This window comes from Micromonospora sp. RTBAU3-60, from assembly GCF_054963695.1.
The window spans coordinates 172,057-219,374 of sequence record NZ_JBUEGB010000008.1 but is presented as its reverse complement, the minus strand read 5'-3'; the positions used below and the strand labels follow the sequence as shown (position 1 = coordinate 219,374).

Below are 47,318 nucleotides of genomic sequence, written 5' to 3'. Positions count from 1 at the left end.
CATCCCGGTGCACATGGTCGAGCAGGTCAACCGGATGGTCCGGGTCCGCCGCGAGCTGTCCGTCACGCTGGGCCGGGAACCCACCGTCGCCGAGGTGGCGAAGGCGCTGGAGATCCCCGAGTTCCAGGTGATCGAGCTGATCTCGTACGACCGGGAGCCGGTGAGCCTGGACCAGGCGGTCGGCGACGACGGCGAGAGCGCGCTCGGTGACTTCGTCGCCGCGGTGGACCCACGCGAGGAGCCGGGCGACGCGGCCGCCAACGGCGAGCTGCGCAACGAGGTACGGATCGTGCTGGCCACCCTCTCCCAGCGGGAGCAGGCGGTGATCCGGCTCCGGTTCGGCCTGGACGACGGCCGGCAGCGCACCCTCGACGAGGTGGGCCGCGAGTTCGGTCTGTCCCGGGAGCGGATCCGGCAGATCGAGAAGGTCACCCTGCTGAAGCTGCGCGCCCCGGAGCGGGCCAACCGCCTGGAGGCGTACGCCTGCTGAGCAGGCCCGCCCCACTGGAGGCCCCGGCGGTTCGCCGGGGCCTCCAGTGCTTGAACCTGAGGCCCTTCCTCACAGCCGGCGGGGGCCGGTGTCCGGGCGCGGCGCCTCGAGGCCGGTACGGACGGTGGCGTGCAGCACGGAGATGCCGCCCGGCCGGGCCAGCACCGGGTTGAGGGTCAGCGAGCGCACCCGGGGCTGCTCGTCGGCGAGCCGCCCGACCCGCAGCAGCAGGTCGACCAGGGCCGCCCGGTCCACCGGCACGCCGCCCCGGTGTCCGCGCAGCAGCGGCGCCGCCCGGGGCTCGTCGACCAGCTCGGCGGCGTCCCGGTCGGTCAGCGGCACCGCGCGCCAGGCCCGGTCGCCGAGCAGCTCGGTCGCCACCCCACCCAGCCCGAAGCCGACCACCGGACCGAACGCCGGATCCTCCACCAGCTCCACCACACACGCCACCCCGGGCGGGACCATCGGCTGGACCAGGACGTCCGCGCCGAAGGCCGGGGCCATCTCGGCGTACGCGCGGCGCAGCGCGGCCGGGTCGGCCAGGTCGAGGCGGACCGCGCCGAGGTCCAGGCGGTGCCGCAGCCCCGGGGCGGCGGCCTTGAGCGCGACCGGGTAGCCGAGGCGCTCGGCCGCCGCCAGGGCCTCGTCGGCCGAGCGCGCCGGCACCGACCCCACCACGTCGATCCCGTACGCCCCGAGCAGCGCAGCCGCATCCGCGCCGTCGACCCGCAGCGCGGCCTGCCCGGCGGCCCGGTCGACGCGGTCCAGCTCGGGCAGCACCCCGGGCGGGCGGCGCAGCCAGTCGGCGTACGTGCTGACCCGGGCGAGCGCCCGGACCGCCTCCTCCACGCTCGGGTACGCCGGCACCCCGGCCGGCACCCGGCCGGCGAGGAAGGTCGCCACCACCGGCTTGCCGACGGTCGCCGCGTCGGGCAGCGCCGCGGTGAAGTCGGCCTCCGGGTCGGTGAGCTGGCCGGGCAGCGGCGGCGCGAAGACGGCCACCACGGCGTCCACCCGCTCGTCGGCGGCGGAGGCGGCGAGCGCGGCCGCGTACTCGGCGGCGCCGGCCCGGGGGCCGACGTCGTACGGGTAGCCGTCGGCCACGGTGAGGCCCTGGGCGGCGCACGCGGTGGCGGCCAGCCCGGTCAGCGCCGAGGAGTTGCCGACCACGGCGACCCGCCGGCCGGCCGGCAGCGGCTGGTGGGCCAGGAGCACGCCGACGTCGAGCAGCTCGGCGACGGTGTCCACGCGGATCACCCCGGACTGGGCGAAGAGCGCGCTGACGGCGGCGGCGTCCAGCGCCGGCCCGTCGCCGAGCCCGGGCGGGCGGGCCAGCGAGGCGAGCGCCACGATCGGCTTGCTCCGGCCGATCCGCCGGGCCAGCCGGGCAAACTTGCGCGGGTTGCCGAAGGTCTCCAGGTAGAGCGCGATGACGTCGGTGCCGGGGTCGTCCTGCCAGTACTGGAGCAGGTCGTTGCCGGAGACGTCGGCCCGGTTGCCGGCGGAGACGAAGCTGGACAGGCCCAGCCCGCGCCGGGACGCCTCGGCCAGCAGGGCCACCCCGAACGCGCCGGACTGGCTGAAGACGCCCACCCGTCCGGGGGCCGGCAGCACCGGGGCGAGCGTGGCGTTGAGGCGTACCGCCGGGTCGGTGCTGGCGACGCCGAGACAGTTCGGGCCGACCACCCGCATGCCGGCCAGGTGGGCGGCGCGGACCAGGGCACGCTGGGCGGCCGCGCCCGCCGGGCCGGACTCGGCGAAGCCGGCCGAGATCACCACGAGGCCGTGCGCGCCGGCCTTCGCGGCATCCGCGACCACCTCGGTCACCGCCTCCGGGGCCACCGCCACCACCGCCAGGTCCACGTCGAGCCCGGCGTCGGCCGCCGACGGATACGCGGGCAGCCCCGCCACGGTCGCCGCCGTCGGGTGCACCGGGACGATCGCGCCGGTGAAGCCGCCGTCGCGCAGGTGCCCGAGCAGGGCCGCGCCGACGCCCTGCCCGGTGGTGCTGGCGCCGTAGACGGCGATGCCGCGCGGGGCGAGCAGCCGAGCGATCGAGCGGGCCTCGGTGCGGTGCTCCCGGCCGCGCTGCACCTCCAGGGTCGCCTCGGTGGGGGCGATCGGGAAGCTCAGGTGCACCACGCCGTCGGCGTACTGGCGCTGGACCTGGTAGCCGAAGTCGGAGAAGACCCGCAGCATCGCCCCGTTGGCCGGGAGCACCTCGGCGACGAAGTGCACGATGCCGAACCGGCGGCCCGCGTCGGCCAGGTGCTCCAGCAGCACCGAGCCGATCCCCCGGCCCTGGTACGCGTCCTCCACCACGAAGGCCACCTCGGCCTCCGGCGACCCCGGGCCGAGCCGCTCGTACCGGCCGACGGCGACGATACGGCCGCCGGCCAGCACCACGAACGCCTCCCGGTCGCGGTGGTCGACGTTGACGAAGCGTTGCAGGTCCCGCTCGGGGATACGCGGATACGGCGAGAAGTAGCGCAGATAGCGGGTGCGCTCGGAGAAGCGCGAGTGCATCCCCACGATCCCCGGGCCGTCGTCCGGACGGATCTGTCGCAGCTGGACGGTCGTGCCGTCGCTGAGCAGCACGTCCGCCGGTTGCTCGACTGTGGTCACCGCTCGGTCCTCCCCCAACCGCCGGTCAGTCGCGTGGATCGTGCGGATCGAGCCCGAACAGCGGGAAGACCGCCCGGCGACTGGCTGCGATCGCCCGGTCCACCGCGTTCGGCTCGCCGTTCGGCTGCCACGGCTCGTACGCCGGGTCGGCGTCGTCGGTCATCCGCAGCGGCACCTCGCGGCCGGGCCGCCGCTTCGCCGCCAACTCCCGCCACGCCGGCGGGGTGAGCGTGGCCGGGTCGAGGGGCTCCCCGGTGGCCACGGCCAGCAGGTGCGTCCACGCCCGGGGCACCACCTCGACCAGCGCGTACCCGCCGCCGCCGAAGGCCACCCAGCGGCCGTCGCACAGCTCGTCGGCGAGCGCCCGCAACGCCAGGTAGGTGGCCCGCTGCCCGTCGACCGAGAGCCGCAGGTCGGCCAGCGGGTCGAGCCGGTGACCGTCGGCCCCGCACTGGGCGACCAGGAGCTGGGGCCGGAACGCCCGCAGCACCGACGGCACGATGGCGTGGAAGGCGCGCTGCCAGGCCGCGTCCCCGACGCCCGGCGGCAGCGGCACGTTGACCGCGGTGCCCTCCGCACCCGGCCCGCCGGTCTCGTCGGGGAAGCCCGTGCCCGGGAAGAGCGCGAGCGGCGTCTCGTGCAGGCTGACCGTGAGCACCCGCGGGTCGCGGTAGAAGATCTCCTGCACCCCGTCGCCGTGGTGCACGTCCACGTCCACGTACGCGATCCGCTCCGCGCCCAGGTCGAGCAGGCGGGCGATGGCCACCGCCGGGTCGTTGTAGACGCAGAACCCGGCGGCCCGGTCCGGCATGGCGTGGTGCAGTCCGCCGGCCACGTTGACCGCCCGGCGGGCCTCCCCGCGCCACACCGCCTCGGCGGCGGCCACGCTCGCCCCGGCGACCAGCGCGCTCGACTCGTGCATGCCGTCGAAGACGGGATTGTCCGAGGTGCCGAGCCCGAAGCCGGCGAAGAGCGGGTCGCGCGGGGCGGCCCGCACGGCGTCGAGGTAGCGGGGGTCGTGCACCCGGCTCAGCAGCTCGTCGTCGGCCGGCTCCGGCTTGACCAACCGGACCCCGGGCCGGTCCAGCACCCCGAGCTCACGGGCGAGCGCGATGGTCAACTCCACCCGGACCGGGTCGAGCGGATGATCACCCATGTCGTAGGCGAGCAGGGCCTCGTCCCACACCACCACCGTGTCGTCGGCCATGGGCTCATCGTCGCACGGGCGCCCGACCCCGCCCACCGCACGCACAGTCAGCGGCCGGACGGCCCGCCGGTGGCCACCGGACGGTCCGGGTCGGCCACCCAGTTGCTCCACGAGCCCACGTACAGGGCGGCGTCCGGTCGGCCGGCGAGGTGCAGCGCCAGCACCGCCTGCGCGGCGGTCACCCCCGAGCCGCAGTACGCCCCGACCGGCGCGCCCTCGGCGACCCCGGCGGCCGCGAACCGCTCACGCAGCGCCTCGGCGGCGGGGAAACGGCCGTCGGTGACGTACTCCGGGGCGGGCAGGTTCGCCGCGCCGGGCACATGCCCGGCGACCGGGTCGATCGGCTCGGTCTCGCCCCGGTAGCGCGGGGCGGCCCGCACGTCCAGCAGCACCCCGGTGTCCGCGGCGGCCAGCCGGGCCGCCTCCCCGGCGTCGAGCACGGGCAGCGCCCCCGGCACCACGGTGACGTCGCCCGGAGCCGGCTTCGGCGCCTCGGTGGAGACGGGCAGCCCGGCCGCGGCCCAGGCGGGGAAGCCCCCGTGCAGCACCCGCACCGCCCGGTGGCCCGCCCAGCGCAGCGTCCACCAGGCCCGGGCGGCGGACATGCCGTCGCCGCCGTCGTACACGACGACCGGGTGACCGGCGCGGACTCCGGCGGCCCGCAGCGCGGCCTGGAGCGCGGCGGGGTCGGGCAGCGGGTGCCGACCGGCCGCGCCCGGCCGGCCGCACAGCTCGGTGTCCAGGTCGATGAAGACCGCGCCCGGCAGGTGGCCGGCGGCGTAGTCGTCCCGGCCGGGCGGCCCGACGAGCCGCCACCGGACGTCGAGCAGGGTGGGCGGGTCGGCGCGGTCGAGCTCGGCGGCGAGCCGGTCGGGCTCGATCAGCAGGTCATCGGTTCCGGACATGCGGTCCAGTCAACACCATCCGGGCAGCGACCTCGCGGTTCGGCGTCGGCCGATCGTCGGTGGGTCCGGGTAACATCGATCACCGGGAGGCCGCTGACGTGAAGCATGACCTGGTCGACACGACCGAGATGTACCTGCGCACCATCCTCGAGCTCGAGGAGGAGGGGGTGCCGCCGCTGCGCGCCCGGATCGCGGAGCGGTTGAAGCAGAGCGGTCCCACCGTCAGCCAGACCGTCGCCCGGATGGAGCGGGATGGCCTGCTCACGGTCGAGGGCGACCGGCACCTGTCGCTCACGCCGCTGGGCCGCGGCACCGCGGTTTCGGTCATGCGCAAGCACCGGCTGGCCGAGCTGCTGCTGGTGAACGTGATCGGGATGCCCTACGAGGAGGCCCACGACGAGGCCTGCCGGTGGGAGCACGTGATGAGCGACGCGGTGGAGAAGCGGGTCTACGACCTGCTCAACCGCCCCACCCGCTCGCCGTACGGCAACCCGATCCCGGGCCTGGAGGAGCTGGGCGAGCCCGGCGAGCCGGAGACCGAGTCCGCGGAGACCGAGCGCAACCTCGCCTTCCCCGGCCTCGCCGGCCCTGTGGTGGTGCGGCGGATCTGCGAGAGCGTGCAGACCGACGCGGACGTGCTCCGGCAACTGCACGCGGCGGGCGTCGACCCGGGCGCCACGGTGACCGTGGCGCAGGAGCGCGACGGCGTCTCGATCGACCGCTCCGGCGACCGGGTCCGGCTGCCCCGCGAGGTGGCCTCCCGGGTGTTCGTCGCGGCCCGCTGACCCGCCGGTCAGGATCTTCGCCGACCCCGCCGGTCAGAGCCGGCGGGTGTCCACCGCCTTGGCCAGGTTGACCAGCTTGCCGGCCATCTTCTCCGCCTCCGCCGGATCCGTCCCCGGCGGGCTGGTCCAGCGGAGGGTGGCCAGCCGCCCCTCGGTGGCGAGCCAGCCCACCTCGGCCCCCGGCCCGGCCTTGCCCTTCTTCGGCAGCTTCTGCCGGTAGGCGATCTTCCCCAGCTTGCTGACCTTCGTGGCGCCCCGAGGCAGCACGTCCTGGGTGAAGCCTGACGTGTCGATCGACGTGTCGGTCACGCTGAGGGTCAACTCCGGCAGGAGGCTGCGCTCGGTGCGTACCACGCAGGTGTGGGTGTCGCCCTGCTCCACGGCGGCGGCCACGTCGAAGTGCGCCCCGGTGTGCTTGGCGATCACCTCGAAGTCGAGCAACCGGCACGCGCCACCCGAGGACGCCGCCGCCACCTCCACCGGCGCTTGCGCCGCCGGCGGCAGCGCCACCGGAGTGGCCTCCGCGGCACAGCCAGCGGTCAGCAGTACGGCCGAAGCGGCCAGCCAGGTCCGGGCGTGCACGCTCATCCCTTCACCCTCGCGGCGGGCTGCCCGCCGGATGTCCGTCGGACACCGTACGGGGTGCTCGCGTGAGAGGGAAGTCCTCAATCGACCACGTACGGGCAGTGCCGGCAGCCGCGCCCGCAGCAGGTGCCGCGCCGGGCGAGGAACCCGGCGGTGAGCACGAAGAGCCCGGTCTCCGGGTCCAGGTAGCCAGCCTCCCCGGCGGCCAGCGCGGCCGCGTGGGCGGCCAGGATCCGCTCCCGGTCGGGGTGATCGGGCGACAGCCGGGACGGGTGCGGCTCGGCCAACGGCCGGTTCGCCAGGGGTCGTCGCTCTCCGGTCACCGGGCGAGTCTACGGAGCCCGGCCCGGCCGCCTGCCCGGTCACCACCAGGCGCGCAACATCCGGGGAGTTGCTGTCTCCTCGTGCCGCGATCCAGCAACTTCCCTGATCGTGTGCGGATCTGGGAGCGCACCGGGTCACCCGTACCGGTGGAAGGCGTCCGCGACCTGGGCGCGGTCGGCGCCGGCGGCCAGCAGGAGCCGGAGCAGCACCTTCGCCTTGTACGGGTCGAGCAGCCCACCGCAGACCAGCCCCCGCCGGAGCAGGTCGGTCTCCGAGCCCACCGCCCCGTACGTGTGCCGCAGCACCGACCCGGCCCCGGTCCGGGAGGTGAGCACCACCGGCATCCGTTCCGCCAGCGCGCCGAGCGCCGGGGCGAAGTCCGGGGGCACGTGCCCCACCCCGAAACCGGCCACCACCAGCCCGTCGAGGTCGCGGGCGAGCGCGTCGAGCAGGGCCACGTCGTCGTCGAGGGTGACGGTGTGCAGCGCCACCCGGGTGGCGGCCAGCCGGTCGGCGTCCACCGGCGGCAGCGGGGCGCGCCGGGGCGGCCGGGTGAGCACGCGTACCTTGCCCTCGATGACGTGGCCGAGCGGGCCGGCGTTGGGCGAGGCGAAGGTGGCCGTACTGGTGCTGTGGGTCTTGCGGACGTGCCGCGCGGCGTGGATCTCGTCGTTGAACGCGACCAGCACGCCGAGGTCGCGCGCGGCCGGCGCGGCGGCGACCCGGGCGGCGGCGAGCAGGTTCGCCGGGCCGTCCGGGCCGGCGAGCGTGGGGTTGCGCATCGCGCCGGTGAGCACCAGCGGTGCCTCGTGCGGCCAGACCAGGTCGGCCAGGAAGGCGCTCTCCTCCAGGCTGTCGGTGCCCTGGGTGACCACCGCACCGGTCGCCCCGGCCACCACCGCCGCCCCGGCCGCCGCCACCAGGTCCAGGACCTGCCGGTACGTCAGCGCGGCGCTCGGCACCGCCTGCACGTCGTGCACGTCGAGCGGGATGTCGGCGAGCCCCGGTACGGCGGCGGTGAGCTCGGCCCCGGTGAGTCGGCTCACCACGCCCTGCCCCTTGGCCCCGGCCATGGCGATCGTGCCGCCGAGCGTGAACAGCGCCACCGTCATCAGGCCATCCTCCCGCCATCGACCGGGCCGGATGCGACGCGCGGCGCCGGCCGGGTGGCCAGGAGGAAGGCCTGCGGTCCCCGCTCGCGGAGGTGCTCCTCCGCCTTCCGGACCAGCGTGGCCTGCACAGTGAACCCGGCCTCGGCGAGCCGGTCCGGGGGCAGCCAGTGCACGTCGTACGAGACGGTGTGGCCCAGCATGCCCCGGTCGAGCGGGCCCTCCACCACCTCGGGGATCAGCCGGGCGTAGTCCACGGCGACGGTGTCGTACGCGGCTCGGGTCTCGGTCAGCCAGGTCGGTTCGGTCACGATCGGCAACCCTAGTCGCCGGCCGGATCCGTCCCCGTCCCGAACCGGGTCAGGTACGCGACGAACGGCTCCGGCCGCTCGACCACGCAGGCTCACCGCCTCGTCCGATGCGTCGGAAATAGCCGTGCCCGGCGGCCGGGCCGCGGGTTACCGTGCCCGGGCTGCGGCGACCGGCCGTGGCGGCACCGACGAACAGGCCGGACCGTGACCCAGCAACTCGCCCCAGCGGAGACCACCGCCACCCACACCTCGCTCTGGCGGAGCCGCAACTTCCTGCTGCTGTGGAGCGGCCAGACGGTCAGCGAGGTAGGCACCCGCGTCTCCGGGGTGGCCGTGCCGCTGCTGGCGACGGCCGTCCTCGACGCGAGCATCTTCCAGATCTCGCTGCTGACCGTCCTGGCCTGGCTGCCGTACCTGATCTTCTCGCTGCCCGCCGGGGTGCTGGCCGACCGGGTCGACCAGCGGCGGCTGATGATCGCCTGCGACCTGGGCCGGGCGGCGCTGCTGCTCTCGGTGCCGGTGGTCGCCCTGGTCGGCCAACTCACCCTGGCCTTCCTGTACGTCGTGGTCGGGCTCTCCGGCGTGCTGACCGTGGCCTTCACCGTGGCGTACCGGAGCCTGCTGCCTGCCCTGGTGTCGACCCACGATCTGACCTCGGCGAATGCGCGGCTGGAGGTGAGCGAGAACGTCGCCCAGTTGGCGGGGCCGAGCATCGGCGGTGCGCTCGTCGGGCTGCTCGGCGCGACCCGGACCTTCCTCGCCGACGGGCTGAGCTTCCTGGCCAGCGCCGTGACCCTGGTCCTGATCCGGCACCGGCCCGTTGCGACGGCGGCCGGGCGGGTCCCGCTCCGGGCGGCGCTGACCGAGGGCCTGGGCTTCATCCGCCGGCAGCGGATCCTCGCCCTGGTGCTCGCCTGCACGACGACCTCGAACTTCTTCGTCATGGCGTCCCACGCCATCGAGGTGCCGTTCCTGCTGCGTACCCTGCACGCCTCCCCCGCCACGATCGGGGTGCTCCTCGCCGTGGGCTCGGTGGGCGGGCTGCTCACCGGTGTGCTGGCCGGCCGGCTGACCGCGCTGATCGGCAGCGCCCGGACCATCTGGGTGTCGATGGCCGCGCCCGGCCCCTTCTACCTGCTGATGCCGCTGGCCCGGCCCGGCTGGGGCGCGCTGCTCTACGGGGGCGGCATGGCGGCGTTCTCGGCCAACGCGGTGCTGTTCAATGTGGCGGCCATGTCGTACCGGCAGCGGGTCACCCCAGCGCGGCTGCTGGGTCGGGTCAACGCGGCGTTCCTGTGGGTCTGCTACGGCGCGATCCCACTGGGCGCCCTGTTCGGCGGTGCGCTCGGCACCCGGCTCGGGCTGCGGCCGGCGCTGCTGGTCTGCGTGCTCGGCATGTGGAGCGCCGCGCTGTTCGTGGTCTGCTCGCCGCTGCGCCGGATGCGCGACTTCGCGCCGGCCTGAGGGCCCTGCCCATCCCCTGCCGCGCTAGCGCCACCTCAGTCTGGCGAGCTCCTGTTTGAACTGGGTCAGCGTGAACCTGCCGCCCTCTGTCGGCGTCAATCGCAGTGAATAGGTCGCGGCCCCGGCCTCCCACCAAACCGTCCAGGACCTCTTTGCGTCACCGGTGACGGTGCCTCGGCGCGAGCCGATCGCGACGGTCGTGATCGGGTCGGAGAGGCTCACGTCAGCGGTGGGTTGCGCGCTCAGGAGCAGCCCGGACCCCCGGGGGCCGTTGTAGCCCTGATGCCAGCCCGGGTCCGTCGACATCCAGTGTGAGGGATGCGGGCTCCACCGCTTGTCCGAGGACAGGTCCGGCAGATCACGCTCAAAGTAGGTCGGCGGCGGCTGCACGGTGGCGGGGTCGCGCAGCACCCGCTGGCCCAACGGCTTCCGCAGCGACACGACGAGGGGACGGGCGGAACCGGTGGCGCCGCAGTCGGCGGCGTCCACGACGCGAGCCGTCACCGTGACGACCACCTGAGTCTCGTCCTGCTCGCTGGCCGTCGCCTGCGGTTGCCAGGGCTCCTTGCACGGGGCGTCGCCGGGGCCGGCGTACACGGTGATGTCGGTGCCGTTGCGGGCGACCATCGCTGATGCCCAGGGCAGCACGGCAGTCGCGTCCGGCACTGCGGTGACGGCCGGGGATTGGGGCAGGGCCCGGTCGGTCGTCCGTTCGCTGAGCGAGCATCCGCTGGTCAGCGCCAGGGCAATGGTGACGGTCAGAGCGACAACGACGGCCGGCCGCCGAGTTGGTGGGGCGGAGGCCGTGCGCTCGCGGAACCGTTCGTTGCTCGTCATCGCCGCCTTCACCCGTCGTCGGAACGCGCGAAACCGGATCGTACGTAATCATCGGTCGCCGCTGTGGCCCTCGCCACGGCGCGCGGCTTCAGGGCAGAGGGCGGGAACGCGGCGCGGTAGGCGCGGGGCGGGACGCCGACGATCTGCCGGAAGGATTCGCGAAAGGCCGTCGGGGAGGTGAAGCCGACGAGCGAGCCGACCCGTTCCACCGGCTGGTCAGTGCGTTCCAGCAGCTGCTGGGCGCGGCGGATCCGCTGCCGGTTGAGCCACTGCACCGGTGTGGTGCCGGTCTGATCCCGGAAGTGCCGGCTGAGCGAGCGGGTGCTCATCGCGGCCCGCCCGGCGATGTCGGCCAGGGTGAGCGGGCGGTGCAGGTTGTCGGCCAGCCACCCGAGCAGCGGTTGCAGGCTGTGCCCGGCCGGCGCGGGCGGCTCGTACGCGATGAACTGTGCCTGGCCACCGGCACGCTCCAGGGGCATGACGCAGCTGCGCGCGGTGTCCGCGGCGACCGCGGCCCCGTGGTCGCCGCGCACGACGTGCAGGCACAGATCGAATCCGGCCGCCGCGCCGGCCGAGGTGAGCACCGGTCCGTCCGCGACGAACAGCACGTCGGGGTCGACGGTGACCGTGGGATGGCGGCGCGCCAGCTCGGCTGCGGCTGCCCAGTGGGTGGTGGCCCGCCGGCCGTCGAGCCGACCCGCGGCGGCCAACACGAAGGCGCCCGTGCAGATCGACACCAGCCGGGCCGGGGTGGCGGCGAGGGCGTCGAGGACCGCCGCGGGCAGCGCCGCGTCGAGGTCGGCCACCCCCGGCACGACGATGGTGTCGGCCTCGGCCAGCACCGACAGGTCGTACGGCGCCCTGATGCTGATCGCGCCGGCCCGCACCTCCGCCGTGCCGGCGCAGACGCGCACCTGGTAGGCCGGGCTGCCGTCGGCCCGGTGCGCCCGGCCGAACACCTCGACCGGCACGGACAGGTCGAACGGGACGACCCCGTCGTAGGCGAGGACCACCACCTGATGCATGCGTCCATCCTGGCGGGAATCCGTCGACGGTTGGCACGCCGGCCCCTGCCCGGCGCCTGGGCCGAGCCGCAGAATCGGGCACCATGACCATCCTCGTGCCAGTGCTCATCGGCCTTCTGTACGTGTGCCTCAACGCGTTCATCCGCGAGCCGCACCGCCGCACCGTCAACGCGATCATGGTGGGCGGGGCCGGTGCGGCGTACCTCAGCGGCGGCGGTCTCGGGTTCGGGGAGTTCCCCTTCGTCGTGCTGTTGACGTACGTGGCCTGGCGGGGCCTGACGTCGTGGACGTGGATCGGGATAGGCTGGCTGCTGCACACCGCCTGGGACGTGGTGCACCACCTGAAGGGGGCACCGATCATCCCGTTCCTGCCCGGCTCCTCGCACGGCTGCGCCATCTGCGACCCGGTCATCGCGCTCTGGGCCTTCACCGGCGGCCGGTCGGTGGCGGACCTGGTGCGACGGGTGCTGCCGTCTGCTTCGTCGGGTGACGCGACGGTCGGCAGCGCGGGCGTAGGTGGCGCTACCCGAACCAGGTGATCGCCTGGCCATGCCCGCGGGTCCAGGCGAGCGGCCGGCCGTCGAGCGCGAGGACGTTGTGATGTGCCTCGCTCGGCGGCTCCGGCAGCGCGGCGTAGCGCAGCACCTCCGGTGCCTCGTTCGCGATCCAGTGCCCGGGCAGCTCGCGTACCACCTCGGCGAACGCGTCGCGGCGGGGCTCCGGCACCAGGTACAGCACCGAGGTGTGGAACACCACCAGGGTCGCGTCGGGCGGCGCCTGCGCGGCCAGCGCCGGCAGGTCGTCCACCAGGTCGCCCCGGACCAGCAGCGGCGGGTCGGCCGCGGCGAGCCCCGCTGCGGCCCGCAACCGGGTACGGCGGTGGGTGTGCTCGGGCCAGATGAGCGCGTCCAGCCACGCCACGTCCGCCGGGTCGGTCACGTCAAGCGGGCGCAGGTCCAGGCCGGCCCGCCACACCACCTCGGGCCGGCGGGTCGGCGGCGCCATCCCGGTGGCCGCACAGTCGAGGACCGGCTCGCCCGCGCCGAGCAGGTGGTCGCCGTAGCGGTAGGCGTACCGGTCCGGGTAGAGACACAGGCCCGCGGACGCGCCGACCTCCAGCAACGCGAGCGGCTGCGGCAACGCGGCGAGCACCGGCAGCAGTACGGCGCACCGGCCGGCCTCGTTCGTCTGCGTCGACCGGATACGCATCTCCGCCGCGATCGCCGGCCAGTTCACCAGCGTGTGGGCGCGGAAGGCGGCCGGATCCTCGACCGGGCCGCCGAGGAGGCGGACCACGGCGAACAGCAGGTTCGGCTGCCGCTTGGCGGCGGGGAGGGTCTCCAGCAGGGCGAGCAGTTCGTCGTCGCGGGACACCGACCGGGCCAGCCGCTCGTACGCGGGTGACACGCCGTGTGCCTCGCGGGCGCCGAACCTCTCGTAGGTGGCGGCGGTGCTCATCGCCTCTCCCTTCGTGCCCCGGCGACGGTCCGCCGGGCGTCCCGCCATGCGATCAGGGCGGTGCGGAGCCGGGGCGAGGAGACGCGCTCACCCCGGCGCCGCGCGGCCAACTGGTCGATCAGCCAGGCCGGGGCGTCGGCCTGCTGGACGGCTGCGGTCTTGGTGAGCAGTTCGCCGGCGCCGAGGGCGTGGCGTCCGCGGGCCATCGAGGTGAGACCGAGGTCGGCGATGAGGGGATCCCACCACAGCCACGGACGCCGGGCGGCCCAGGCCCAGTAGCCGGTGAGTTCGGCCCGGGCGGCGGCGCGTACGTCGTCGGCGGTCATCGGTGGGAAGACGTCGCGGGGCGCGGGGCCGAAGATCGCGTACCCGTGCCGCACCAGCTCCGCTCTGGTGATCCCGGAGAGGATGCGCTGGACGAGCTGGCCGTGGGTCCAGGTCGGGTGCCGCACCGGGACGGCGGCGATCGCCGCGGCGTCGACGTAGACGCAGCCCAGGTTGAGGCCCTCGCCGGCGCCGGCGTCGAGGCGGCGGTGCAGCTCGACGAGCGCGGCCTGCCGGGCTTCGTCGACCGGGCCGTCGACCAGCGCGACCAGGTCGAGGTCGCTGACGCCGGGGAGGTAGTCGCCGGTCGCCAGCGATCCGGCGACCAGCAGCCCGCTGACCCAGCCGAGCGCCGCGAGTTCCCTGCCGAACTCCTGGACGACCGGAGGTGAGGTCACCATGGCGGCAGTCTATGAAGCTTGCCCGTCGCAAGCCTGATCGGGATGACGGTCTGGGACGCCGACGAGGTGGACGAGTGGGCCCGGCACAACCGCCCACCCCGCCCGACGGATGGTGACGAGGAGCGCTGACGATTCAGCGGACGACCAGGCGTAGCGGCAACGACTCAAGGTCGGCTACAGCTCGACCGGCGCCTGGCAGAACGAGGGTGTGGGGACCTTCTCCCCCAGGCACTACAAGCTTGATTGCGTAGACGATTCATCGACGTGGACGGCAGCAACGGGTCCCAGCTGAATCGTTTACGACATCAAGTTCGTAGCGTGCGTACCACCATCGGTCAGGCCGCCGGGCTGAGCAGGGCAAGGAGACCCGACACTGACCGTAGAAACGCCGCGAGCGCGGCAGGAAGCCCCTGCCGCGCTCGCGAAACGGTGAACGTCAGCTGCAGCCGCTGGTGGAGCCGCAGCCCTCGCAGACGTAGCAGCTACCGGCCGGCCGCATCTTCGTACCGCAGGTGAAGCAGAGCGGCGCGTCGGCGGCCTTGCCGATCACGGCCTCCAGCAGCTCGGTGCTGGAGCCCACCGACGGCGCCGGCTTGACGGCGGCGACGTCCGCGACCTCCTGCTTCGGCTGGACGACCGCCTTCGGCTCGGGCGCCGCGACCGGGGCGGAGGCGGCCATCGCGGTGAGGTCCGCACCGTTCGCCTCCGCCTCCGCCTCGGCCTGGAGCTGGGCGGCCCGCTCCTTGGCGGTGAAGATGCCCAGCTCCGCGCGGCGCTCGTACGGCAGGAAGTCCAGGGCCAGGCGACGGAAGATGTAGTCCATCACCGAGGCCGCCATCCGCACGTCCGGGTCGTCGGTCATGCCGGCCGGCTCGAAGCGCATGTTGGTGAACTTGCTGACGTACGTCTCCAGCGGGACGCCGTACTGGAGACCGATGGAGATGGCCACCGAGAAGGCGTCCATCACGCCGGCCAGGGTCGAGCCCTGCTTCGACATCTTGAGGAAGACCTCACCGAGGCCGTCGTCCGGGTACGACGAGGCGGTGAGGTAGCCCTCGGCGCCGCCGACCGAGAAGGAGATCGTCTCCGACGGGCGCTTCTTCGGCAGCCGCTTGCGCACCGGCCGGTACTCGACGACCTTCTCCACTACCTTCTCGACCTCGGCGGCCGGGGTCTCGGCGGCGGCCTTGTTCGACTTGGCCACCGAGAGGGGCTGGCCCACCTTGCAGTTGTCCCGGTAGATCGCCAGCGCCTTGAGGCCGAGCTTCCAGCCCTCGAAGTAGATCTTCTCGACGTCCTCGACGGTCGCCTGCTCGGGCATGTTGACCGTCTTGGAGATGGCGCCGGAGACGAACGGCTGGATCGCCGCCATCATCCGCACGTGGCCCATCGGGGCGATGGACCGCTCACCCATCGCGCAGTCGAAGACCGGGTAGTGCTCCGGCTTGAGGCCCGGGGCGTCCACCACGTGGCCGTGGTCGGCGATGTGCTCGACGATCGCCTCGACCTGCTCCTCGGGGTAGCCGAGGCTGCGCAGGGCACGCGGCACGGTCTGGTTGACGATCTGCATCGAGCCGCCGCCGACCAGCTTCTTGAACTTGACCAGCGCCAGGTCCGGCTCCACGCCGGTCGTGTCGCAGTCCATCATGAAGCCGATGGTGCCGGTCGGCGCGAGGACGCTGGCCTGCGAGTTGCGCCAGCCGTTCTTGTCGCCGACCTTGTTGCCGAGCGTCCACTGCTTGGTGGCCTCGCGCTGGATGGCGGTGGCCACGGTGCCGGTCGGCTTGATGGCGTCGTTCGCGGCGGCGTGCTTGCGCATGACCCGCTTGTGCGGCTCCGCGTTGCGGGCGTAGCCGTCGTACGGGCCGACGACGCCGGCCAGCTCGGCGGAGCGGCGGTAGGCGGTGCCCGTCATCAGCGAGGTGATCGCCGCGGCGACCTCCCGGCCCTGCTCCGAGTCGTACGGCAGGCCGGAGGCCATCAGCAGTGCGCCGAGGTTGGCGTAGCCGATGCCGAGCTGCCGGTAGGCGCGGCTGGTCTCGCCGATCTTCTCGGTCGGGAAGTCGGCGAAGCAGATCGAGATGTCCATCGCGGTGATGACGAACTCGACCGACTTGACGAACTTCTCCACCTCGAAGCTGCCGTCGGCGCGCATGAACTTCATCAGGTTCAGCGACGCCAGGTTGCACGAGGAGTTGTCCAGGTGCAGATACTCCGAGCACGGGTTCGACGCGGTGATCCGCCCGGTCTCCGGGCAGGTGTGCCAGTCGTTGATGGTGTCGTCGTACTGCAGGCCGGGGTCGGCGCACTCCCAGGCCGCCTGGGAGATGCTGCGGAACAGCTTCTTGGCGTCGATCGTCTCGATGGTCTGCCCGTCGAGCCGGCCGCGCAGGTCGAAGCCGCCGCCGTTCTCCACCGCAGTCATGAACTCGTCGGAGACCCGGACCGAGTTGTTGGCGTTCTGGTACTGCACGCTGACGATGTCGGCGCCGCCCAGGTCCATGTCGAAGCCGGCGTCCCGCAGCGCGCGGATCTTGTCCTCCTCGCGCGCCTTGGTGACCACGAACTCCTGGATGTCCGGGTGGTCGACGTCGAGGATCACCATCTTGGCCGCGCGCCGGGTGGCTCCGCCGGACTTGATGGTGCCGGCGGAGGCGTCCGCGCCGCGCATGAAGCTGACCGGGCCGGAGGCGTTGCCGCCGGAGGAGAGCAGCTCCCGGGAGGAGCGGATCCGGGACAGGTTGACGCCGGAGCCGGAGCCGCCCTTGAAGATCAGCCCCTCCTCCTTGTACCAGTCGAGGATCGAGTCCATCGAGTCGTCGACGGCCAGGATGAAGCACGCGCTGACCTGCTGCGGCGACGGCGTGCCCACGTTGAACCAGACCGGCGAGTTGAAGCTGAACACCTGGTGCAGCAGCATCCAGGTCAGCTCGTGCGCGAACACCTCCGCGTCAGCCGGGGTGGCGAAGTAGCCGTACTCCTCACCGGCGGTCCGGTAGGTGCCGACCACCCGGTCGATCAGCTGCTTGAGCGACCACTCCCGCTCCGGGGTCCCCACCGCGCCCCGGAAGTATTTGGTGGTCACGATGTTGGCCGCGTTGACGGACCAGGACTCGGGGAACTCCACCCCGCGCTGCTCGAAGTTGATCGAGCCGTCCCGCCAGTTCGTCATCACGACGTCGCGGCGCTCCCAGGTGACCTCGTCGTAGGGATGCACCCCCTCGGTCGTCCAGACGCGCTCGATCTTCAGCCCTGTCCCGGCCTTGTTCCGTGACTTGCTGGTCGTCACGTCGCCCCCCTCGTCTGCGCGCGGTCACCCACCGCGCGTCCCCAAATCTGTCTGAAATCCGAAAAGAATCAGCTGGTCCGGCCGGCGGCCTCGACCGGCTCGTCGCCGGCCCGGGCCCGCGCGGCGGCGCGCAGCGTCTCGATCTCGCGCTCGAAGTCGGCGAGCGAGTCGAACGACCGGTAGACGCTGGCGAACCGCAGGTAGGCCACCTCGTCCAGGTCGCGCAGCGGGCCCAGGATGGCCAGCCCGACCTCGTGGCTGGGGATCTCAGCGGCCCCCTTGGCCCGCACGGTCTCCTCGACCTTCTGCGCCAGCAGCGCGATGGAGTCGTCGTCGACCGGCCGGCCCTGGCACGCCTTGCGCACCCCGCCGATGATCTTGATGCGGCTGAACGGCTCGGTCACCCCACTGCGCTTGACCACCGCGAGCACCGCCTCCTCGACGGTGGTGAACCGCTTGCCGCACTCCGGGCAGGCCCGCCGCCGCCGGATGAGCTGGCCGTCGTCGGCCTCCCGCGAGTCGACCACTCGAGAGTCGGCGTGCCGGCAGTACGGACACCGCATCGCCTGACCTCCTTCATCGACCGTGGGCGCACCGACCGGCTCCCGGGCACGCGCCACCGCGGCGAGGCCATCGTCGGATGGCTGACGCCGGGTTGACGGTACGGGAGTGCGTTCGGTAGTGGAACCCAACCTGTAGGCGACTTACGCCCGTGTGACTACTACATCTAGGGGTCGACCGTATGCCGTCGCCCTAGCGAGGTCAAGTTGGCACGCGTGTCGCGCGCGTCATCAGAATCACTCACCCGTCCCGCCCTTCCCAGGTCGCTGAAAACCCAACGGCCGACACCTCGGAGGGTTACCGCCAGCCCCCGATTGGTCGCGTTCCGTTGGAACACGCGTTCGAGAGCGACGTACCATTTACCAGAACAGGCGTTCGGAAATCCAGGATTTCACCGCGACACGCCGATAACAGGTCGTACAGATGTTTGAAAATGGCTGATCTCACCTATACGGTCAACAACGACCGGACACGGCGTGTCGCGTCGATCCGGTCGGCAGCACCACCCGAGCACGCACCACGAGCCGCCAAGGCACCCAGCGCCGACCAGGGAGGACGGACGTGACCGAGGACCGGGCCAGCCGGCAGAAGAACCCGCAGCCGATCGACGGGGCGGGTCCGCCGGCGACCCGTCGACCCCGCGCCGCGCGCAGTCGGGCCGCGCAGCCCGCCGTGCGCCCGGTCACGCCGGTGGTCAGCAGCTTCCCCGACCCGACGACGGTCGACCTGACCGCCCGGCAGCGCCGGATCCTGGAGTTCATCCGCACCTGGGTGGAGCGCCACGGCTACCCGCCGAGCGTGCGCGAGATCGGCGAGGCGGTCGGCCTGGTCTCCCCGTCCAGCGTCGCCTACCAGCTCAAGGAGCTGGAGAAGAAGGGGTTCCTGCGCCGCGACCCCAACCGGCCGCGCGCGGTGGACGTCCGCGCTCCCGGCGACGTGCTCGACGACGAGGCGGCCCGCGCGCAGCGGCCCGCCCCGGCGTACGTGCCGATGCTGGGCCGGATCGCCGCCGGTGGCCCGATCCTCGCCGAGCAGGCGGTGGAGGACATCTTCCCCCTACCCCGCGAGCTGGTCGGCGAGGGCGAGGTCTTCATGCTTCAGGTCAAGGGCGACTCGATGCTCGACGCCGCGATCTGCGACGGCGACTGGGTGGTGGTGCGGCAGCAGCCCACCGCCGAGGCCGGCGACATCGTGGCGGCCATGCTCGACGGCGAGGCGACCGTGAAGACCTACCGGCGCCGCGACGGGCACGTCTGGCTGATGCCGCAGAATCCGGCCTTCGACCCGATCCCCGGTGACGACGCCACCATCATGGGTCGCGTGGTCGCGGTGCTGCGCCGGATCTGACCACGGAGCGGGTGACCGCCGACTGCGGCGGTCACCCGTGCCAGGTCAGTAGCGGTCGCCCCCGTATTCCCGGCCACCGCCGGAGACCGGCCCGTACTGGCCCCGCTCGTCGTAGCCCCCGTGGCCCCGACCGTTGCGCGGGTCCCGGTAGTCGGGCTCGCCTCGGGGCGGCTCGGCACGCCCGCCGCCGTACCCGCGCCCGCCCTGGGGGCCGCCGCCGTAGCCGCCGCCACCCTGCGGCGGGCGGCCGTACACGCCGCCGCCCTGCTGCGGACCACCACCGTAAACGCCACCGCCCTGCGGGCGGCCACCGCCCCGCTGGCCGCCGCCATAGACGCCGCCACCACGACCACCGCCGCCCTCCGAGGGACGGCCACCGCCGTACACGCCGCCGCCCGCCGGTCGGCCCGGAGCACCGTTCGCCGGGCCGCCCTCGTAGCCGCCGCCCTGGGCGCCGCCGCCGTAGCCGCCGCCGTTGTTGGCGCCCCCGCCGTAGACCCCGCCGCGCGCGGTGTCGGGTCGGTTGCCGTTCGCCGGGAACTCGTCGCCGAGTTCGTCGGAAGGCTCCTCGGCCGGCGCGGGCTTGCGGCGCGCGCGCAGGATGCCGAAGATCCCGGCGCCGACCAGCAACGCGCCGATCACGCCGACCGCCGCGATCAGGTAGGTGATCTGGTCCAGGGTCAGCCCGTCGATCCAGGACTTCTCGGCGGCCGGCTTGGTCACCTCCTTGCCGGCGTTCGGCAGCGCCTCCACACCGGTGGTCGACGGGGTGTAGCTGAGGATGTCGACCGGATCCGAGGCCTCGAGGTTGCCGGCGTCGGAGACGGTGACGAAGAGCTTGCCGTCCGGGGTGTAGGAGATGGCCTCGCCGAACGGGTCGGCGAGCGGGGTGACCCTCGGCTTGCCGGTGGTCAGCGCCGCGACGATGTTGCCACCGGTCACGTCGAACTCGAAGGCGTCCGCATAGGTACGCAGGACAACCTTGGTGCCGTCGGGCGAGCGGGCGGCGCCGGTGACGAGCAACCGGCCCGGCGAGCCCAACTTGTTGTCCGTGTTGGTCTTGGGAAGGCTGACCTCGCCGACCTTCTTCATCGGCACCGGGGGGGTGTCGCCGTTCTTGAGCTTCGCCGTCGGGGTGAAGATCTCCGACTTGCCGGAGGTCTCCTTGGTGATGATCAACGGCAGATTGTCATCCCCGATCAGCAGCGCCTCGGCGTCGTGCGGCTCGTTGCCCGGGTACGACAGGCGGTGCAGGACCGGCTTCTTGGACCCGTTGAGCGGCATGCTCCAGACGGCGACCCGCTCCCGGCGGGTCTTGCTGGTGATGTTGTCGCCGGTGTCGGCGATCCACAGCGTGTCCCCGTCCGGGCTGAGGGCCAGGTCCTCGGTGTCGGCCGGCCCGTCGCCCGAGTAGCGGACCGGGTCCTTTGAGATCTTGCACTTCGCGTCGAGGTAGAAGACCCGCTTGAGGCTCTCCTGGTCGCTGCCGTCGTTGATCACCACGTAGCCGGTGCTGGTGGCGACGAGGCCGGACAGCTCCCGCAGTCGCTTGTCCTCGATCGTGCACTTCTTCTTCGGAGCCGCGGCCAGCGCGGGGGCCGCGGCGGGAGCCGCCAGGGCCAGCCCGGCCGGCGCCACGACCGCGCCGACGAGGCTCAGCGCGATCGTGACCGAGGAGACAGCATGCCGCATGGCGCCAAGTGTCGCACGGCCCGGGTTACGGGCGGGTGACGCCGGACGGCTCACCCGGCGACCGCGACCCGCTCCCCGCTGGCGAGCCGGTCCCCCGCCCGGTACGGCACCAGCTCGGCGGCGAGCGCCTCGCTGACCCGTACGTGCAGCAGCGTGCCCTCGGGCAGGTGGGAGGTGCTCAACACCTCGCCGTGCCGGTGCAGCCGGGCCACCAGGTCACCCCGGTCGTACGGGAGCACCGCGCGGACCTCGACCGCCGGACGCGGCAGCCGCTGCTCAATCGCCTCGCGCAGCCCGTCGATCCCGCCCCCGGTGTGGGCGGAGACCAGGACCGCGTCCGGCCAGATCCGCTTGAGCCGCAGCAGGGTCTCCTCGTCGGCGGCGTCGGTCTTGTTGACCACCAGCAGCTCGGGCAGCCGGTCGGCGCCCACCTCGGCGAGCACCTCGCGGACCGCCCGCACCTGCTCCTCCGGGTCCGGGTGGGTGCCGTCGACCACGTGCACCACCAGGTCGGCGTCGGCGACCTCCTCCAGGGTCGAGCGGAACGCCTCGACGATCTGGTGCGGCAGGTGCCGGACGAACCCGACCGTGTCGGAGAGGGTGTAGAGCCGGCCGTCGGCGGTCTCGGCCCGGCGGGTGGTCGGGTCCAGGGTGGCGAACAGCGCGTTCTCCACCAGCACGCCCGCGCCGGTGAGCCGGTTGAGCAGGCTGGACTTGCCGGCGTTGGTGTAGCCGGCGATGGCCACCGCGGGCACCGCGTTGCGCGCGCGCCGGGCCCGCTTGGTCTGGCGTACCGTCGTCATGCTCTTGATCTCCCGGCGCAGCCGGGCGATCCGGTGCCGGATCCGGCGCCGGTCGGTCTCGAGCTTGGTCTCACCGGGGCCGCGCAGGCCCACGCCGCCGCCGGCGCCGCCGCCGCGACCGCTACCACCGGTCTGGCGGGACAGCGTCTCACCCCAACCGCGCAGTCGCGGCAGCAGGTATTCCAGCTGGGCCAGCTCGACCTGGGCCTTACCCTCGCGGCTCTTGGCGTGCTGGGCGAAGATGTCGAGGATCAGCGCCGTCCGGTCCACGACCTTGACCTTGGTGCGCTGCTCCAGGTTGCGCAGCTGCGACGGGGACAGTTCACCGTCGCAGATCACCGTGTCGGCGCCGGTGGAGAGCACCACCGCGCCCAGGTCGTCGACCTTGCCCCGACCGATGTAGGTGGCCGGGTCGGGCCGGTTGCGGCGCTGGATCAGCCCCTCGAGCACCTGCGAGCCGGCCGTCTCGGCCAGCGCCGCCAGCTCGGTGAGGCTGTTCTCCGCGTCCTCCTGGGTCCCCTCGGTCCAGACGCCCACCAGGACGACCCGCTCCAGCCGCAGCTGGCGGTATTCGACCTCGGTGATGTCGGTGAGCTCGGTGGAGAGGCCGGGGACCCGCCGCAGCGCCTGCCGCTCCGACAGCTCGAACTCGCCGGTGGTGGCGTCGAGCTCGTCGTCCTCGAAGGGTACGTAGGTCTCCTGCTCTCGCAAACTGCGTCTCCTGTCCGTTCTGTCCATTGCCGGGGGATTTCCGGCGCGTACGAGCAATCCTGACATGTGGCAACGCCCGATGCACCTGCTATATGCCCGTGGTCGTACCCACTAGTAGCGGGGCCGGCTGCCGGCCGACCTCGGCGAGCGAGTAGAAATGCCTGGCGAACCGCAGTAATGACGGAGGAGTTTTCGTGGCCATCAGCCGACTGCCGAGTGCCGGATTCTCGATCACGATCCGGATCGCGGTACCCGCCGACGCCTCCTCCATCGGCCGACTGACCACCGCGGCGGGCGAGGCCGGTGCCATCGTCACCGCACTCGACGTGGTCGACTCCGACCCGGCGCACGTGATCGTCGACCTCACCTGCGACACCGCCGACGCCAGCCACGCCGACCAGGTGGTCAAGACGCTGACCGCGCTGGAGGGGGTGGACGTCCGCAAGGTCTCCGACCGGACGTTCCTGCTGCACCTCGGCGGCAAGATCGAGGTCAGCTCGAAGGTGGCGCTGCGCACCCGCGACGAGCTGTCCCGCGCGTACACCCCGGGGGTGGCCCGGGTCTGCCAGGCGATCGCCGAGAACCCGGCCGACGCCCGCCGGCTCACCATCAAGCGCAACACGGTCGCCGTGGTCAGCGACGGCTCGGCCGTGCTCGGCCTGGGCAACCTCGGGCCGGCCGCCTCGCTGCCGGTAATGGAGGGCAAGGCGGCACTGTTCAAGCGCTTCGGCGGGGTGGACGCCTGGCCGGTGGTGCTGGACACCCAGGACACCGACGAGATCGTGTCGATCGTCAAGGCGATCGCGCCCGCGTACGGCGGGATCAACCTGGAGGACATCGCCGCGCCGCGCTGCTTCGAGATCGAGGCCCGGCTGCGCGAGGCGCTGGACATCCCAGTCTTCCACGACGACCAGCACGGCACCGCGATCTGCGTGCTGGCCGCGCTGACCAACGCGCTGCGCGTCGTGGGCAAGCAGCTCGCGGACGTGCGGGTGGTCGTCTCCGGCGCCGGCGCGGCCGGCACCGCGATCATGAAGCTGCTGCTGCGGCAGGGCGTGGGCGACATCATCGCGTACGACCGGCAGGGCGCCCTGCACCGCGGACAGACCGGTCTCAACCCGGCCTGGCAGTGGCTGGCCGACCACACCAACAAGGACAACTACGCGGGCGACCTGCGCGGGGCGGTCCGGGGTGCCGACGTGTTCATCGGGGTCAGCGCGCCGAACCTGCTCACCGGCGACGACATCGCCACCATGGCCAAGGACGCGATCGTGTTCGCGCTGGCCAACCCGGACCCGGAGGTGGACCCGCGGGAGGCGCGCAAGCACGCCGCGGTGGTGGCGACCGGCCGCTCCGACCAGCCGAACCAGATCAACAACGTGCTCGCCTTCCCGGGCGTCTTCCGGGGCATGCTGGACGCCCACGCGGAGGAGTTCACCGAGGAGATGGCGATCGCGGCGGCCCGGGCCATCGCGGACGTGGTCGGCGAGGACAAGATCAATCCGACGGTGATCGTGCCCAGCGTCTTCGACGCCCGGGTCGCCCCGGCCGTGGCGGCCGCGGTCCGCGCCGCCGCGCAGAACCCCGGCGCCACGCCGCCCCCGGCCGCCGACCCGGGTCCCGCCGACCTCCCCGAGATCGCCGCCGAGGCCAGCGCCACCCCCTAACCCCCGCCGGCACCCCCGGCCAGCCCGGTGATCATGAAGTTAGCCGCGCCGAAAGCGACAAATCATGCGGCTAACTTCATGATCAACACGGCAAGGGCGCGGGTCAGGGGCGCAGGGTGGGGAGGGTGACCTCGCCGGTGGCGATCAGGACGGCGGGGCCGGAGAGCCAGCAGGAGTCGTCGGTCACCGTCACGGTGAGGCGGCCGCCCGGGACGTCCACCGTCATGGTGCCGGTGTCCCGGCCGGCGTCCCGCAGGGCCACCGCGGCCACCGCGCACGCCCCGGTGCCGCAGGAGAGCGTCTCGGCGGAGCCGCGCTCGTAGACCCGCATCCGCACGTGCCCGTCGGTGCCGTCCACCGGCTCACCCGGGGCGGTGAACTCGACGTTCACCCCGGCGGGGAAGACCGCCGGATCCACGTCGGGCGCCCGGGTGAGGTCAAGGCCCGCCAACTCCAGCCCGGCGGGCAGGGCGCAGACCAGGTGCGGGTTGCCCACGTCCACCGCCGCGCCGGTGAGGGTCAGCCCGCCCAGGGTGGCGGTGGCCGTGTCGTACACCCGGGGCCGGCGCATCTCGACGGCGATGGCCTCCCCCTCGATTCGGGCGTGCACGACGCCGGCCCGGGTGGCCACCGGCAGCGCCGCACCCGACGGGGTGGCCAGCCCGGTCTCCAGCAGGTAGCGCACGAAGACCCGGGCGCCGTTGCCACACATCTCGGCGAACGAGCCGTCGGAGTTCCAGTAGTCCATGAACCACTCGGCCTCGCCGGCCAGGGCGGCACCCTCCGGGTGCTTGGCGGCCCGCACCACGCGCAGCACGCCGTCCCCGCCGATCCCGCGCCGCCGGTCGCACAGCGCGGCGACCAGACCCGGCGTCAGGTCGAGCGCCCCGTCCGGGTCGGGCAGGATGACGAAGTCGTTGCCGGTGCCGTGGCCCTTGGTGAACTGCACGCCCCCATCATTCCCGATGCTCGGCGACCACCCGCAGCGCAGTGTCGAGAAACGAAGGCGAGGCCGAGTCCAGCCAGTGGATCCGCGGGTCGCGCCGGAACCAGGAGCGCTGCCGCCGCACGAACCGGCGGGTGGCCCGGATGGTCTCGGCGTGCGCCTCGGCCTCGGTCAGCTCCCCGGCCAGGAACCGCAGCACCTGCTGGTAGCCGAGCGCCCGGCTGGCCGTACGCCCCTCGGGCAGGCCACGGCCGACCAGCGTCCGCGTCTCGGCGACCAGGCCGTCGGCCCACATCCGGTCCACCCGCAGCGCGATCCGCTCGTCCAGCAGCGCGGTGTCCAGGTCCACGCCGAGCTGCACCGACGGGTAGAACGGCGTGGGCTCGGGCAGCGAAGCGGTGAACGGCGCCCCGGTCAGCTCGATCACCTCGAGCGCCCGGACGATCCGCCGCCCGTTGGTCGGCAGGATGCCGGCCGCCGCCCCCGGGTCGGCCGCCTGCAGCCGCGCGTACAGCGGGGCCTGGCCGGACGCGGCCAGCTCCGCCTCCAGTCGCTCCCGCACCGCCGGGTCGGTGCCGGGGAACTCGAACTGCTCCAGCACCGCCCGCACATAGAGGCCGGAGCCGCCGACCAGCAGCGGCACCCTCCCCCGGGCCAGGATGTCGTCGACCGCCGCGCGGGCCAGCCGCTGGTACTCGGCGACGCTGGCCGGCTCGGTCACCTCCCAGATGTCGAGCAGGTGGTGCGGCACGCCGTCCCGCTCGGCCGGGGTCAGCTTGGCGGTGCCGATGTCCATGCCCCGATAGAGCTGCATCGAGTCGGCGTTGACCACCTCGCCGCCGAGGGCGTGGGCGAGGGCGATGCTCAGCGCCGACTTCCCGGCCGCGGTCGGACCGACCACGGCCACCACCGTCGCACTCACCGGGCCTGCCTTCCGTTCGCGACTGCGGGGCTCGCCAGCTCACTCCTCGCGCTCACCCGGTCTGCCTTCCGTTCGCGACTGCGGGGCTCGCAAGCTCACTCCTCGCGCTCACGCCAGGTCCCAGTTCGCCACGAAGTAGGAGACGCCGTAGGGCGCCTGGTGGTAGCCCAGGTCACCGCGCCAGTCGCCGCCCGCCGCGCGGACCGCGCCGGCCAGCACCTGCCAGGGTGCCCGCCCGGCGACCTTCAGCTCCGCCGACAGCACCGGGTCCAGGCCGAGCAGGGCCTCGGCGTCCGCGTCGGCCAGGGCCCGGGCCACCCCCTCGTCGTACGCCTCGGCGCGCGGGTCGTCGTAGCCGGGCGCATTCGTGCCCCGGCACGCCGATCCGTCCCCCAGCACCAGCACCGCGGTACGCCGCTCGGAATCGTCGGCGAGGGCGGCCCCGAGCTCGGCGCACTCCGCCGGCGTCGCGCCCTCGGCGACGGAGCGGGCCAGCCGGGGCAGCTCGGTGCCGGTCCGGCCGACCAGCCAGGCACCGATGGTCAGGCTGAGCGGCAGCAGTTCGACGCCCGAGCAGTTGGTCTGCCACAGCCGGACGTACTGCTTCAGCCCGTAGCCGCGCAGCGAGCCGTAGTCCGCCGCGCCGAAACGGGTGGTCTCCGGCCCGCCGCCGACCAGCAGGATCTGCTCCGGCTCGGCCGCGAGCAGCCGGGCGAGAGCGGCGTCACAGGCGGCACGGAGATCGTCCAGCTCACCGGCGGCGGCGCCGGCCAGTTCAGGCACGATCAGAGGCGGGTGGGGGCAGACGGCGGCGGCGACCAGAGGCACGCGTCCAACCTATCCGTACGCCCCGGTGCGTCCCCGCGCCGATCCGGTCATCCGGGCGCTACGACACCGTATGGTCACGGTCGACGACAGGCGCTCGACACGGACCGGGTCGGACCTGTGACAATGCCGGAAGTAACTTTGCTGCGCCGTGGCGGCGATCGCCGGGGACCTCCCGTCGACGCCGGGAGAACGAGGATGGGCACATGAGCGACTGGACTGCCTTCGGACGGGTGGACGAGGACGGCACCGTCTACGTCAAGACCGCCGAGGGCGAGCGGGTGGTCGGATCCTGGCAGGCGGGGGCCCCGGAGGAAGGGCTGGCCCACTTCGCCCGGCGTTTCGCCGACCTGGTGACGGAGGTGGACCTGACCGAGGCCCGGCTCAACTCGGGCGCGGCGGACGCCGGCCACTCGCTGGCCACGATCAAACGGATCCGGGCCTCGCTGGCCGAGGCGCACGTGGTCGGCGACATCGACGCGCTGGCCGCACGCCTGGACAAGCTGGCCGCGACGGCCGAGGAGAAGGCCGGCGAGGCCAGGGCGGCGCGGGACGCCGCCCGGAGCGAGGCGCTGGCCCGCAAGACCGCCCTGGTGGACGAGGCGGAGAAGCTGGCCGCCGAGTCGACCGGCTGGAAGACCGCCGGGGACCGGCTCAAGGAGATTCTCGACGAGTGGAAGACCATCCGCGGGGTCGACAAGAAGACCGACGGCGAGCTGTGGAAGCGGTTCGCCGCCGCCCGGGACGGCTTCACCCGTCGCCGCGGCGCCCACTTCGCCTCCCTCGACCAGCAGCGCAAGCAGGCGCAGTCGGTCAAGGAGGAGCTGGTCACCGAGGCCGAGAAGCTCAAGGACTCCACCGACTGGGGCGTCACCGCGGGCCAGCTCAAGGACCTGATGGCCCAGTGGAAGGCCGCGCCGCGGGCGTCCAAGGAGGCCGAGCAGAAGCTCTGGGAACGGTTCCGGGCCGCGCAGGACGAGTTCTTCACCCGGCGCAGCGAGGTCTTCTCCGCCCGGGACAACGAGCAGCGCGCCAACCTGGAGCGCAAGCAGGCCCTGCTCGCCGAGGCTGAGGGGCTGGACGTCGAGGGCGACCCGAAGGGCGCCCAGGCGAAGCTGCGGGAGATCCAGGCGCAGTGGCACGAGGCGGGCCGGGTGCCCCGGGAGGCCGCCGCCGGGCTGGAGCGCCGGCTGCGCGTCGTGGACGAGAAGGTCCGCGAGGTGATGGACTCGGCGTGGCGACGTACCACCAAGGAGGACAGCCCGCTGCTGGCCCAGATGCGGGCGCAGGTCGCCGAGGCCGAGGACCGGCTGGCCCGGGCGCAGGCCGCCGGCGACGCCCGGCGGATCAAGGAGGCCGAGCAGGCGCTCGCCTCGAAGCGGCAGTTCCTCCAGCTGGCCGAGCAGACCAGCTGACCTGAGCACACCCGGGAGCCCCCGGTCCCAGCCCGGGACCGGGGGCTTCCGCATGTATGCCCCGCGCGCCTCGCACCCCGGGCCCCGCCATGATCGCGCTCGAACCAGGAAGTAGTGGCCTGGCAGCGCGTCGGAGACCACTCGATACAGGATCGAGCGCGACCTTGCGGCCGCGGGCGGTTTGTCAGTGCGCGGCGCACCCGGTCGCGGGCGCGGGCGCCGCGGCCGGCGCACCGACCGTGGGCAGCCCCAGCAACACCCCGGGGGTACGCGGGGCCCGCCCCGCCTCGGCGGCGTCGCCGGCCCGGGTACGCCGGTGCGACAGCGGCTCGCCGTCGGCGTTGAGGTGGTGCGGCGCGGCGTAGGTGACGGTGGTGTGCACGATGTCGCCGGGGCGGATCTGCCCGGCCAGGCTGCCCGCGTCGCCGTGCTGGCCGTTCGCTCCGGCTGCGCTCGTCGCGAAGTGCACGAGGCGGCCGTCCCGGGCCCGGCCGGACATCCGGCCGGTGCGCTCGTCCTTGCGTCCCTCGCCGACGGCGACCAGCACCTCGACGGTCTCCCCGACCAGCTTCTTGTTCTCCGCCCAGGTGATCTCCTCCACCGTGGCGATCAGCCGCTCGTACCGCTCCTGCACGACCTGCTTGGGGAGCTGGCCGTCCATGGTCGCGGCCGGGGTGCCGGGGCGCTTGGAGTATTGGAAGGTGAACGCCGAGGCGAACCGGGCCTCGCGGACCACGTCGAGGGTCCGCTCGAAGTCGGCTTCGGTCTCGCCGGGGAAGCCGACGATGATGTCGGTGGTGATCGCCGCGTCGGGCATCGCCGCCCGGACCTTCTCGATGATTCCCAGGTATTTCTCGGACCGGTACGAGCGGCGCATGGCGCGCAGCACGTCGTCGGAGCCGGACTGCAACGGCATGTGCAGCGAGTGGCAGACGTTCGGCGTCTCGGCCATCGCGGCGATCACGTCGTCGGTGAAGTCCTTCGGGTGCGGGCTGGTGAACCGGACCCGCTCCAGGCCCTCGATGTCGCCGCAGGCGCGCAGCAGCTTGCCGAACGCGTACCGGTCACCGAACTCCACGCCGTAGGAGTTGACGTTCTGCCCGAGCAGGGTCACCTCCAGCACGCCCTCGTCGACCAGGGCGCGCACCTCGGAGAGAATGTCGCCGGGGCGGCGGTCCTTCTCCTTGCCCCGCAGCGAGGGCACGATGCAGAACGTGCAGGTGTTGTTGCAGCCCACCGAGATCGACACCCAGCCGGCGTAGGTGGACTCGCGCCGGGTGGGCAGCGTGGAGGGGAAGACCTCGAGGGACTCGAGGATCTCCACCTCGGCGGTGGCGTTGTGCCGGGCCCGCTCCAGCAGCACCGGCAGCGAGCCGATGTTGTGCGTGCCGAAGACCACGTCCACCCAGGGGGCCTTGCGGACGATCTCGCCCTGGTCCTTCTGGGCCAGGCAGCCGCCGACGGCGATCTGCATCCCGGGGTGCTTGTCCTTCACCGGGCGCAGATGACCCAGGTTGCCGTAGAGCCGGTTGTCCGCGTTCTCCCGGACGGCGCAGGTGTTGAACACCACCACGTCGGGCTGTTCGTCGGCCTCGGCGGCGCGCACGTACCCGGCCTGTTCGAGCAGGCCGGAGATGCGCTCGGAGTCGTGCACGTTCATCTGGCAGCCGTACGTGCGCACCTGGTAGGTACGCGGGCTGCCCGCGGCTGCGGTAGTCATGACCCGGACAGCGTATCCGGGCCGAGCCGGCCGGACCGAACTGCGCCCGGCCACGACTCCGGCCGGACGCGGCCGTGCCCGGGTCAGGCGGCGGCGAGCGCCGGGGCGACCGAGTCGGGGGCCCAGCGCGAGCGGTGGCACTGCGACCAGCCCCGGCAGCCGGGGTGGGCGACGGTGCAGAGCCGCTGGTCGCTGAGCACCTCGCCGTCGTCGGTCTCGGCCACGTCGAAGTGCACTGGGCGGATCGTGCCGTCCGGGGCGACCAGCAGGTGCCGTCCAGCGTCGAGGGTGTCGTCGCGCATCAGGCAGTTGCGGTCCAGCAGCCGGGCCAGCGCCGCGATGCTGGGCAGTTCGGGCAGGCGCTCGGGCACCCCGTAGCAGTCGACCATGGTGCCGTACGCCCCCGGCGCCTCCCAGACGTCGCAGACCACCGCGTACGCGGGCAGTCGGGCCGGGTCGGCGACGGCGAGGGGCATCACCACCCGGCCGAGCGCCTCGGCCAGCGCCGGGTAGACCTCCACGGGCGCTGCGCCGTCGATTCTCCAGTTCCACAGCTCGGTCATGCCGCCTCCTCGCTGTGCTCGTCCCACCGGCCTCCGGATCGGGCCTTACTGACGATGGTGGGGTGCATATGACCTCAGCCGGGGGCAAGTTACCGGTCTGTGACCATTCCGGGCAAAATTTCCTCGGGCGTCATTGCTCCGAGTAGCGGAAAGATGACAGTTTATCGGGTATCGTGCCCGATCCGGGAGAGTGACATGGCGCTCAGCGGACCCGGACGAGGTGCTCGCTCGGGGGCAGCAGCTCGCCGATCACCGTGCCGCCGGGGACCTCGCCCGCGACCAGCAGCCCGCCGGAGGTCTGCGCGTCGGCCAGCAGCAGGCGCTCCCCCTCGGCGACGCCGCCGAAGTCGGTCCACGGGGTCACCCAGTCCAGGTTGCGGCGGGTGCCGCCGCTGACGTATCCGTCCCGCAACGCCTCCCGGGCGCCCGGCAGGTAGGGCACGGCCGCCGCGTCGACGGCGACGGTGAGCCGGCTGGCCCGGGCCAGCTTCGAGGCGTGCCCGAGCAGCCCGAACCCGGTGACGTCGGTGCCGCAGCGGACGCCGGCGGCGACCGCCGCCCGGGCCGCGTCCCGGTTGAGCCGGGTCATCGAGGCGACCGCCTCCGGGAACCGCTCCCCGGTCCGCTTGTGCCGGCTGTTCAGCACCCCGACGCCGAGCGGTTTGGTCAGTGACAGCGGCAGGCCGGCCCGGCCGGCGTCCAGGGTGATCAGCTCCTCCGGGCGGACCACGCCGGTGACCGCCAGGCCGTACTTCGGGCCGTCGTCGTCCACGCTGTGCCCGCCGGCCAGGTGACAGCCGGCTTCCCGGGCCACGTCCTGGCCCCCGCGCAGCACCTCCCGGGCCAGTTCCACCGGCAGCACGTCCCGCGGCCAGCAGAGCAGGTTGACCGCGAGCAGCGGCGTGCCGCCCATCGCGTACACGTCGGAGAGCGCGTTGGCCGCGGCGATCCGGCCCCAGTCGTACGCGTCGTCGACCACCGGGGTGAAGAAATCCGCAGTGCTCACCAGGCCGGTCCGCTCGTCCAGCCGGACCACCGCGGCGTCGTCGCCGTGGTCCAGGCCGACCAGCAGGTCGGCCGTGCCACCGGCCGGGGCGAGCCCGGCGACCATGGCCTCCAGTTCGCCCGGGGGAATCTTGCACGCACAGCCGCCGCCGCGGGCGTAATCGGTCAACCGGAGCGGATGGGTCATCCCCTCATGATCTCGGTGCAGTGCCGGGTCCGCCACTCGGACGGACCGGTTCGTGACGAAATTCGGACTGCCGGGCACGCCGGGGACCGGTGTTACCTCACTGTGACCGTTCGAGTTGCGTTCGGCCACATCACGCCGCCTAAAGTTGCCGCACCGGGGGTCGACCGACCCCGCTTTCTCCACGGACAGGGACGGTGGACGACGTGACGACGGGCGAACCGCTCATCGTGCTGGACGGGGTCAACAAGTGGTTCGGCCCCCTGCACGTGCTCGACGACGTCTCGCTCTCCGTCGGCAGGGGTGAGGTGGTCGTGGTGATCGGCCCCTCCGGCTCCGGCAAGTCGACCCTCTGCCGGACGATCAACCGGCTGGAGCCGATCGACTCGGGCACCATCACCTTCGACGGGCGGCCGCTGCCGGCCGAGGGCAAGGGGCTGGCGAAGCTGCGCAGCGAGGTCGGCATGGTCTTCCAGTCGTTCAACCTCTTCGCGCACAAGACCATCCTGGAGAACGTCACGCTCGGCCCGGTCAAGGTGCGCAAGGAGAAGCCGGCCGCCGTTCGTGAGCGCGGCCTGGCCCTGCTCGACCGGGTCGGCATCGCCAACCAGGCCGACAAGTACCCCGCCCAGCTCTCCGGCGGCCAGCAGCAGCGGGCGGCGATCGCCCGCGCGCTGGCCATGCAGCCCAAGGCGATGCTGTTCGACGAACCGACCAGCGCGCTCGACCCGGAGATGGTCGGCGAGGTGCTGGACGTGATGACCTCGCTGGCCCGCGAGGGCATGACCATGGTGGTGGTCACCCACGAGATGGGCTTCGCCCGGCACGCGGCCAACCGGGTGGTCTTCATGGCCGACGGCCGGATCGTCGAGGACGCCGCGCCGACGGAGTTCTTCGCGAACCCGCGCAGCGAGCGGGCCAAGGACTTCCTCTCCAAGATCCTCACCCACTGAGCGCCCGTAGTGGAGCACGCCGTCCCCCGGCGGCTCTGTCTAAGAAGGAGATGAGTATGCGTTACCAGCGCGTGGCGGCGGTCGCCATGATGGCCTCGCTCGCCCTCTCGGCCGCCGCGTGCGGCAAGGAGGGGAACCCGACCCCCAGCGGCGGCGGCAACGCCAGCGGCGGCGCGGCGCAGTCGGACAACTGCACCAGCTCGGGCGTGACCTTCACCCCCAAGACGGACGCCGCCGTCGCGGGCAGCCCGACCTTCGAGAAGATCAAGACCGCCGGCAAGGTCACCATTGGCGTCAAGTTCGACCAGCCGAACCTGGGCTACAAGGACGCCCAGGGCAAGCGCTGCGGCTTCGACGTCGAGATCGCCCAGTACGTCGCCAGCACGCTCGGCGTCGACCCGGCGAAGATCGAGTACAAGGAGATCGCGTCGGCCAACCGCGAGACCGCGATCAAGGGCGGCGAGATCGACTACTACGTCGGCACCTACTCGATCACCGACAAGCGCAAGAACGACGTCTCCTTCGCCGGGCCGTACTTCGTGGCCGGCCAGGACCTGCTGGTCCGCAAGGACGAGTCGTCGATCACCGGCAAGGACAGCCTCAAGGGCAAGAAGGTCTGCTCGGCCACCGGCTCCACCCCGATCCAGCGGGTGCGGGACGAGGGCCTGACCGAGGCGAGCAACATCGTCGAGTTCAAGACCTACTCCGAGTGCGTCTCGCAGCTGCTCGACAAGAAGGTCGACGCGGTGACCACCGACGACGCCATCCTCAAGGGCTACGCGGCGCAGAACCCGGATGAGCTGAAGGTCGTCGGCCAGCCGTTCAGCACCGAGAAGTACGGCATCGGCCTGCCCAAGGACGACAAGGCGTTCCGCGACTACGTCAACGACCAGATCGAGGCCGCCTTCACCGACGGCACCTGGCAGAAGATCTACGACGGCACGCTCGGCAAGTCCGGCTCCTCGGCGACCCCGCCGCAGCTCGAGCGGTACTGACGGTCCGACGCCAGACCGGGCGGGGAGCTTGCTCCCCGCCCGGTCCCCGTCCCGAGAGTGAGAGCGAGGCATGGGCGAGTTCTTCCGCGTCCTGACGGACAACCAGCAGGTGTTCCTCGACGGGTTCGTGAACACCATCCAGCTCTTCCTGATCGCAGCGGTCGGCAGCCTCGTCCTCGGTACGCTGCTCGGCGCGATGCGGGTCTCGCCGGTGCCCGCCCTGCGGGCGTTCGGCGCCACCTACGTGAACCTGATCCGCAACACCCCGCTGACCCTGGTCTTCGCGTTCCTCGTCTTCGCGGTGCCGAAGCTGGACGTGAACATCGACTACTTCCCCAGCGCCTGCATCGCGCTGACCGTCTACACCTCCGCGTTCGTCTGCGAGGTGGTCCGCTCCGGCGTGAACACCGTGGCGACCGGTCAGGCCGAGGCGGCCCGGGCGCTGGGCATGACCTTCGGCCAGGTGCTGACGCTGATCGTGCTGCCGCAGGCGCTGCGGGCGATGGTGCCGCCGATGATGAGCGTCTTCATCGCCATGCTCAAAAACACCACGATCGCGGCCGGTTTCTCGGTGCTCGAGGCCGGCGCCATCCCGGCGTACATGGCCGAACGGGGTGAACCCCAGATGGTCGTGCTCAGCTGGATCGTGATCGGCTTCCTGATCCTGATCATCCCGCTGGTGCTGCTCCAGCGGTTCCTCGAGCGCAAGTGGGCGGTGGCACGGTGAGTTCGGTCCTCTACGACCTGCCCGGGCCGCGGGCCCGGCTGCGCAACCGGATCCTCGGCGTCGTCTCGATCGCGGCGATCGTCGCGCTGGTCGCGTTCATCATCTACAAGTTCAACCAGACCGGTCAGTTCGAGGCCCGCAAGTGGGAGCAGTTCCAGTACACCTCGGTGCAGCGTGAGCTGCTCACCGGCCTGTGGGCGACGCTCAAGGCGGCCGGCCTGGCCACCGTGCTGGCGCTGCTGTTCGGCGCGGTCTTCGCCAGCGCCCGGCTCAGCGACCGGTGGATCCTGCGCACCCCGGGCACCTTCGTGGTGGAGCTGTTCCGGGCCATCCCGCTGCTGATCCTGATCTTCTTCGGCTACTACGTGCCGCTGCAGTACGGCTGGTCGATCGACAAGCTGTGGGCGCTGGTCATCGGCCTCACCCTGTACAACGGCTCGGTGCTGGCGGAGATCTTCCGCGCCGGCATCAACGCGGTGCCGTACGGGCAGACCGAGGGCGCGTACGCCATCGGCCTGCGCAAGAACCAGGTGCTGCGGCTGATCCTGCTGCCGCAGGCGTTCCGGTCGATGCTGCCGGCGATCGTCAGCCAGCTCGTGGTGCTGCTCAAGGACACCGCCCTGGGCTTCATCATCACGTACCCGGAGCTGCTCTTCGTCGGCAAGCAGATCGGCGGCCGGTTGCCGTTCGGGCTGCCGTACGTGCCGACGTACCTGATCGTCGCGGCGATCTACATCAGCATCTGCGGCCTGCTGTCGATCCTGGCCTGGTGGCTGCAGAAGCGGATGGGCCGGATGCCGAAGACGGCCGGCCGGGTCGTCCCGATCCAGGACGTCGACGCCGGGCGCACGGCGGTCTGACGAAACGCGCGCGAACCGGCGACACGGGCGGGTGACCACGAAGGTCACCCGCCCGTCCCATGTCCGCAGCGTGAGCTTCTCAGGGTGCCGTCAGCGGGCGATCTCGGTGACCCGGGACTCGCGGACCACGGTCACCCGGATCTGCCCCGGGTAGGTCAGCTCCTCCTCGATCTGCTTGGCCACGTCCCGGGCCAGCACCGCCGCGCCGATGTCGTCGACGTCCTCCGGCTTGACCATCACCCGGATCTCCCGGCCAGCCTGCATGGCGAAGACCTTCTCCACGCCGAGCTTGCCGGCCGCGATCTCCTCGATCCGCTCCAGCCGCTTGACGTACGCCTCCAGGCTCTCCCGCCGCGCCCCCGGACGGCCACCGGAGCAGGCGTCGGAGGCCTGGGTGAGGACCGCCTCGATGGTCTGCGGCGGCACCTCGTTGTGGTGCGCCTCGATGGCGTGCACCACGTCCTCGCTCTCGCCGTACTTGCGGGCCAGGTCCGCGCCGATGATGGCGTGGCTCCCCTCCACCTCGTGGGTGAGCGCCTTTCCGATGTCGTGCAGGAACGCGCTGCGCTTGATCGTCGGCACGTCCAGCCGCAGCTCGGCGGCCATGATTCCGGCGATGTGCGCGGTCTCCACCAGGTGCTTGAGCACGTTCTGCCCGTACGACGTCCGGTAGCGCAGCCGGCCCAGCAGGGTGACCAGCTCCGGGTGGATCTCGGTGATGCCGACCTCGACCAGGGCGTCCTCGGCGGCCCGGTGGCAGAGCTCCTCCACCTCGTGCCGGGCCTGGTCGTAGACCTCCTCGATCCGGTGCGGGTGGATCCGGCCGTCCAGGACCAGCTTCTCGAGGGTGAGCCGGCCGACCTCCCGGCGTACCGGGTCGAAGCAGGAGAGCAGCACCGCCTCGGGGGTGTCGTCGATGATCAGGTTGACCCCGGTGACCGACTCGAAGGCGCGGATGTTGCGCCCCTCCCGGCCGATGATCCGCCCCTTCATCTCGTCGCCCGGCAGGTGCAGGACGCTCACCACGCTCTCCGCGGTCTGCTCGCTGGCGACCCGCTGGATGGCGTCCACGACGATGTGCCGGGCCCGCTGCTCGGCGGTGTTGCGGGCGTCCGACTCGATGTCCCGGACCAGCAGGACGGCCTCCCGCTTGGCCTGGCTCTCGATCGACTCGACCAGCTCGGCCCGGGCCGCGTCGGCGGTCAGCCCGGCCACCCGCTCCAGCTCGCGGCGGCGCTGCTGCTCCGCTTCGGCGAGGGCCTGCTCCCGCTCGCCCACGGCGGCCTCCCGCGCGGCCAGCGCGGCGCTGGCGGCGGTGAGCTGCCGTTCCCGCTCGGCGAGCCGCTCCACCTCCTCGGTGTGCAGCCGCTCCCGCTCGTCCATCCGGGCGGCCCGGCGATCGACCTCGGCGGCCTGTTCGCGGGTGGTCGCGGCGAGCACCGCGACCTCCCGCTCGCCGCTGCGCCGGGCGGCGGCGCGAAGCTGCTCGGCGTCCGCCTCGGCCTGCTTGTGCGCCCGTTCCAGCACGGTGTCGGCCTCGGCGCGGGCGTCGTCCAGGACGCGCCGGGCCTCCGCGCGGGCCGCCTTCGCCTCGGCCTTCGCCGCAGCTGCCTCGGCCCGAGCCGCGGCGGCGGCCGACCGCGCCACGTCGATGGTGCTGTTCGCCTCGTCGGCGGCGCTGCGCAGGGCCGCCAGGGACTGCTCCTGACGATCCTTCTCGGCGACAAAGGCCGGGTCCTCGGGGGTGGGCGCGAGGCTGAGCCGGCGCAGCGTACGCACGCCGACCAGGACGGCACCGATCACCACGGCGGCGAGGAGCAGCACCAGCACGAGGATGAGGACTTCGAACCCGCTCATGCCGCCGCCCCACCGCGTCCGGCGAGGTCGCCCCCGGTTCCGCCGGCGGTCAGGGGACGGCGACCGGCGCGGGCGCCGGTGACCCCGGGTGGGGTCGCGATCGGCGCGCGGCGGTCACCATTGCCGACGACGCCAGTTGGCGGACCGCCGGTGAACCTGTGCCGCCCCGTCATGGCCGCCTCCCCTGAACGTCGGCGCCGCAGCCCGCGTGCCGACGGGCACACGCCTGCGGCTCTGGACGCCCGACCGGAGCGGCTGGCCGTGGGTAGCTTTCCGTCGGCGGTGCCCCTGTAGGGGCATCGCCGGCGGCCGGTTGCAGTTGTCGGCGGCACCGGACCGGCTGTCCGGAGCTGTCGTCAAAAGGCCGGTGAAGCTGGCCCAAAGTGATGCAGTTCTGTTACGCGATCTATGTTGTGCGCTTAGCCTGCGCTGGTCGGGCAATGTGAGCCTGTATGGCGAGGCTAGGTCGCCAGGGGCCGTTCGGTCAAGAACTCATGATCAAACCACCCGGACGGAGAGAAGTTACGGCGTCACCCAGCGCCGATCAGATGCCGGACACGGCTGGACAAACCCCGCACCGGACGGCCTCCCCGATCACCTTTCCGACCTGCTCAGGGCCCCCCGCAACCCACGTCACCCGCTCCTCACCGCAGGCTGCTCGGCGTCGTCACGACGGCAGGCCACAACTTCTCCAAAAGTGTGACCTTTCGCTGAACTTGTGCGACCTGGCGACCCGCGGCCCGGTCCCGAGGGCCAGCGGGCGCGAGCGGGCAGCCACCCGGGATGCGGCAACTCGGCCCGACCGGCTGCCCGGAAAGCACAGGATGCCGCAACACGCGCAACGCCGACCTCCGATGGTCGGTCAGTCGAGGGTGCGGGCGTCCCGATCGAGGTCGTGCTCGGCGTCGGCCAGCGCGTCGGCGTCGATGTGCTCGGCGAACTCGGCCGCCTCGGCGCTCTGCGCGGCCAGGGCGTCCTTCACCGCCCGGATCGCCACGCCCGGCGGATATCCCTTGCGCGCCAGCATCCCGACGAGGCGGCGGAACACCGCGTCCGGCTCGCCCCGGGCGGTCCGCAGCTTGCGCTCGACCAGGGCCCGGGCCGTCTCCGCCTCGGTCTCCTCGTCCAACTCGCCGAGGGCCTCGCTGGCCACCTCACCATCGACGCCGCGCTGGCGCAGCTCGTTGGCGAGCGCCCGGCGAGCCAGCCCACGGCCGGCGTGCCGGCTGGTGACCCAGGCCCGGGCGAAGGCGGCGTCGTCGATGATGCCGACCTCGTCGTACCGGTCGAGGACCTGGGCGGCGACCTCCTCGGAGATGCCCCGCTTGGTGAGGGCGCCGGCCAGCTCGGCCCGGGTACGCGGCCGGACCGCGAGCTGCCGCAGGCAGATCTCCCGAGCCACCTCGGCCTCGTCGCGGGGCGGGGCCGGCGTGGCCTCCGGATCGGTCTCCTCGGCGCGGCCCCGGCGGCTCCGGCGGGGGCGGGGTGTGGTGGCGTCACCCGTGCGGGGCGGGCTGGCGTCCCAGCCCCGCCCCGTACGAGCGCGTCGTCCTGCCACGGGTCAGGTCAGAAGTCGACCGGCGGCAGCTCCGGGCCACCGGCGGCGTCGCCCACGCCGACTCCGACGCCGAGCTTCTCCAGGATCTTCTTCTCGATCTCGGCGGCCACGTCCGGGTTCTCCCGGAGGAACTCGCGGGCCTTCTCCTTGCCCTGGCCGAGCTGGTCGCCGTCGTAGGTGTACCAGGCGCCGGACTTGCGGATGATCGCCTGCTCCACGCCGACGTCGATCAGCGACCCCTCGCGGGAAATGCCCTTGCCGTACATGATGTCGAACTCGGCCTGCTTGAACGGCGCGGCGACCTTGTTCTTCACCACCTTGACCCGGGTGCGGTTGCCGACCACGTCGGTGCCGTCCTTGAGGCTCTCGATGCGGCGCACGTCGAGCCGGACCGAGGCGTAGAACTTCAGCGCCCGGCCACCGGTGGTGGTCTCCGGGCTGCCGAACATGACGCCGATCTTCTCGCGGAGCTGGTTGATGAAGATCGCCGTGGTGCCGGTGTTGTTGAGCACACCGGTGATCTTGCGGAGCGCCTGGCTCATCAGCCGGGCCTGGAGACCCACGTGGCTGTCGCCCATCTCGCCCTCGATCTCGGCGCGCGGCACCAGGGCGGCGACCGAGTCGATCACGATGATGTCGAGCGCGCCGGAGCGGACCAGCATGTCCGCGATCTCCAGCGCCTGCTCGCCGGTGTCGGGCTGGGAGACCAGCAGGGCGTCGGTGTCGACGCCGAGGGCCTTCGCGTATTCCGGGTCGAGCGCGTGCTCGGCGTCGATGAAGGCGGCGATGCCGCCCGCCCGCTGGGCGTTGGCCACCGCGTGCAGGGCCACCGTGGTCTTACCGCTGGACTCCGGGCCGTAGATCTCGATGACGCGGCCGCGGGGCAGGCCGCCCACGCCGAGCGCGACGTCGAGCGCGATGGAGCTGGTCGGGATCACAGCGGTCTGCACGACCGGCCGCTCCCCCAGCCGCATCACCGAACCCTTGCCGAACTGCTTGTCGATCTGAGCGAGAGCAAGGTCGAGTGCCTTCTCCCGGTCCGGCCCTGCCGCCATCGTTGCCACCCCTGCCTTCGCCGGCGTCTTACCTGAGCTTCGCGTCACGCGGGACACGCTAGGCGCTGGGTCCGACAGAAAACCAGCCGACGGGCCGCGAGCTGTGGACGAGCACCCCGCTGTGGACAATAGCCGAACAGGTGTACGACTGGGCAAGCGACACGCCAACCCGGGAAAAAGGCTGCTCAGCGTAGCCGCGCGGGCACCCGGTCGGGATAGGCGGCGACCACCGCCCGCCACACCACGTGCGTCTCCTCACCCGCGGCCAGGGCCTGGTCGATGGTCCGCCCGCCAAGCTGGGGCAGCACCTGGTCGCTGGCGATGCTGGCCGCGTAGCCCGGCCCGAACGCCTCCTCCAGCCGCGCCCAGAAGTCGGTCAGCCGCACGTGTCACTCCTCCTTGTCGGGCGCCGCAACGGGCACCGGACGCAACGCTAGCGCCACCAGGGGCACCGTCGCGATCGCCGCGAGCAGGGTGAGGGCCGGATAACCGGCCACCCGCACGACAAACCCGCTCAGCGCCGCGGCGCCGGCCCCGGCCAGCCCCATGGTCAGGTCGGACAGGCCCTGGACGCTCGGCCGCACGTCGGCGGGCACCGACTCGGACAGCAGCGTGGAGCCGGCGACCATGGTGCCCGACCAGCCCAGTCCGAGCAGCGCCAGACCGAGCGAGAGTTCCGGCGTGTGGTGCCCGGCCGTGCCGGCGACCGCGCAGGCGGCGAGCAGCACCCCGATGCCGCCGAGGATCACCGCGCGCCGGCCGAGCCGGTCGGTGAGCCAGCCGACCACCGGGGAGAACGCGTACATGCCGGCGATGTGCAGGCTCAGCACGATGCCGACCACCCGCAGCACGTCGGCGTCGTCGTGGAACTCGCCGAGGCGTACCGGGGTCATCGACATCACGGCGACCATCACCAGGTGGCCCATCGCCACGGCCGCGATGCCCAGGCGGGCGGCGGGTCGCTCGCGTACCACCCGCCAGGCGGCGCGCATGCCCGCGGCGCGCCGGGCCGGCGACAACTCCGGCTCGGCGCGTCTGACGCCGCGCGGCGACCCGGAGCCGTCGGGGGCCGGCGCCGCGACCACCTCGGCCACCGGGTCGTCGGCGGCCGCCAGCCGGCGGGCGGTGAGCAGCGGGTCGGGCCGCAGCAGAGCCGCCAGTACGCCGGCGGTGAGCACGAACGCCGCGGCGCTGAACGCGAACGGGCCGGCCAGCGGCGGCAGTCCCCACCCGCCGGTGGTCCGGTCGGCGAGCGCGGCGAAGTTGGGCGCCGCCACCGCGCCGATGGTGGTGGCCCAGACGATCAACGAGAGCTGCCGCCCCCGGCGGGCCGGCTCGGCGAGATCCACCGCCGTGTAGCGCGCCTGAAGGTTGGCCGCGGTGCCGCCGCCGAAGAGCAGCATGCCGAGGAAGAGCAGCGGCACCCAGCGGGTGACCGCGGCGAGCACCACCAGCACACCTCCGGCCGCCCCGGCCAGGTACGCCAGCACCAGGCCCGGCCGCCGGCCGTGCCCGGTCATGATCCGGGTCACCGGGACGGCGAGCAGGGCCCCACCGACCACGGCCGCGCTCTGCGCCAGGCCCGCCACGGCGGTGCCGGCGATCCGGGCGGCGAGCAGCGCCCCGACCGCGACCCCGATGGTGACGCCGATCCCGCCGATGATCTGGGTGACGAAGAGCAGCCGCAGCGTGCGCCGCTGGATCGGCGCGACATCGGGCCGCGCCAGCGCCGGCGCGGTCAGGTCACTGGCCATCTCGGGTGCTCCTCGGTAAGGGGTGACCCATCCTCCCGCACCCGACCGGACCGCCGGCACCGGGTTTCGCTACAAGCCGAGACTACGGCCGATGATCTCCTTCATGATCTCGGTGGTGCCGCCGTAGATGGTCTGCACCCGGCCGTCCAGCCAGGCCTTCGCCACCGGATACTCCAGCATGAACCCGTAGCCGCCGTGCAGCTGCAGGCAGCGGTCGGCCACCCGATTCTGCAGCTCGGTGGTCCACCACTTGGCCTTCGCCGCGTCGGTCACCGACAGCCGGCCGGCGTTGAACTCGGCGACGCAGTGGTTGACGAAGGTCCGCGCGATGGTGACCTCGGTGTCCAGCTCGGCCAGGAGGAACCGGTTGTGCTGGAACTTCCCGATCGGCCGGCCGAACGCCTCCCGCGAGCGGGCGTAGTCAAGGGTGAGCGCGAGCAGTTTCTCGGCCGCCGCCACCGCCGCGACGGCGATGCTCAGCCGCTCCCGGGGCAGGTTGGCCATCAGGTGGTAGAAGCCGTGGTTCTCGGTGCCGATCAGGTTCTCCACCGGAACCCGGCAGTCGGCGAAGAAGAGTTCGGCGGTGTCATTGGCCTTCAGGCCCACCTTGGCCAGTCGCCGTCCCCGGCTGAAACCGGGGGTGCCGGCCTCCACCGCGATCAGGCTCACCCCGTGCGCGCCCTGGTCGGGCGCCGTCTTGGCGACCACCACCACGAGATCGGCCATTTCTCCGTTGGTGATGAACGTCTTCTGGCCGTTGAGGACGTACGTGTCGCCGTCCCGGACGGCGCTGGTGCGGACCCCCGCCAGGTCCGAACCCGCCCCCGGCTCGCTCATCGCGATCGCGGTGACCAGGTTGCCGGAGCAGAAGCCCGGCAGCCAGCGCTTGCGCTGGTCGTCGGTGGTCAGCTCGGTCAGGTACGGAGCCACCACATCGTTGTGCAGGCCGAACCCGAGACCGGAACACCCCGCCGCGACGATCTCCTCGTCGAGGACCGCGTGGAACCGGAAGTCGTGCTGCCCGCCGCCGCCGTACTCCTCGCCGACGTCCATGCCGAGCAGCCCGGCGGCGCCGGCCTTGCGCCACACCTCCCGGTCCACGATCCCGTCGGCCTCCCAACGCTCGTGGTACGGCACGGCCTCCCGGGCGAGGAACTCGCGGCACAGGTCCCGGAACTCCTCGTGCACGGGCTCGTAGAGATGCTGCTCCATGGCGATGAGTGTGCCCGCCGACCGGCCGGGCGGGAAGGGCGGCGACGGACGGAACCCGCCGCCAGGTCTTGACGACGCTATCCGTCGCAGCTTTATTCTCACGGCACGATTTCCGTGGACCTTGGTCCGCTCGCGCGACGTTAACCGTAGGACTGAGGAGCGCCCATGTCAGCCGGGCCCGCTACCCCCGCGGTCGCCCTTCGCGGCCTGCGCAAATCGTTCGGCGCGGTGGAGGCGGTGGCCGGCGTCGATCTGGAGATCGCCGACGGCGAGTTCTTCGCCATGCTCGGGCCGTCCGGCTCGGGCAAGACCACCGTGCTCCGGATGATCGCCGGGTTCGAGCCGCCGACCGCCGGGACGGTCCTGCTGAGTGGACGCGACGTCACCCGGCTCGCCCCGTTCGAGCGGGACGTCAACACCGTCTTCCAGGACTACGCGCTGTTCCCGCACCTGACCGTGCGGCAGAACGTCGAGTACGGCCTGCGGGTACGGAAGGTGGGCCGGGCCGAACGGCGTGCGCGGGCGGACGAGGCGCTGCGCGACGTACGGCTGGACGGGCTGGGCGACCGGCGACCGGCCGCGCTCTCCGGCGGGCAGCGCCAGCGGGTCGCCCTGGCCCGCGCCCTGGTCGTCCGGCCGAAGGTGCTCCTGCTCGACGAGCCGCTCGGCGCGCTGGACCTAAAGCTGCGCGAGCAGATGCAGGTCGAGTTGAAGGCGCTGCAGCGGGAGGTCGGCATCACCTTCGTCTTCGTCACCCACGACCAGGAGGAGGCGCTCACCATGAGCGACCGGGTGGCGGTCTTCACCGAGGGCCGGATCGCCCAGGTGGGCACCCCCGCCGAGGTCTACGAGCGGCCCGCCACCCCATTCGTCGCCGGCTTCGTCGGCACGTCCAACCTGCTCAGTGGCGACGCGGCGCGGGCCGTGCTCGGCCGGGACGGCACCTTCTCGGTCCGCCCGGAGAAGATCCGGCTCGACGGTCCGGCCGCGAGCGCGGAAGAGACCTCCGCCACCGGACGGATCGCCGAGGTCGTCTACGCCGGGGCGACCACCCGGTTCGTGGTCGACCTCGACGCCGGCGCCCGGCTGGTCGTGATGCAGCAGAACCTGACCACCTCCTCGGCCGACGTGGCGGCACTGCGCGGCACCCCGGTCCGCCTGGCCTGGCGCACCGAGCACGCCGTGGCCGTACCCGACCCCGTGGTGCCGACCCCCCGCGACAAGGAGAGCGCACATGCGTACCGGTAGAACTGTGACCGCGCTCGCCGCGGTCGGCCTGCTCGCCCTGACCGGGTGCGGCGACGGCGGCACGAACGCCGGCGGATCCGGGCCCGGCGGCATCAAGCCCCCGTCCGTGCCCAAGCTGAGCAGCCTCGGGGCGGGCGAGGGCCAGGTCAACATCGTCGCCTGGGCCGGGTACGTGGAGGACGGCTCGACCGACCCCAAGGTGGACTGGGTCACCGACTTCGAGAAGCAGACCGGCTGCCAGGTCAACGTCAAGGTCGCCGGCACCTCCGACGAGATGGTGACCCTGATGAAGACCGGGGAGTACGACGTGGTCTCGGCCTCGGGCGACGCCTCGCTCCGGCTGATCTACGGCGGGGACGTCGCACCGGTCAACACCGACCTGATCACCAACTACAAGGACGTCTTCGACGGGCTCAAGCTGAAGCAGTGGAACTCCGTGGACGGGGTCGCCTACGGCATCCCGCACGGGCGCGGCGCCAACCTGCTGATGTACCGCACGGACGTGGTCAAGCCGGCCCCGACGTCGTGGGGGGCGGTGTTCGACGCCAACTCGCCGTACCAAGGAAAGATCACCGCGTACGACTCGCCGATCTACCTCGCGGACGCGGCGCTCTACCTGATGAAGCACCAGCCGGACCTGGGCATCAAGAACCCGTACGCGCTGGACGACAAGCAGTTCACCGCGGCCGTGGACCTGCTGAAGAAGCAGAACGAGACGATCGGCGAGTACTGGTCGGACTACACCAAGGAGGTGCAGGCCTTCAAGACCGGCAACTCGGTGCTGGGCACCACCTGGCAGGTGATCGCCAACCTGGCGCAGGCCGACAAGGCGCCGGTCGAGGCCATCCTCCCCGAGGAGGGGGCGACGGGCTGGTCCGACACCTGGATGGTCTCGGCGAAGTCGAAGCACCCGAACTGCGCCTACCGGTGGATGGACCACATCATCTCGCCGAAGGCCAACGCCGCGGTGGCGGAGTGGTTCGGTGAGGCGCCGGCCAACAAGCTCGCCTGCGCCCAGACCGTCGACAAGAACCACTGCGCGACGTTCCACGCCGAGGACGAGGCGTACTTCGAGAAGGTCTGGTTCTGGAGCACCCCGGTGGCCCAGTGCCTCGACGGGCGCAAGGACGTGACCTGCAAGGACTACGCGGCCTGGACCCAGGCCTGGACCACCGTCAAGGGCTGAGGTGGCCACCTCGACGATCGACCGGTCCGCGGGTGCCGTTCCGGCGGACCCCGCCCGCGGACCGGTCCGCCGGCTCTCGGCCTGGCTGCACCGGCACGCCGGGGTCCGACTCGCCGCCCTGCTCGCCGCGCCGCTGTTCTGGCTGGTGGTCGCCTATCTGGGCGCGCTGGCCGTGCTGTTCGTCTCGGCACTGTGGACTGTCAACGGCTTCACCGGGGAGGTCGTCCGGCAGCCGACCCTGGCCAACTTCCGCACCATCGCCACCGACGAGGTGTACCGGACGGTCGCGCTGCGCAGCGTCGGCACGGCCGCGGCGGTGACCGTGCTCGACGCGCTCGTCGCCCTGCCGATGGCCTTCTACATGGCGAAGGTCGCCCGCCCCCGGTACCGGCGCTGGCTGGTGGTCGCCATCCTCACCCCGCTCTGGGCCAGCTACCTGGTCAAGGCGTACGCCTGGCGGGTGCTGCTGGCCAACGGCGGGCCGGTGGACTGGCTGCTCGGGGGTCCCGGCAGCGGGCCGGGGTACGGGCTGACCGCCACCGTGCTGGTGCTGGCCTACCTGTGGTTGCCGTACATGATCCTGCCCATCTACGCGGGCCTGGAGCGCCTGCCCGACTCGCTGCTGGAGGCGTCGGCGGACCTCGGGGCCCGGGCGGGCCGGACGTTCCGGAAGGTGGTGCTGCCGGTCATCGTCCCGTCGGTGATCGCCGGTTCGATCTTCACCTTCTCGCTCTCGCTGGGCGACTACATCACCGTCCAGATCGTCGGCGGCAAGACGCAGCTCATCGGCAACCTCGTCTACGCCAACATCGGGGCGGCGAACAACCTGCCGTTCGCCGCCGCGCTGGCCACCATCCCGGTCCTGATCATGGTCGGCTACCTGGTCGCCGTGCGGCGTTCCGGCGCTCTGGAGGAATTGTGACGCTCTCCCGGTCGGCGCGCTGGCTGCTGCGCGGCGCGATGGCGCTCGGCCTGGCCTTCATCTACCTGCCGCTGGCCGTCGTGCTGATCAACTCCTTCAACGCCGACCGCACCTTCGCCTGGCCACCGGCCCGTTGGACGACCGAGTGGTGGGTGCGCGCCTGGGACAACGCGGGCGCGCGGGAGGCGCTGTGGATGTCGGTCAAGGCGGGGCTGGGCACCACCGCGATCGCGCTGCTGCTCGGCTCGCTGGTCGCCTTCGCCGTGCAGCGGTACCGCTTTTTCGGCCGGGGGGCGGTGTCGCTGCTGGTCGTGCTGCCGATCGCACTGCCCGGCATCGTCACCGGCATCGCCCTGGACAGCGCGTTCCGCTCGGTGCTGGCGCCGCTGGGCATCGGCAAGGGCCTCTTCTCGGTGATCGTCGGGCACGCAACGTTCTGTGTCGTGGTGGTCTACAACAACGTGCTGGCCCGGCTGCGCCGGTCCGGCGGCAACCTCCAGGAGGCCTCGGCCGACCTGGGCGCCGACGGCTGGCAGACCTTCCGGTACGTCACCTTCCCGGTGCTGCGCTCGGCGCTGCTGGCCGGCGCGCTGCTGGCGTTCGGGCTCTCCTTCGACGAGATCATCGTCACCACGTTCACGGCCGGCCCGGGCGTGCAGACGCTGCCGATCTGGATCTTCAGCAACCTGTTCCGGCCGAACCAGGCGCCGGTCATCAACGTGGTCGCCGCCGTGCTGATCGTCGCCTCGGTGGTGCCCATCTACCTCGCCCAGCGGATCTCGGACACGGCCACCGGCGGCCGCCTCTGACCGCCGTCGTCTTCTCCGAACCGGGCCGGTACGCGAGGATGGCGGGATGACCACGCTCACCGGACAGCAGATCGCCGACGAGGGACTGGACGGGTGGACGTACCTGCTCGGCGGTCTGCAGACCCGGATCGCCACCGGGAACTTCGCCACCGGGCTGGCGGTCGTCGACGCCATCGGCGCGGCGGCCGAGCGGATGGACCACCACCCCGACCTCGACCTCCGCTACACCCACGTCGACGTGCGGCTCTGGTCCCACGACGTCGGCGGGGTGACCGCCCGGGACGTCCGGCTGGCCCGGGCCATCGCCGCGATCGCCGCCGACGCCGGCGTGCCGCTGGGCCACACCGGGGTCTCGCGGCTCGAACTCGCCCTGGACACCCCGGCCGTCGGCGGCGTCCTGCCGTTCTGGCAGGCGGTGCTGGCCGTGGCGCACCGCTCCGGGCCGGGCCTCGGCGACGAGCTGCACGACCGGGCCGGCGCGCTGCCCACGGTGTGGTTCCAACGGTCGGGCAGCGAGGAGCCCCGGCAGCGCTGGCACCCGGACGTATGGGTGGACCCGGCGGAGGTGCCGTCGCGCATCGAGGCCGCGCTGGCCGCCGGCGGCACGCTGGTCAGCGACGAGGCGGCGCCGAGCTTCTGGGTGCTCGCCGACCCGGACGGCAACCGCGTCTGCCTGTGCACG

General features: G+C 72.6%; 43 protein-coding genes (1 of these 43 running past the window's edge). 16 read left to right on the top strand and 27 right to left on the bottom strand.

Features of this window, described 5'->3' with window-relative positions; all coding sequences use genetic code 11:
* A partial coding sequence (locus ACY34I_RS11245; RefSeq protein WP_462754611.1) for a sigma-70 family RNA polymerase sigma factor occupies positions 1–490 on the top strand: 490 nt, incomplete at its 5' end.
* Positions 491–559: 69 nt separating this feature from the next.
* Here the strand turns inward: ACY34I_RS11245 and ACY34I_RS11240 are convergent.
* From ACY34I_RS11240 to ACY34I_RS11230, 3 genes are read right to left on the bottom strand one after another with little or no spacing between them, the layout of a single operon-like run.
* Entirely contained in the window at positions 560–3,115 is a 2,556-nt protein-coding gene (locus tag ACY34I_RS11240; RefSeq protein WP_462754610.1) for a bifunctional acetate--CoA ligase family protein/GNAT family N-acetyltransferase, read from the bottom strand.
* A gap of 25 nt (positions 3,116–3,140) precedes the next feature.
* Positions 3,141–4,322 carry an acetoin utilization protein AcuC gene (locus ACY34I_RS11235; RefSeq protein WP_462754608.1) on the bottom strand — a complete coding sequence of 394 codons (1,182 nt, stop codon included), beginning with the start codon at positions 4,320–4,322 and terminating at the stop codon, positions 3,141–3,143.
* A 47-nt stretch (positions 4,323–4,369) separates the two neighbouring features.
* Positions 4,370–5,227, bottom strand: a complete 858-nt coding sequence (locus tag ACY34I_RS11230) for a sulfurtransferase (RefSeq protein WP_462754607.1) — start codon at positions 5,225–5,227, stop codon at positions 4,370–4,372.
* Between the two features lie 98 nt (positions 5,228–5,325).
* Between ACY34I_RS11230 and ACY34I_RS11225 the strand changes: the two genes are divergently transcribed.
* The gene (locus ACY34I_RS11225) at positions 5,326–6,012 is read left to right on the top strand and encodes a metal-dependent transcriptional regulator (protein WP_148795383.1); all 687 of its coding nucleotides are present in this window, start codon (positions 5,326–5,328) and stop codon (positions 6,010–6,012) included.
* Between the two features lie 33 nt (positions 6,013–6,045).
* On the opposite strand, the gene ACY34I_RS11220 is transcribed toward ACY34I_RS11225, so the two are convergent.
* The 4 genes from ACY34I_RS11220 to ACY34I_RS11205 form a co-directional block, all read right to left on the bottom strand.
* On the bottom strand, positions 6,046–6,600 hold the full coding sequence (locus tag ACY34I_RS11220) for a YdgH/BhsA/McbA family protein (protein ID WP_462754605.1): 555 nt from the start codon (positions 6,598–6,600) through the stop codon (positions 6,046–6,048).
* Positions 6,601–6,677: 77 nt separating this feature from the next.
* Positions 6,678–6,920 (bottom strand): DUF5522 domain-containing protein, encoded by a 243-nt coding sequence (locus ACY34I_RS11215; RefSeq protein ID WP_462754603.1) that lies wholly within the window; start codon positions 6,918–6,920, stop codon positions 6,678–6,680.
* A gap of 135 nt (positions 6,921–7,055) precedes the next feature.
* Positions 7,056–8,033: an asparaginase domain-containing protein gene (locus tag ACY34I_RS11210; RefSeq protein ID WP_462754601.1), complete on the bottom strand. Its 978-nt coding sequence runs from the start codon at positions 8,031–8,033 to the stop codon at positions 7,056–7,058.
* Positions 8,033–8,341: a hypothetical protein gene (locus tag ACY34I_RS11205; protein WP_462754599.1), complete on the bottom strand. Its 309-nt coding sequence runs from the start codon at positions 8,339–8,341 to the stop codon at positions 8,033–8,035. The genes ACY34I_RS11210 and ACY34I_RS11205 overlap by 1 nt, the downstream gene beginning before the upstream one ends.
* Positions 8,342–8,545: 204 nt before the next feature.
* Between ACY34I_RS11205 and ACY34I_RS11200 the strand changes: the two genes are divergently transcribed.
* Positions 8,546–9,805 carry an MFS transporter gene (locus tag ACY34I_RS11200; protein WP_462754597.1) on the top strand — a complete coding sequence of 420 codons (1,260 nt, stop codon included), beginning with the start codon at positions 8,546–8,548 and terminating at the stop codon, positions 9,803–9,805.
* 24 nt (positions 9,806–9,829) lie between these two features.
* On the opposite strand, the gene ACY34I_RS11195 is transcribed toward ACY34I_RS11200, so the two are convergent.
* Both ACY34I_RS11195 and ACY34I_RS11190 read right to left on the bottom strand, forming a co-directional pair.
* Positions 9,830–10,642, bottom strand: a complete 813-nt coding sequence (locus ACY34I_RS11195) for a hypothetical protein (RefSeq protein WP_462754595.1) — start codon at positions 10,640–10,642, stop codon at positions 9,830–9,832.
* 8 nt (positions 10,643–10,650) lie between these two features.
* On the bottom strand, positions 10,651–11,667 hold the full coding sequence (locus ACY34I_RS11190) for a GlxA family transcriptional regulator (RefSeq protein WP_462754593.1): 1,017 nt from the start codon (positions 11,665–11,667) through the stop codon (positions 10,651–10,653).
* A gap of 83 nt (positions 11,668–11,750) precedes the next feature.
* On the opposite strand from ACY34I_RS11190, the gene ACY34I_RS11185 reads away from it, so the two are divergent.
* Positions 11,751–12,206 carry a DUF6010 family protein gene (locus ACY34I_RS11185; RefSeq protein WP_462754592.1) on the top strand — a complete coding sequence of 152 codons (456 nt, stop codon included), beginning with the start codon at positions 11,751–11,753 and terminating at the stop codon, positions 12,204–12,206.
* On the opposite strand, the gene ACY34I_RS11180 is transcribed toward ACY34I_RS11185, so the two are convergent.
* From ACY34I_RS11180 to nrdR, 4 genes are all read right to left on the bottom strand, one after another.
* Positions 12,190–13,125, bottom strand: a complete 936-nt coding sequence (locus ACY34I_RS11180) for a DUF2332 domain-containing protein (RefSeq protein WP_462754590.1) — start codon at positions 13,123–13,125, stop codon at positions 12,190–12,192. The two genes, ACY34I_RS11185 and ACY34I_RS11180, sit on opposite strands and share 17 nt — an antisense overlap.
* Positions 13,122–13,850, bottom strand: a complete 729-nt coding sequence (locus tag ACY34I_RS11175; protein WP_462754589.1) for a nucleotidyltransferase domain-containing protein — start codon at positions 13,848–13,850, stop codon at positions 13,122–13,124. The genes ACY34I_RS11180 and ACY34I_RS11175 overlap by 4 nt, the downstream gene beginning before the upstream one ends.
* A gap of 436 nt (positions 13,851–14,286) precedes the next feature.
* Positions 14,287–17,139, bottom strand: a complete 2,853-nt coding sequence (locus tag ACY34I_RS11170; RefSeq protein ID WP_462754588.1) for a vitamin B12-dependent ribonucleotide reductase — start codon at positions 17,137–17,139, stop codon at positions 14,287–14,289.
* Between the two features lie 68 nt (positions 17,140–17,207).
* Entirely contained in the window at positions 17,208–17,702 is a 495-nt protein-coding gene (gene nrdR, locus ACY34I_RS11165; protein WP_148795410.1) for a transcriptional regulator NrdR, read from the bottom strand.
* 559 nt (positions 17,703–18,261) lie between these two features.
* Here nrdR and lexA point away from each other — a divergent pair.
* Positions 18,262–19,047, top strand: a complete 786-nt coding sequence (gene lexA / locus ACY34I_RS11160) for a transcriptional repressor LexA (RefSeq protein WP_148795412.1) — start codon at positions 18,262–18,264, stop codon at positions 19,045–19,047.
* Positions 19,048–19,092: 45 nt separating this feature from the next.
* On the opposite strand, the gene ACY34I_RS11155 is transcribed toward lexA, so the two are convergent.
* Both ACY34I_RS11155 and hflX read right to left on the bottom strand, forming a co-directional pair.
* On the bottom strand, positions 19,093–20,739 hold the full coding sequence (locus ACY34I_RS11155; RefSeq protein WP_462754587.1) for a hypothetical protein: 1,647 nt from the start codon (positions 20,737–20,739) through the stop codon (positions 19,093–19,095).
* A gap of 50 nt (positions 20,740–20,789) precedes the next feature.
* Complete coding sequence (hflX, locus tag ACY34I_RS11150; protein WP_462754586.1) at positions 20,790–22,253, bottom strand: GTPase HflX; 1,464 nt, start codon at positions 22,251–22,253, stop codon at positions 20,790–20,792.
* 194 nt (positions 22,254–22,447) lie between these two features.
* On the opposite strand from hflX, the gene ACY34I_RS11145 reads away from it, so the two are divergent.
* Complete coding sequence (locus tag ACY34I_RS11145) at positions 22,448–23,920, top strand: malic enzyme-like NAD(P)-binding protein (protein WP_462754584.1); 1,473 nt, start codon at positions 22,448–22,450, stop codon at positions 23,918–23,920.
* A 103-nt stretch (positions 23,921–24,023) separates the two neighbouring features.
* On the opposite strand, the gene dapF is transcribed toward ACY34I_RS11145, so the two are convergent.
* The 3 genes from dapF to ACY34I_RS11130 all read right to left on the bottom strand — a co-directional run bounded on the left by dapF (position 24,024) and on the right by ACY34I_RS11130 (position 26,616).
* The gene (dapF, locus tag ACY34I_RS11140; protein ID WP_462754583.1) at positions 24,024–24,869 is read right to left on the bottom strand and encodes a diaminopimelate epimerase; all 846 of its coding nucleotides are present in this window, start codon (positions 24,867–24,869) and stop codon (positions 24,024–24,026) included.
* Positions 24,870–24,876: 7 nt separating this feature from the next.
* Positions 24,877–25,788 carry a tRNA (adenosine(37)-N6)-dimethylallyltransferase MiaA gene (gene miaA / locus ACY34I_RS11135; protein ID WP_462754581.1) on the bottom strand — a complete coding sequence of 304 codons (912 nt, stop codon included), beginning with the start codon at positions 25,786–25,788 and terminating at the stop codon, positions 24,877–24,879.
* Positions 25,789–25,896: 108 nt separating this feature from the next.
* Positions 25,897–26,616 carry a class III extradiol ring-cleavage dioxygenase family protein gene (locus tag ACY34I_RS11130; protein ID WP_462754579.1) on the bottom strand — a complete coding sequence of 240 codons (720 nt, stop codon included), beginning with the start codon at positions 26,614–26,616 and terminating at the stop codon, positions 25,897–25,899.
* Positions 26,617–26,819: 203 nt separating this feature from the next.
* Here ACY34I_RS11130 and ACY34I_RS11125 point away from each other — a divergent pair, with 203 nt between their 5' ends.
* On the top strand, positions 26,820–28,028 hold the full coding sequence (locus ACY34I_RS11125) for a DUF349 domain-containing protein (RefSeq protein WP_462754577.1): 1,209 nt from the start codon (positions 26,820–26,822) through the stop codon (positions 28,026–28,028).
* A gap of 184 nt (positions 28,029–28,212) precedes the next feature.
* Here the strand turns inward: ACY34I_RS11125 and miaB are convergent, their stop codons facing one another.
* From miaB to selD, 3 genes are all read right to left on the bottom strand, one after another.
* Positions 28,213–29,748 (bottom strand): tRNA (N6-isopentenyl adenosine(37)-C2)-methylthiotransferase MiaB, encoded by a 1,536-nt coding sequence (gene miaB, locus ACY34I_RS11120; protein ID WP_462754575.1) that lies wholly within the window; start codon positions 29,746–29,748, stop codon positions 28,213–28,215.
* Between the two features lie 83 nt (positions 29,749–29,831).
* A complete protein-coding gene (locus tag ACY34I_RS11115; RefSeq protein WP_462754573.1) occupies positions 29,832–30,311 on the bottom strand; it encodes a hypothetical protein in 480 nt (159 codons plus the stop codon).
* A gap of 202 nt (positions 30,312–30,513) precedes the next feature.
* Positions 30,514–31,503: a selenide, water dikinase SelD gene (gene selD, locus ACY34I_RS11110; protein WP_148795430.1), complete on the bottom strand. Its 990-nt coding sequence runs from the start codon at positions 31,501–31,503 to the stop codon at positions 30,514–30,516.
* Between the two features lie 194 nt (positions 31,504–31,697).
* On the opposite strand from selD, the gene ACY34I_RS11105 reads away from it, so the two are divergent.
* From ACY34I_RS11105 to ACY34I_RS11090, 4 genes are all read left to right on the top strand, one after another.
* On the top strand, positions 31,698–32,453 hold the full coding sequence (locus ACY34I_RS11105) for an amino acid ABC transporter ATP-binding protein (RefSeq protein ID WP_462754571.1): 756 nt from the start codon (positions 31,698–31,700) through the stop codon (positions 32,451–32,453).
* A 56-nt stretch (positions 32,454–32,509) separates the two neighbouring features.
* Positions 32,510–33,448: a glutamate ABC transporter substrate-binding protein gene (locus ACY34I_RS11100; RefSeq protein ID WP_462754569.1), complete on the top strand. Its 939-nt coding sequence runs from the start codon at positions 32,510–32,512 to the stop codon at positions 33,446–33,448.
* 70 nt (positions 33,449–33,518) lie between these two features.
* Positions 33,519–34,175 carry an amino acid ABC transporter permease gene (locus ACY34I_RS11095; protein ID WP_462754567.1) on the top strand — a complete coding sequence of 219 codons (657 nt, stop codon included), beginning with the start codon at positions 33,519–33,521 and terminating at the stop codon, positions 34,173–34,175.
* Entirely contained in the window at positions 34,172–35,035 is an 864-nt protein-coding gene (locus ACY34I_RS11090; protein ID WP_462754565.1) for an amino acid ABC transporter permease, read from the top strand. The genes ACY34I_RS11095 and ACY34I_RS11090 overlap by 4 nt, the downstream gene beginning before the upstream one ends.
* A gap of 90 nt (positions 35,036–35,125) precedes the next feature.
* Here the strand turns inward: ACY34I_RS11090 and rny are convergent, their stop codons facing one another.
* From rny to ACY34I_RS11060, 6 genes are all read right to left on the bottom strand, one after another.
* Positions 35,126–36,892 carry a ribonuclease Y gene (gene rny, locus ACY34I_RS11085; RefSeq protein WP_462754563.1) on the bottom strand — a complete coding sequence of 589 codons (1,767 nt, stop codon included), beginning with the start codon at positions 36,890–36,892 and terminating at the stop codon, positions 35,126–35,128.
* An 862-nt stretch (positions 36,893–37,754) separates the two neighbouring features.
* On the bottom strand, positions 37,755–38,450 hold the full coding sequence (locus tag ACY34I_RS11080; RefSeq protein ID WP_462754562.1) for a regulatory protein RecX: 696 nt from the start codon (positions 38,448–38,450) through the stop codon (positions 37,755–37,757).
* Between the two features lie 8 nt (positions 38,451–38,458).
* On the bottom strand, positions 38,459–39,505 hold the full coding sequence (recA, locus tag ACY34I_RS11075) for a recombinase RecA (protein WP_073832643.1): 1,047 nt from the start codon (positions 39,503–39,505) through the stop codon (positions 38,459–38,461).
* Between the two features lie 185 nt (positions 39,506–39,690).
* Positions 39,691–39,891, bottom strand: a complete 201-nt coding sequence (locus ACY34I_RS11070; RefSeq protein WP_148795445.1) for a DUF3046 domain-containing protein — start codon at positions 39,889–39,891, stop codon at positions 39,691–39,693.
* A 3-nt stretch (positions 39,892–39,894) separates the two neighbouring features.
* The gene (locus ACY34I_RS11065) at positions 39,895–41,259 is read right to left on the bottom strand and encodes an MFS transporter (protein ID WP_462754560.1); all 1,365 of its coding nucleotides are present in this window, start codon (positions 41,257–41,259) and stop codon (positions 39,895–39,897) included.
* Positions 41,260–41,328: 69 nt separating this feature from the next.
* The gene (locus tag ACY34I_RS11060) at positions 41,329–42,471 is read right to left on the bottom strand and encodes an acyl-CoA dehydrogenase family protein (protein ID WP_462754558.1); all 1,143 of its coding nucleotides are present in this window, start codon (positions 42,469–42,471) and stop codon (positions 41,329–41,331) included.
* Between the two features lie 165 nt (positions 42,472–42,636).
* Between ACY34I_RS11060 and ACY34I_RS11055 the strand changes: the two genes are divergently transcribed.
* The 5 genes in view from ACY34I_RS11055 to ACY34I_RS11035 are tightly spaced (at most 46 nt apart) and all read left to right on the top strand, a layout consistent with a single transcriptional unit that may run on beyond the window.
* Entirely contained in the window at positions 42,637–43,719 is a 1,083-nt protein-coding gene (locus ACY34I_RS11055; protein WP_462754557.1) for an ABC transporter ATP-binding protein, read from the top strand.
* Positions 43,706–44,905 (top strand): ABC transporter substrate-binding protein, encoded by a 1,200-nt coding sequence (locus ACY34I_RS11050; protein ID WP_462754555.1) that lies wholly within the window; start codon positions 43,706–43,708, stop codon positions 44,903–44,905. The genes ACY34I_RS11055 and ACY34I_RS11050 overlap by 14 nt, the downstream gene beginning before the upstream one ends.
* A 1-nt stretch (position 44,906) precedes the next feature.
* Positions 44,907–45,827, top strand: coding sequence for an ABC transporter permease (locus tag ACY34I_RS11045; protein WP_462754553.1), 921 nt, complete (start codon positions 44,907–44,909; stop codon positions 45,825–45,827).
* Positions 45,824–46,636 carry an ABC transporter permease gene (locus ACY34I_RS11040; RefSeq protein ID WP_462754552.1) on the top strand — a complete coding sequence of 271 codons (813 nt, stop codon included), beginning with the start codon at positions 45,824–45,826 and terminating at the stop codon, positions 46,634–46,636. Before ACY34I_RS11045 ends, ACY34I_RS11040 begins: the two co-directional genes overlap by 4 nt.
* A 46-nt stretch (positions 46,637–46,682) precedes the next feature.
* Positions 46,683–47,318 carry the 5' portion of a 4a-hydroxytetrahydrobiopterin dehydratase gene (locus ACY34I_RS11035; RefSeq protein WP_462754551.1) on the top strand. Its footprint extends 18 nt past the window's final position, so the window shows 636 of its 654 coding nt (coding positions 1–636); the start codon lies at positions 46,683–46,685; its stop codon lies beyond the right edge, outside the window.

Coding starts and splice junctions, on each gene's coding strand:
- ACY34I_RS11235 (WP_462754608.1), bottom strand. CDS start 4,322: ATGGCCGACGACACGGTGGTGGTGTGGGACGAGGCCCTGCTCGCCTAC.
- ACY34I_RS11230 (WP_462754607.1), bottom strand. CDS start 5,227: ATGTCCGGAACCGATGACCTGCTGATCGAGCCCGACCGGCTCGCCGCC.
- ACY34I_RS11220 (WP_462754605.1), bottom strand. CDS start 6,600: ATGAGCGTGCACGCCCGGACCTGGCTGGCCGCTTCGGCCGTACTGCTG.
- ACY34I_RS11210 (WP_462754601.1), bottom strand. CDS start 8,033: ATGACGGTGGCGCTGTTCACGCTCGGCGGCACGATCGCCATGGCCGGG.
- ACY34I_RS11195 (WP_462754595.1), bottom strand. CDS start 10,642: ATGACGAGCAACGAACGGTTCCGCGAGCGCACGGCCTCCGCCCCACCA.
- ACY34I_RS11190 (WP_462754593.1), bottom strand. CDS start 11,667: ATGCATCAGGTGGTGGTCCTCGCCTACGACGGGGTCGTCCCGTTCGAC.
- ACY34I_RS11185 (WP_462754592.1), top strand. CDS start 11,751: ATGACCATCCTCGTGCCAGTGCTCATCGGCCTTCTGTACGTGTGCCTC.
- ACY34I_RS11180 (WP_462754590.1), bottom strand. CDS start 13,125: ATGAGCACCGCCGCCACCTACGAGAGGTTCGGCGCCCGCGAGGCACAC.
- ACY34I_RS11175 (WP_462754589.1), bottom strand. CDS start 13,850: ATGGTGACCTCACCTCCGGTCGTCCAGGAGTTCGGCAGGGAACTCGCG.
- nrdR (WP_148795410.1), bottom strand. CDS start 17,702: ATGCGGTGTCCGTACTGCCGGCACGCCGACTCTCGAGTGGTCGACTCG.
- ACY34I_RS11155 (WP_462754587.1), bottom strand. CDS start 20,739: ATGCGGCATGCTGTCTCCTCGGTCACGATCGCGCTGAGCCTCGTCGGC.
- ACY34I_RS11125 (WP_462754577.1), top strand. CDS start 26,820: ATGAGCGACTGGACTGCCTTCGGACGGGTGGACGAGGACGGCACCGTC.
- miaB (WP_462754575.1), bottom strand. CDS start 29,748: ATGACTACCGCAGCCGCGGGCAGCCCGCGTACCTACCAGGTGCGCACG.
- ACY34I_RS11115 (WP_462754573.1), bottom strand. CDS start 30,311: ATGACCGAGCTGTGGAACTGGAGAATCGACGGCGCAGCGCCCGTGGAG.
- selD (WP_148795430.1), bottom strand. CDS start 31,503: ATGACCCATCCGCTCCGGTTGACCGATTACGCCCGCGGCGGCGGCTGT.
- ACY34I_RS11100 (WP_462754569.1), top strand. CDS start 32,510: ATGCGTTACCAGCGCGTGGCGGCGGTCGCCATGATGGCCTCGCTCGCC.
- ACY34I_RS11095 (WP_462754567.1), top strand. CDS start 33,519: ATGGGCGAGTTCTTCCGCGTCCTGACGGACAACCAGCAGGTGTTCCTC.
- rny (WP_462754563.1), bottom strand. CDS start 36,892: ATGAGCGGGTTCGAAGTCCTCATCCTCGTGCTGGTGCTGCTCCTCGCC.
- recA (WP_073832643.1), bottom strand. CDS start 39,505: ATGGCGGCAGGGCCGGACCGGGAGAAGGCACTCGACCTTGCTCTCGCT.
- ACY34I_RS11065 (WP_462754560.1), bottom strand. CDS start 41,259: ATGGCCAGTGACCTGACCGCGCCGGCGCTGGCGCGGCCCGATGTCGCG.
- ACY34I_RS11060 (WP_462754558.1), bottom strand. CDS start 42,471: ATGGAGCAGCATCTCTACGAGCCCGTGCACGAGGAGTTCCGGGACCTG.
- ACY34I_RS11055 (WP_462754557.1), top strand. CDS start 42,637: ATGTCAGCCGGGCCCGCTACCCCCGCGGTCGCCCTTCGCGGCCTGCGC.
- ACY34I_RS11050 (WP_462754555.1), top strand. CDS start 43,706: ATGCGTACCGGTAGAACTGTGACCGCGCTCGCCGCGGTCGGCCTGCTC.